At 71.4% G+C, this 56,673-nt stretch carries 58 protein-coding genes, 1 tRNA gene, 1 other RNA gene and 1 pseudogene (1 of these 61 only partly in view); 12 read left to right on the forward strand and 49 right to left on the reverse strand.

All coding sequences use genetic code 11. From position 1 onward, the window contains the following. Window positions 1–67: 67 nt before the first annotated feature. The 14 genes from H9641_RS10620 to trxA all read right to left on the reverse strand — a co-directional run bounded on the left by H9641_RS10620 (window position 68) and on the right by trxA (window position 11,340). Window positions 68–1,654 (reverse strand): RHS repeat-associated core domain-containing protein, encoded by a 1,587-nt coding sequence (locus tag H9641_RS10620; protein WP_191803562.1) that lies wholly within the window; start codon window positions 1,652–1,654, stop codon window positions 68–70. 137 nt (window positions 1,655–1,791) lie between these two features. Then, window positions 1,792–1,864 (reverse strand) — tRNA-Ala (locus H9641_RS10625). 59 nt (window positions 1,865–1,923) lie between these two features. After that, window positions 1,924–2,604, reverse strand: a complete 681-nt coding sequence (locus H9641_RS10630; protein ID WP_191803564.1) for a histidine phosphatase family protein — start codon at window positions 2,602–2,604, stop codon at window positions 1,924–1,926. Beyond that, window positions 2,601–3,047: a ribosome silencing factor gene (rsfS, locus tag H9641_RS10635; protein ID WP_191803566.1), complete on the reverse strand. Its 447-nt coding sequence runs from the start codon at window positions 3,045–3,047 to the stop codon at window positions 2,601–2,603. The genes H9641_RS10630 and rsfS overlap by 4 nt, the downstream gene beginning before the upstream one ends. A 28-nt stretch (window positions 3,048–3,075) precedes the next feature. Continuing rightward, the gene (locus tag H9641_RS10640; RefSeq protein ID WP_191803568.1) at window positions 3,076–4,137 is read right to left on the reverse strand and encodes a hypothetical protein; all 1,062 of its coding nucleotides are present in this window, start codon (window positions 4,135–4,137) and stop codon (window positions 3,076–3,078) included. After that, a complete protein-coding gene (gene nadD, locus H9641_RS10645; protein ID WP_056650547.1) occupies window positions 4,130–4,735 on the reverse strand; it encodes a nicotinate-nucleotide adenylyltransferase in 606 nt (201 codons plus the stop codon). Before nadD ends, H9641_RS10640 begins: the two co-directional genes overlap by 8 nt. A gap of 26 nt (window positions 4,736–4,761) precedes the next feature. Continuing rightward, window positions 4,762–4,917 carry a hypothetical protein gene (locus H9641_RS10650; RefSeq protein ID WP_191803570.1) on the reverse strand — a complete coding sequence of 52 codons (156 nt, stop codon included), beginning with the start codon at window positions 4,915–4,917 and terminating at the stop codon, window positions 4,762–4,764. Between the two features lie 113 nt (window positions 4,918–5,030). Further along, a complete protein-coding gene (locus H9641_RS10655; protein WP_191803572.1) occupies window positions 5,031–6,380 on the reverse strand; it encodes a glutamate-5-semialdehyde dehydrogenase in 1,350 nt (449 codons plus the stop codon). A 116-nt stretch (window positions 6,381–6,496) separates the two neighbouring features. Continuing rightward, entirely contained in the window at window positions 6,497–7,639 is a 1,143-nt protein-coding gene (proB, locus tag H9641_RS10660; protein WP_191803574.1) for a glutamate 5-kinase, read from the reverse strand. A 348-nt stretch (window positions 7,640–7,987) separates the two neighbouring features. Then, entirely contained in the window at window positions 7,988–9,517 is a 1,530-nt protein-coding gene (obgE, locus tag H9641_RS10665) for a GTPase ObgE (RefSeq protein ID WP_191803577.1), read from the reverse strand. A gap of 91 nt (window positions 9,518–9,608) precedes the next feature. Next, a complete protein-coding gene (rpmA, locus tag H9641_RS10670; protein WP_030151568.1) occupies window positions 9,609–9,866 on the reverse strand; it encodes a 50S ribosomal protein L27 in 258 nt (85 codons plus the stop codon). Between the two features lie 75 nt (window positions 9,867–9,941). Continuing rightward, the gene (rplU, locus tag H9641_RS10675) at window positions 9,942–10,250 is read right to left on the reverse strand and encodes a 50S ribosomal protein L21 (protein ID WP_191789147.1); all 309 of its coding nucleotides are present in this window, start codon (window positions 10,248–10,250) and stop codon (window positions 9,942–9,944) included. A 241-nt stretch (window positions 10,251–10,491) separates the two neighbouring features. Next, window positions 10,492–10,713, reverse strand: coding sequence for a dodecin family protein (locus H9641_RS10680; protein ID WP_225220313.1), 222 nt, complete (start codon window positions 10,711–10,713; stop codon window positions 10,492–10,494). A gap of 237 nt (window positions 10,714–10,950) precedes the next feature. Further along, entirely contained in the window at window positions 10,951–11,340 is a 390-nt protein-coding gene (gene trxA / locus H9641_RS10685; RefSeq protein WP_056650509.1) for a thioredoxin, read from the reverse strand. A 157-nt stretch (window positions 11,341–11,497) separates the two neighbouring features. Here trxA and H9641_RS10690 point away from each other — a divergent pair, with 157 nt between their 5' ends. The 5 genes from H9641_RS10690 (at window position 11,498) to ppk2 (ending at window position 16,870) form a co-directional block, all read left to right on the forward strand. Continuing rightward, the gene (locus tag H9641_RS10690) at window positions 11,498–12,916 is read left to right on the forward strand and encodes an MFS transporter (protein WP_318244519.1); all 1,419 of its coding nucleotides are present in this window, start codon (window positions 11,498–11,500) and stop codon (window positions 12,914–12,916) included. Beyond that, entirely contained in the window at window positions 12,903–14,537 is a 1,635-nt protein-coding gene (locus tag H9641_RS10695; RefSeq protein ID WP_191803579.1) for a pyridoxal phosphate-dependent decarboxylase family protein, read from the forward strand. The genes H9641_RS10690 and H9641_RS10695 overlap by 14 nt, the downstream gene beginning before the upstream one ends. A 120-nt stretch (window positions 14,538–14,657) precedes the next feature. Then, a complete protein-coding gene (locus H9641_RS10700; RefSeq protein ID WP_191803581.1) occupies window positions 14,658–15,227 on the forward strand; it encodes an NUDIX hydrolase family protein in 570 nt (189 codons plus the stop codon). Further along, window positions 15,224–15,904: a Pr6Pr family membrane protein gene (locus H9641_RS10705; protein ID WP_318244520.1), complete on the forward strand. Its 681-nt coding sequence runs from the start codon at window positions 15,224–15,226 to the stop codon at window positions 15,902–15,904. The genes H9641_RS10700 and H9641_RS10705 overlap by 4 nt, the downstream gene beginning before the upstream one ends. Window positions 15,905–16,015: 111 nt before the next feature. Next, window positions 16,016–16,870, forward strand: a complete 855-nt coding sequence (gene ppk2, locus H9641_RS10710; RefSeq protein ID WP_191803583.1) for a polyphosphate kinase 2 — start codon at window positions 16,016–16,018, stop codon at window positions 16,868–16,870. Between the two features lie 10 nt (window positions 16,871–16,880). Here the strand turns inward: ppk2 and H9641_RS10715 are convergent, their stop codons facing one another. Continuing rightward, on the reverse strand, window positions 16,881–18,581 hold the full coding sequence (locus H9641_RS10715) for an ABC-F family ATP-binding cassette domain-containing protein (protein WP_191803585.1): 1,701 nt from the start codon (window positions 18,579–18,581) through the stop codon (window positions 16,881–16,883). 137 nt (window positions 18,582–18,718) lie between these two features. Here H9641_RS10715 and H9641_RS10720 point away from each other — a divergent pair, with 137 nt between their 5' ends. Further along, the gene (locus H9641_RS10720) at window positions 18,719–19,135 is read left to right on the forward strand and encodes a DUF3054 domain-containing protein (RefSeq protein WP_191803587.1); all 417 of its coding nucleotides are present in this window, start codon (window positions 18,719–18,721) and stop codon (window positions 19,133–19,135) included. A 271-nt stretch (window positions 19,136–19,406) separates the two neighbouring features. Here the strand turns inward: H9641_RS10720 and rdgB are convergent, their stop codons facing one another. The 7 genes from rdgB to clpS form a co-directional block, all read right to left on the reverse strand. Then, window positions 19,407–20,072 carry an RdgB/HAM1 family non-canonical purine NTP pyrophosphatase gene (rdgB, locus tag H9641_RS10725; RefSeq protein ID WP_191803830.1) on the reverse strand — a complete coding sequence of 222 codons (666 nt, stop codon included), beginning with the start codon at window positions 20,070–20,072 and terminating at the stop codon, window positions 19,407–19,409. Window positions 20,073–20,086: 14 nt separating this feature from the next. Beyond that, window positions 20,087–20,845 carry a ribonuclease PH gene (gene rph, locus H9641_RS10730; protein WP_056650494.1) on the reverse strand — a complete coding sequence of 253 codons (759 nt, stop codon included), beginning with the start codon at window positions 20,843–20,845 and terminating at the stop codon, window positions 20,087–20,089. Between the two features lie 19 nt (window positions 20,846–20,864). Next, entirely contained in the window at window positions 20,865–21,731 is an 867-nt protein-coding gene (locus H9641_RS10735; RefSeq protein ID WP_191803589.1) for an MBL fold metallo-hydrolase, read from the reverse strand. Continuing rightward, window positions 21,731–22,534 carry a glutamate racemase gene (murI, locus tag H9641_RS10740; RefSeq protein ID WP_056650490.1) on the reverse strand — a complete coding sequence of 268 codons (804 nt, stop codon included), beginning with the start codon at window positions 22,532–22,534 and terminating at the stop codon, window positions 21,731–21,733. The genes H9641_RS10735 and murI overlap by 1 nt, the downstream gene beginning before the upstream one ends. 170 nt (window positions 22,535–22,704) lie before the next feature. Beyond that, window positions 22,705–22,860, reverse strand: a complete 156-nt coding sequence (locus H9641_RS10745; RefSeq protein ID WP_191803591.1) for a hypothetical protein — start codon at window positions 22,858–22,860, stop codon at window positions 22,705–22,707. A gap of 135 nt (window positions 22,861–22,995) precedes the next feature. Continuing rightward, window positions 22,996–23,655: a DUF2017 family protein gene (locus tag H9641_RS10750; RefSeq protein ID WP_191803593.1), complete on the reverse strand. Its 660-nt coding sequence runs from the start codon at window positions 23,653–23,655 to the stop codon at window positions 22,996–22,998. Continuing rightward, the gene (gene clpS / locus H9641_RS10755) at window positions 23,655–23,918 is read right to left on the reverse strand and encodes an ATP-dependent Clp protease adapter ClpS (protein WP_056651395.1); all 264 of its coding nucleotides are present in this window, start codon (window positions 23,916–23,918) and stop codon (window positions 23,655–23,657) included. Before clpS ends, H9641_RS10750 begins: the two co-directional genes overlap by 1 nt. 200 nt (window positions 23,919–24,118) lie before the next feature. On the opposite strand from clpS, the gene H9641_RS10760 reads away from it, so the two are divergent. Beyond that, window positions 24,119–25,510, forward strand: a complete 1,392-nt coding sequence (locus H9641_RS10760) for a nicotinate phosphoribosyltransferase (RefSeq protein WP_191803595.1) — start codon at window positions 24,119–24,121, stop codon at window positions 25,508–25,510. A gap of 204 nt (window positions 25,511–25,714) precedes the next feature. On the opposite strand, the gene H9641_RS10765 is transcribed toward H9641_RS10760, so the two are convergent. The 9 genes from H9641_RS10765 to H9641_RS10805 form a co-directional block, all read right to left on the reverse strand. Next, window positions 25,715–27,499 (reverse strand): DEAD/DEAH box helicase, encoded by a 1,785-nt coding sequence (locus H9641_RS10765; protein ID WP_225220327.1) that lies wholly within the window; start codon window positions 27,497–27,499, stop codon window positions 25,715–25,717. Window positions 27,500–27,561: 62 nt separating this feature from the next. Then, window positions 27,562–27,912, reverse strand: a complete 351-nt coding sequence (locus tag H9641_RS10770) for a DUF3039 domain-containing protein (RefSeq protein ID WP_191803599.1) — start codon at window positions 27,910–27,912, stop codon at window positions 27,562–27,564. Window positions 27,913–28,027: 115 nt separating this feature from the next. Beyond that, window positions 28,028–28,810, reverse strand: a complete 783-nt coding sequence (nagB, locus tag H9641_RS10775) for a glucosamine-6-phosphate deaminase (protein WP_191803601.1) — start codon at window positions 28,808–28,810, stop codon at window positions 28,028–28,030. Continuing rightward, the gene (locus H9641_RS10780; protein ID WP_318244522.1) at window positions 28,810–29,790 is read right to left on the reverse strand and encodes an ROK family protein; all 981 of its coding nucleotides are present in this window, start codon (window positions 29,788–29,790) and stop codon (window positions 28,810–28,812) included. The genes nagB and H9641_RS10780 overlap by 1 nt, the downstream gene beginning before the upstream one ends. Window position 29,791: 1 nt before the next feature. Further along, on the reverse strand, window positions 29,792–30,721 hold the full coding sequence (locus tag H9641_RS10785; protein ID WP_377622534.1) for a carbohydrate ABC transporter permease: 930 nt from the start codon (window positions 30,719–30,721) through the stop codon (window positions 29,792–29,794). Further along, the gene (locus tag H9641_RS10790) at window positions 30,718–31,671 is read right to left on the reverse strand and encodes a carbohydrate ABC transporter permease (protein WP_056650470.1); all 954 of its coding nucleotides are present in this window, start codon (window positions 31,669–31,671) and stop codon (window positions 30,718–30,720) included. The genes H9641_RS10785 and H9641_RS10790 overlap by 4 nt, the downstream gene beginning before the upstream one ends. A 157-nt stretch (window positions 31,672–31,828) precedes the next feature. Further along, on the reverse strand, window positions 31,829–33,118 hold the full coding sequence (locus H9641_RS10795) for an extracellular solute-binding protein (protein WP_191803603.1): 1,290 nt from the start codon (window positions 33,116–33,118) through the stop codon (window positions 31,829–31,831). A 133-nt stretch (window positions 33,119–33,251) separates the two neighbouring features. Further along, on the reverse strand, window positions 33,252–34,412 hold the full coding sequence (locus H9641_RS10800) for an ROK family transcriptional regulator (RefSeq protein ID WP_056650467.1): 1,161 nt from the start codon (window positions 34,410–34,412) through the stop codon (window positions 33,252–33,254). Window positions 34,413–34,576: 164 nt separating this feature from the next. Next, entirely contained in the window at window positions 34,577–35,542 is a 966-nt protein-coding gene (locus H9641_RS10805; RefSeq protein ID WP_191803605.1) for a PfkB family carbohydrate kinase, read from the reverse strand. Between the two features lie 42 nt (window positions 35,543–35,584). Here H9641_RS10805 and H9641_RS10810 point away from each other — a divergent pair, with 42 nt between their 5' ends. The 4 genes from H9641_RS10810 to H9641_RS10825 all read left to right on the forward strand — a co-directional run bounded on the left by H9641_RS10810 (window position 35,585) and on the right by H9641_RS10825 (window position 38,954). Beyond that, window positions 35,585–36,631: an LLM class flavin-dependent oxidoreductase gene (locus tag H9641_RS10810; protein WP_191803607.1), complete on the forward strand. Its 1,047-nt coding sequence runs from the start codon at window positions 35,585–35,587 to the stop codon at window positions 36,629–36,631. Between the two features lie 238 nt (window positions 36,632–36,869). Then, on the forward strand, window positions 36,870–37,841 hold the full coding sequence (locus H9641_RS10815; protein ID WP_191803609.1) for a DUF4349 domain-containing protein: 972 nt from the start codon (window positions 36,870–36,872) through the stop codon (window positions 37,839–37,841). Next, entirely contained in the window at window positions 37,834–38,196 is a 363-nt protein-coding gene (locus H9641_RS10820; RefSeq protein WP_191803611.1) for a hypothetical protein, read from the forward strand. Before H9641_RS10815 ends, H9641_RS10820 begins: the two co-directional genes overlap by 8 nt. Window positions 38,197–38,294: 98 nt before the next feature. Beyond that, window positions 38,295–38,954: a DUF4440 domain-containing protein gene (locus H9641_RS10825; RefSeq protein WP_191803613.1), complete on the forward strand. Its 660-nt coding sequence runs from the start codon at window positions 38,295–38,297 to the stop codon at window positions 38,952–38,954. A gap of 141 nt (window positions 38,955–39,095) precedes the next feature. Here the strand turns inward: H9641_RS10825 and ssrA are convergent. The 17 genes and pseudogenes from ssrA to H9641_RS10910 all read right to left on the reverse strand — a co-directional run bounded on the left by ssrA (window position 39,096) and on the right by H9641_RS10910 (window position 54,299). Next, window positions 39,096–39,464, reverse strand: a transfer-messenger RNA (tmRNA) gene (gene ssrA / locus H9641_RS10830). A 127-nt stretch (window positions 39,465–39,591) separates the two neighbouring features. After that, on the reverse strand, window positions 39,592–40,005 hold the full coding sequence (locus H9641_RS10835) for a hypothetical protein (RefSeq protein ID WP_191803615.1): 414 nt from the start codon (window positions 40,003–40,005) through the stop codon (window positions 39,592–39,594). A gap of 115 nt (window positions 40,006–40,120) precedes the next feature. Further along, complete coding sequence (locus H9641_RS10840; RefSeq protein WP_191803618.1) at window positions 40,121–42,043, reverse strand: DUF2207 domain-containing protein; 1,923 nt, start codon at window positions 42,041–42,043, stop codon at window positions 40,121–40,123. Then, the gene (smpB, locus tag H9641_RS10845) at window positions 42,040–42,510 is read right to left on the reverse strand and encodes an SsrA-binding protein SmpB (protein ID WP_056650441.1); all 471 of its coding nucleotides are present in this window, start codon (window positions 42,508–42,510) and stop codon (window positions 42,040–42,042) included. Before smpB ends, H9641_RS10840 begins: the two co-directional genes overlap by 4 nt. A 118-nt stretch (window positions 42,511–42,628) precedes the next feature. Next, a complete protein-coding gene (locus H9641_RS10850; RefSeq protein WP_191803620.1) occupies window positions 42,629–43,993 on the reverse strand; it encodes a peptidoglycan DD-metalloendopeptidase family protein in 1,365 nt (454 codons plus the stop codon). Between the two features lies 1 nt (window position 43,994). Then, complete coding sequence (ftsX, locus tag H9641_RS10855) at window positions 43,995–44,906, reverse strand: permease-like cell division protein FtsX (protein ID WP_191803622.1); 912 nt, start codon at window positions 44,904–44,906, stop codon at window positions 43,995–43,997. A gap of 184 nt (window positions 44,907–45,090) precedes the next feature. Continuing rightward, window positions 45,091–45,771, reverse strand: a pseudogene (ftsE, locus tag H9641_RS10860) (cell division ATP-binding protein FtsE); the annotation flags it as partial. Between the two features lie 254 nt (window positions 45,772–46,025). Next, window positions 46,026–47,150, reverse strand: coding sequence for a peptide chain release factor 2 (gene prfB, locus H9641_RS10865; RefSeq protein WP_191803626.1), 1,125 nt, complete (start codon window positions 47,148–47,150; stop codon window positions 46,026–46,028). 76 nt (window positions 47,151–47,226) lie between these two features. Next, the gene (locus tag H9641_RS10870; protein ID WP_191803628.1) at window positions 47,227–48,465 is read right to left on the reverse strand and encodes a WxL protein peptidoglycan domain-containing protein; all 1,239 of its coding nucleotides are present in this window, start codon (window positions 48,463–48,465) and stop codon (window positions 47,227–47,229) included. A 113-nt stretch (window positions 48,466–48,578) separates the two neighbouring features. Next, complete coding sequence (locus H9641_RS10875) at window positions 48,579–49,229, reverse strand: hypothetical protein (RefSeq protein ID WP_191803630.1); 651 nt, start codon at window positions 49,227–49,229, stop codon at window positions 48,579–48,581. Window positions 49,230–49,401: 172 nt separating this feature from the next. Beyond that, the gene (locus H9641_RS10880; protein ID WP_191803632.1) at window positions 49,402–49,827 is read right to left on the reverse strand and encodes a hypothetical protein; all 426 of its coding nucleotides are present in this window, start codon (window positions 49,825–49,827) and stop codon (window positions 49,402–49,404) included. A 65-nt stretch (window positions 49,828–49,892) separates the two neighbouring features. Beyond that, complete coding sequence (locus H9641_RS10885; RefSeq protein ID WP_318244523.1) at window positions 49,893–50,288, reverse strand: pilus assembly protein; 396 nt, start codon at window positions 50,286–50,288, stop codon at window positions 49,893–49,895. 167 nt (window positions 50,289–50,455) lie between these two features. Beyond that, on the reverse strand, window positions 50,456–50,860 hold the full coding sequence (locus tag H9641_RS10890) for a TadE/TadG family type IV pilus assembly protein (RefSeq protein ID WP_191803638.1): 405 nt from the start codon (window positions 50,858–50,860) through the stop codon (window positions 50,456–50,458). Between the two features lies 1 nt (window position 50,861). Further along, window positions 50,862–51,047 (reverse strand): hypothetical protein, encoded by a 186-nt coding sequence (locus H9641_RS10895; RefSeq protein ID WP_191803837.1) that lies wholly within the window; start codon window positions 51,045–51,047, stop codon window positions 50,862–50,864. Between the two features lie 198 nt (window positions 51,048–51,245). Beyond that, window positions 51,246–52,154, reverse strand: a complete 909-nt coding sequence (locus H9641_RS10900) for a type II secretion system F family protein (RefSeq protein WP_225220314.1) — start codon at window positions 52,152–52,154, stop codon at window positions 51,246–51,248. 38 nt (window positions 52,155–52,192) lie between these two features. Beyond that, a complete protein-coding gene (locus H9641_RS10905; RefSeq protein WP_191803642.1) occupies window positions 52,193–53,053 on the reverse strand; it encodes a type II secretion system F family protein in 861 nt (286 codons plus the stop codon). 1 nt (window position 53,054) lies between these two features. Continuing rightward, window positions 53,055–54,299 (reverse strand): CpaF family protein, encoded by a 1,245-nt coding sequence (locus tag H9641_RS10910; RefSeq protein WP_191803644.1) that lies wholly within the window; start codon window positions 54,297–54,299, stop codon window positions 53,055–53,057. A gap of 364 nt (window positions 54,300–54,663) precedes the next feature. On the opposite strand from H9641_RS10910, the gene H9641_RS10915 reads away from it, so the two are divergent. Then, the gene (locus H9641_RS10915) at window positions 54,664–55,959 is read left to right on the forward strand and encodes a pyridoxal phosphate-dependent aminotransferase (protein ID WP_191803646.1); all 1,296 of its coding nucleotides are present in this window, start codon (window positions 54,664–54,666) and stop codon (window positions 55,957–55,959) included. Between the two features lie 60 nt (window positions 55,960–56,019). Here the strand turns inward: H9641_RS10915 and H9641_RS10920 are convergent, their stop codons facing one another. Continuing rightward, window positions 56,020–56,673, reverse strand: the 3' portion of a protein-coding gene (locus tag H9641_RS10920; protein WP_191803648.1) for an LCP family protein. Its footprint extends 624 nt past the window's final position; only the last 654 of its 1,278 coding nucleotides appear in the window; its start codon lies beyond the right edge, outside the window — the gene reads right to left on this strand; the stop codon is at window positions 56,020–56,022.

The raw sequence follows: 56,673 nt of genomic DNA on the forward strand, positions 1-56,673 counted from the left end.
CCTGGGACCCTGCTGCTGCCAAACTCACGACCGAACGAACCTGCAGGTCAGCGCGCCGTCGCGCCGATCACATCACCACGCCTGGTGAGAACGCCTCTTTGTCTCCAACCTGAATCTCAGAGATTTGCTTACGGCTGCCATCACCCATTAGAACCAAGGTTGCACCCGCAAACGAACACTGACCTGCTGCATCATCGATGGAACTAGATCCTGCCGGCAGATCGTCCGAGTTTGATCTTGCAGTTGTCCTGTTCACAACGCTCGGCTTTGACACTCCGGTCGACGCATTTGCGGTCTCGGAAGGGCGCGTGGCGGTCGGGCGGGGTATGGCTGCCACGATGGGCTTGATCCGCGCAACTGCCATTGACATTGTTGACCGCAGACCCGAAACAACGGTTCGCGCCGAGGACGCGACTGCCTGACCTCCCTTTGACAGGCTCGCCCGGACCGCTGACGCAGCCCCTTGCACCTCACGGTTCGCCACCGGTGCAAGCCACTTGGAGGCGGCCGCACCGATGCCGAAGCCCATTAGCCCAACTGCCCCACCAAGGGCGGTCTCGGTCGCGAACGACTTCCACGAGAACGGCTTCCCCGATGACGACTGGCGGATCGTGTTCGTGATCGCTCCGGCCAACGCCCCGCCGGCCACCGCACACGCCACCGACCCCCAGCCGACCGTGAGCGCAGCACACCCGACCCCCACGACGGTGCCCACGACACCGCCGATGATCTCGGCCTTGTTCTTGCTGACCCACTTCCCCGCCGCCGAGTTCTTGACCTTCGACCACGCGCCCTTCCAGGACAGCAGCCCCGTCGGGTCCGACCACGTCACCGGGTTGTTGTTCGCGTACGTGTACGCCGACCACTGCTGCGGGTCGCCCAGGTCCATCACCGGGTCGACCGACACGAACCGGCCTACTCCCGAGTCGTAGTACCGCGCCCCCACGCTCGTCAGCCCCGTGGTGTCCTCGACCTTGCCCAGGAACCCGCGGTCCCCGGGGGTGTCCAGCACCTCGCCGCGGCGACCGCCGAACGGGTCGGCGAAGTTGCGGGTCAGCGTGTACTTCGTGTTGTGTACCACGGCGAGCGCCGTCCCGTGCACGTCGTTGACCAGGCTGGACACCCCGCCCAGGCCCCTGCCGTCACGCACGGCGACCGTCTGGCCGCCGAACCCGTAGTACCGGGTTGCGGTCGTCGTACCCGCAGCCGAGCCGGCACTGTGGTTCGTCAACTCCTGCCCGCCGGGCAGGTACAGCGTCGTCCCGGACGCGTCCTTGCGGACGAGCCGCTCGCCGTCGGCGGAGTAGACGAACGACGCCTCACCGGCGGTCAGCTGGTTCTCCCCGGCGCCTCCGGTGCCGGACGTGACGATCTGGGCCAGACGCCCCTCACCGTCCCATCCGAGCACCTGGGTGCCCGTGCCGAACGGACGGCTGACGGTGTTGCCCGCGGCGTCGTAGACGTACGACGCCGTGGTAGGCGCACCGCCGGCCGTCATGGTCGCGACCCCCGTCAGGGCGTGGACCCCGGCATCGGGGTCCACCGTCGACGGTCCGTAGGTGTAGGCGGCCGTGACGTCGCCGCTCGCCCGGTGCGACGGCATCGACGTCCGGTTGCCGACCGTGTCGTACGCGCAACCCAGAACGGACGTCAAGGACCCACGAACAGAGCCGAGCAGACGAGAGGAGCAGCGATCATGACCTACGTCACACCTGCTCCGTCGCAGGGCGAACCTCGTCGCTCGAGAACGACGAAGGCCGCCTCCCTGAGGGAGACGGCCTTCGTGTCGGGTGGAGCTGAGGGGACTCGAACCCCTGACCCCCTGCATGCCATGCAGGTGCGCTACCAGCTGCGCCACAGCCCCGAGAACCATTGCTGGTCCCGCACTTCCTTGGGGTTTTCCCCCTCGGAAGCATCGCTAGTTTATGCCGAAGTCGGCTGGAAAATCCAATCGGGTCCAGAGCTCCACTCGTCGAGCGAGAAGTCGGCTCCGACGTTGTGCGCGACGAGCCTCCACGAGGGGTACGCGTTCGCTCCCGAGCGCTGCAGCTGGGACCAGTGGACGTTGTTCAGTCCCGAGATCCCCCGCCAGCCCGTCGGGTCCAGACCGAGCATGGCCGTGATGGCCAACGTGATCGCGGCACCGTGCGAGACGACGACGAGCGTGTCCTTCTCGTCCAGTGCGTCGGCGTGCTCGGTGACGGCCGCGACCATGCGCGCCGCGACGTCGGCCCGCGACTCGGCGCCCGCACGAGCGGGCTCCTCGCCACGGCGCCACGCCGCGTACTCGTCGGGCCAGCGCTCGGAGAGCTCCTCGCCCGTCATGCCCTCCCACTCGCCGAACCCGCGCTCGCGCAGACGCTCGTCGAGGGAGACGGGCAGGCCCGTCGCCTTCCCGTAGTACCCGGCCGTCTCGGCCGCGCGCGTCAGGTCCGACGCGACGACGAGCGTCGGGGAGTGCGCGGCCGCGAGCGACCGTGCCCCCTGCTCGGCCTGCCAGTGCCCGACGGCGTCCAGCGGGATGTCGACCTGCCCCTGGAGGCGCATGGCCGCGTTGTACTCGGTGCGCCCGTGGCGCAGGAAGACGACGGTGCGCGCGCTCACGCCTGCGTGTCCTCCGCGAGGTAGATGGCGCCGTCGTCCGAGGCGTCGGCACCCTCGGTGCTCGACGACCCGTCTCCGCCACGTGCGTCCTCGGGCAGCTCGATGACAGGGCAGTCCTTCCAGAGGCGCTCGAGCGCGTAGTAGACCCGGTCCTCGGCGTGCTGGACGTGCACGACGATGTCGCCGAAGTCCAGCAGGACCCAACGAGCCTCCGCCTTGCCCTCGCGACGGATCGGCTTGACGCCGACCTTGTGCAGCTCTTCCTCGACCGCGTCCACGATCGCGGACACCTGCCGCTCGCTCGTTCCCGAGGCGATCAGGAAGACGTCCGTGAGCACGAGCTGCTCACTGACGTCCAGGGCGATGATCTCTTCGGCCTTGCGGTCCGATGCAGCGCGAGCCGCAATCACCGCAAGCTCGACAGCGCGTTCTGTTGCAGTCACGACTCTCCGTAGTGTGTTCCGAGGCCTGTCAGGAGGACAGGCCGACGTATGGGTGGGTGGCGCTCGCCACGGTCTCGCTGGGCGCAGCGGCCGCAGCCTCTGCGGCGCTGCCGTTCAGCAGCATCTGCCAGATCAGCAGGCCGAGCACGAACGCGACGGCGATGAGGATCAGGTAGTGGAGCCAGGTGTAGGGGTGGCCCGGAGGGCGTTCGTCCTCGTCGGGCTCGTCGTCCGCAGCGCGACGACCGGAAGGGCCCGGGCGCGTACCGCCGGCGGAGGGGAACGGTGAGTCGCCCTGCTCCTCGTGCGCGGCCACGGGCGCGCCGAACGGCGCAGGGGGCGCTGCCGCCGAACCGGCCGCTGCCCCCATGGTGACGGTCTCCCAGGGAAGCGCCGGGGCCGCCTCGGCCACCGGAGCCTGGGGCACCACCGGAGCGGGCGCGACGGGTGCAGTCGCCTGCTGCCAGGGCAGGGTGGGCTGCGCCGGCGCGGGCGTCGCTGCAGCACGCGGCGTCTCCGAAGGCTGAATCCGGGAGGACACGGACTCCCGGGCAGGGGCGGCCGTCTGTGACGGCGGGAACGGCGAGGGGACGGGAGCCGCCGGCGGTGCCGCAGGCGCGGCCTGGGGAGCCCGCGTGGGCCGCGAGGCCGGGGCCTCGAACGGAGACGGCGCCGGCGCCGGCGCCCGCATGCTCTGACGGACAGGGGGTGTCATCCCTGCCGGCGGTGCCTGGTTCGGTCGGATCGCGACGTGCTCGACGGTCTCCTGGATGGGCGTGAGCCGGCCCGTCTGGTCGACTCCTCGCATACCGCCCGTCATGGAGGGCGGACGCACGACCGGGGCCTGGCTCGGGAAGCCGTCGCCCGCCGTCGGGCTGACCGGCTCACGCATCGAGCGGCGCGAGGGCGGCGGCCCTGCCGGCGCAACCGGGGCCTCCGGCGCGGGCGCGGGAGGCGGCGGCGGGAACCCGCCCGAGGCGGGCGGGGCGGAGCCCGCGGCCTGCTCGGCCGCCGCGGCCTCGCGCTCGCGGATCTCTCGGCGCGTCAAGGGACGGACGGGCTGCATGCTGCCCCCGTGCTGATCACTCATGGTGCTGACCTCTATACAGACCGTGCTTCGCGATGTACTGGACGACACCGTCCGGTACCAGATACCAGACCGGCTGGCCGGCCTCCGCCCGCTGCCGACAGTCCGTCGACGAGATGGCGAGCGCGGGGATCTCCAGCGTGGAGACGACCCCCGGCGGCAGTCCCTCGACGCTGAGCTGATGACCCGGACGGGAGACCGCCACGAAGTGTGCCATCTTCCACAGGTCGTCGGCATCCTTCCAGGTCAGCATCTGCTCGATCGCGTCCGCTCCCGAGATGAAGAAGAGGTCCGCGTCCGGGCGCTGTGCGCGCAGGTCACGCAGCGTGTCGACCGTGTAGGTGAGCCCCGGCCGGTCGACGTCCACCCGGCTGACCGTGAACCGTGGGTTCGAGGCCGTCGCGATGACCGTCATCAGGTAGCGGTGCTCGGGAGCCGTGACCTTCTGGTGCTGCTTGAAGCTGGGCTTGCCCGTGGGGACGAAGACGACCTCGTCGAGACCGAAACGGGCTGCTGCCTCGCTCGCCGCGACGAGGTGGCCGTGGTGGATGGGGTCGAACGTGCCACCCATCACCCCGAGCCGGGGCCTGCTCGAGGTCATGTCCGACGGGTCCACCAGCGACCGGGTCAGTGGCGGGTACCGACGCTACGGAAGGCGTAGGTCACGAGGAGGAGACCCATGAGCACGCCGAACCCGACGATGCCGAACCCGACCGGCGGGATCGGAAGGTGGGTGACGGCCTCGGCGTTCTCCTGGGCAACCTGTGCGGCAGCAGCGAGCACGATGTCCTCCTACTAGTTCTGGTACGTGGTGCGTGGATCAGTGGATGTCCGGCGCCGGGCGCCGATCGTCGTCCAGTCTCTCACGGTCGCGCTGGACGCAGGGCAGCCTGTGATCAGGGACGCACGTGACCGTCGCCGTGGACGACCCACTTGGTCGTCGTGAGCTCGGCCAGCCCCATGGGCCCGCGCGCGTGCAGCTTCTGGGTCGAGATCCCGATCTCCGCACCGAGCCCGAACTGAGCCCCGTCGGTGAAACGGGTGGAGGCGTTGACCATGATCGCTGCCGAGTCGAGCTCAGCGACGAAGCGCTCGGACGAGGCCAGGTCGCGCGTGACGATCGCCTCGGTGTGCCCCGACGTCCAGGTGCGGATGTGCTCGAGCGCGGCGTCGAGGTCCGGGACCACGCGCACCGCGATCTCCGGTGCGAGGTACTCGCGCGCCCAGTCGTCGTCGGTCGCGGCGAGGACCTCGATGCCCGCGGGGGCGAGCTCTGCCGTGCGCGCGTCGCCGTGCAGCACGACCCCGGCCCCGTCGAGCGCGGCGAGCGCCGAGGGCAGGAACGCGGGGGCCGCGGCGGCGTGGACCAGGAGTGTCTCGGCGGCGTTGCAGACCCCGACGCGCTGCGTCTTGGAGTTGAGCAGGATCGCGAGCGCGCTCGCCTGGTCCGCCGAGGCGTCCACGTACACGTGGCAGTTGCCGACGCCCGTCTCGATCACGGGGACGGTCGACTCGCGCACGACCGTCTGGATGAGGTCGGCTCCCCCGCGCGGCACGAGCACGTCGACCAGACCGCGCGCGTGCATGAGTGCGACGGCGCCCGGGCGCCCGTGCCGGTCGATGGACTGGACGAGGTCAGCGGGCAGCCCCTGGGCCTCGAGCGCACGCCCGAGCACGTCGACGATGACCTCGTTCGAGGCCGCCGCGGCCGAGCCGCCGCGCAGGATCACGGCGTTGCCGCTCTTGAGCGCGAGGCCCGCCGCGTCGACGGTCACGTTGGGGCGCGCCTCGTAGATCATCCCGACGACGCCCATGGGCACGCGGACCTGCCGCAGGCGCAGGCCGTTGGGCAGGGTCGAGCCCCGCACGACCTCGCCGACCGGGTCCGGCAACGACGCGAGGTCGCGCAGGGCGTCGGCGATCGCGGCGATGCGCTCGGGGGTCAGCGCGAGGCGGTCGAGGAGGCCGGCGGACGTGCCGTTCTCCCGGCCGCGCTCGAGGTCCTGCGCGTTGGCCGCGACGATCTCCTCGGTCGCCTCGACCAGGGCGTCGGCCAGCGCGAGGAGGGCCGCGTCCTTGGTCGCGCGCGTGGCGGTCGCGAGCGTACGCGAGGCCGTCTTGGCGCGCCGGGCCGTCGCCTCGACGGCCTCCGCAACCGTGGGGGCCGGGGCGCCGGGCGCCTGCGGGGCACCCGTGACGGTGGTCGCGGTCTGGTCGAGGTCCGAGTCGGGGATCAGCGCGGTCATGCGACGAGCCTACGTCGCACGGACCGGGCCTGTCTGCGGCGTCCGGGGAGTGGCTCGCTCCACGTCTCAGGAGCCCGGTCCGCCCGACGAGGCCGGCAGCACCCGCGGATCTCCGCTCAGGACGCCTTGCGCCTGCGCCCCACGAGCACCAGGTCGTCGCGGTGCACGACCTCGCGGTCGTAGCCCTCGCCGAGCTCGTCGCGCAACTCGCGCGTCGAGCGGCCGAGGAGGTCGGGGATGTCGGTCGAGTCGAAGGCCACGAGGCCGCGCGCGATCACGCGCCCGTCGGGCGCGACGAGCTCGACCGGGTCGCCCGCGTCGAAGTCGCCCGTGACCCCGACCACGCCCGCAGGCAGCAGCGAGGCCCGCCCGCCCAGGACCGCGGTCACGGCCCCCTCGTCGAGCTCGAGCCGCCCGCGCGTGCGCGCGGCGTGCGCGAGCCACAGGCGTCGGCGCGTGGTGCGCTTGCCCGTGACGGCGAACCAGGTCCCGACCTCGCGCCCGGCGAGCGCACCCTCGGCGTTCGCGGCCTTGGTCAGCACGACCGGGATCCCCGAGCCGGTCGCGATGCGCACGGACTCGAGCTTGGTGAGCATGCCGCCCGTCCCGACCGAGCTGCCGCGTCCCGTGACCTCGATGCCCTCGAGGTCGAGCGGCGAGCGGACCTCGCGGATGCGCTGGGTGCCAGGGCGCGAGGGCGGACCGTCGTAGAGCCCGTCGACGTCGGTCAGCAGCACCATGACGTCGGCGCGGACCAGGTGCGAGACGAGCGCCGCGAGACGGTCGTTGTCGCCGAAGCGGATCTCGTCGGTCGCGACCGCGTCGTTCTCGTTGACGACGGGCACGACCCCCAGGTCCAGGAGACGTTCGAGCGAGCGCTGCGCGTTGCGGTAGTGCCCGCGGCGGATGGTGTCCTCGGCCGTGAGGAGGACCTGACCCACGCGGATGCCGTACTCGGCGAACGCCTGGGCGTACCGCGCGACCAGGAGGCCCTGGCCCACCGAGGCCGCGGCCTGGGCCGTGGCGAGGTCGCGTGGTCGGGCGCTGAGGCCGAGCGGCCCGATCCCCGCCGCGATCGCCCCGGACGTCACGAGCACGACCTGCCCGCCCGCGGCGTGCCGCGCGGCGATCACGTCGACGAGCGCGTGCAGGGCCGGGACGCTGAGGTGCCCGTCCGGTCCGGTGAGCGAGGAGGAGCCGATCTTGACGACGACCCGGTGGGCCGTGGCGACCTGGGAGCGTGCGGAGAGCGCATTCACCGGGACATCATCGCGCGCCGGGCGCCCGGGCGCGGTGTCATGTCACCGTGTGACACCCCGGCGTGAGACGGCATGGACCCGTGCCGCGCCGTGGAGTCAGAAGTGCACCGGCGTATGGCCCGGTGCGCTTCTGACACCTTTCCGGCGAGAGCCTGCCCGACGACGTCACCCACCGCCCGCTCCCGGCCCACCCGGGTGCGGGTCGTCGCTCGACCGAGACGCCGCAGGGCGGGCACGACCCGAGGGGCCGTACCCGCCCTGCGGGCGGACGTCGTGGGCGACAGCGTCGACGCGGAGCGCCTGAGCACCCGACCGCTCGGCCCGTCGCTGCGGCACCGTACCCGGAGGTCAGTCCTTCTCGGGGTCGGTCCAGTGACCGGACTCGCGCTCGGTCCAGAGCTCTGCGCGGGCCTCGGCCTTGGCGTCCATGCGCTCGTTGTACTCGCGACGCTTGTCGTTGCGCGTGGGGCGCGAGTGGTCGTCGAAGCGCAGATCGGTGCCGCGGGGTCCGCCGAGGTGCTCGGAGCCCGTGATGAGCGTGGGCTCCCAGTCGAAGACCACGGCGTACTTCTCGGACCCGATCCGCACCTCGTCGCCCGCGACCGCCCCGGCCTTGAAGAGCTTCTCCTCGACGCCCAGGCGGGCGAGACGGTCGGCGAGGTAGCCGACGGCCTCCTCGTTCGCGAAGTCGGTCTGGCGGACCCAGCGCTCGGGCTTGGCACCGCGGACCTCGAAGTAGAACGTGCCGTCGCCCGCGTTCTTGCGGGTGACCGTGAACCCGGCGTCGTCGACGGCCTTGGGGCGCAGGATCGTGCGGGCCGGAGCGGGGGCGGGGGTCTCGCGGCGCGCCTTGTCGACGAGCCCGGCGAGCGCATAGGTCAGCTGGCGCAGGCCCTCGTGGCTCGCCGCCGAGATCTCGAAGACCTGCAGACCGCGGGCCTCGAGGTCGGGGCGGACCAGGTCGGCCAGCTCGCGCGCCTCGGGGACGTCGATCTTGTTGAGCACGACGAGGCGGGGGCGCTCGTTGAGCGGGAGCCCGCCCACGACGCCCGAACCGTCGAGGTCGCCCGAGTAGGCAGCCAGCTCGGCCTCGAGGGCCTCGAGGTCGGAGATCGGGTCGCGGCCCGGCTCGAGCGTCGCGCAGTCGAGCACGTGCACGATCACGGCCGTGCGCTCGATGTGGCGCAGGAACTCGAGCCCGAGCCCCTTGCCCTCGCTCGCACCGGGGATGAGGCCCGGGACGTCGGCGACCGTGAAGCGCACCTCGCCGGCCTGGACCACGCCGAGGTTCGGGACGAGGGTCGTGAACGGGTAGTCGGCGATCTTGGGTCGTGCGGCCGAGATCGCGGCGACGAGCGAGGACTTGCCCGCGCTCGGGAAGCCCACGAGCGCGACGTCCGCGATCGACTTGAGCTCGAGGACGAAGTCGACCTCCTCGCCGGGCTCGCCCAGGAGAGCGAAGCCCGGGGCCTTGCGGCGCGGGGAGGCGAGGCCGTGGTTGCCCAGGCCACCGCGGCCGCCCGCAGCGGCGACGTACTCGGCGCCCTCGCCGATGAGGTCGGCGAGCACGTTCCCCTGGCGGTCCTTGACCACGGTGCCGTCGGGCACGCGCAGGATCAGGTCCTCGCCGTTGGCACCTTCCCGGTAGTCGCCCTTGCCCTGGGTCCCGGACGCGGCGTGCCGGTGCGGCGAGTGGTGGAACTCGAGGAGCGTCGTGGTCTGCGTGTCGACGACGATCCGCACGCTCCCACCGTCCCCGCCCTTGCCGCCGTCGGGGCCGGCGAGCGGCTTGAACTTCTCCCGACGGATGGAGGCGCAGCCGTTTCCGCCGTCACCGCCGGAGGCGTGCAGAACGACGCGGTCGACGAACGTGGCCATGGAACGGGGCCTCTCGCGCGGGGGGAAGAACACCAGGAGGGGCGCACCGCGTCGGTGCGCCCCTCCTGTCAAGCATGTGCAGCGTCGTGGATCAGGCCTCGGCAGAGACGATGTCGACGACCTTGCGACCACGGCGCGTACCGAACTGGACGGCGCCTGCGGTCAGGGCGAACAGCGTGTCGTCGCCACCGCGACCGACGTTGTTGCCCGGGTGGAAGTGGGTGCCGCGCTGGCGGACGATGATCTCGCCGGCGCTGACGACCTGGCCACCGAAGCGCTTCACGCCGAGGCGCTGGGCGTTGGAGTCACGACCGTTGCGCGAGGAGCTCGCGCCCTTCTTGTGTGCCATGTCGAACCTGCTTTCGTGCTGGAAGAAGAGGGGGTGGGATCACCTGCGGCGGCTCTCACGAGCCGCCGAGGGAAGTCACTTGATGCCGGTGACCTTGAGGCGGGTCAGCTGCTGACGGTGACCCTGGCGCTTGCGGTAGCCGGTCTTGTTCTTGTACTTGAGGATCGTGATCTTCGGGCCCTTTTCGTCCCGGACGACCTCAGCAGTGACCTTGACCTTCGCGAGCGCCGCAGCGTCGTGGGTCACCTTCTCCCCGTCCACCAGCAGGATCGCAGGAAGTTCGACGGACTGTCCGGCACCAGCCGACAGACGGTCGACGACGACGATATCGCCGACGGACACCTTCTCCTGGCGGCCACCGGCCTTGACGATCGCGTACACCACGTTGTTGCTCATCTCTTCTAGTCTTGGCGTGCTCGCCATGTCTGGTCGTCTTGGCAGGACTCAACACACCATGGCGTGCGAGTGCGACCTGTCCATGGGCACACGGGACCAGTGCGCACCGAGCGCACCGACGTTCAAGATTACGGAATCCCGGCCGCAGGGTCAAATAGCCGCACCCGGGCCCGCCGGTCAAGTCGGCACGCCCGGGCGCGCCGATCGGCCACCCGTTCGAGGACCGGGGTCAGTCGAGAACGAACGTGACCTCGAGCGCCACCTGCCAGGCCACGATCTTCCCGTCCCTGACCTCGACCTTCTGCTCCTTGACCCACGCACCCGTGAGGTTGCGCAGGGTCTCGCTCGCCCGCTCGATCCCGGTCTTGACCGCGTCGTCGAAGCTCACGTCGGACCGTGCACTGATCTGGGTGATGCGCGCTACCGAGCCGCTCATGACGTCCTCCGTCATCGTCGGGCGGACGCCTCGTCGCGCCCGCGCTCCCCCTCCACGATCCTCCGAGCTCCTCCGCGTCGCCAGTGCTGCGGCCGGACCCGCGCCACGCCGCGGGCCCTGCGCCGCGAGCCCCGCGCGGCCGGCCCTGCCGAGCCCGACGCCCGTCGGGCCCACGTCTAGCAGCTGCACCCAGGACGGCGAAGGACCCCGGCCGGGGCCAGGGTCCTTCGTCGAGCTGCGTGCGCCGGAGCGTCAGGCGTCCGCCTGACCGTTCGACCCGGCGGCCTGCGCCTGGGCGATCTGGGCGCGGACGTCGTCCATGTCGAGGCCCTTGACCGCCTCGACGACCTGCTCGAGAGCGGGTGCGGGGAGCGCGCCGGGCTGCGAGAAGACGAGCACGCCCTCGCGGAACGCCATGAGCGTCGGGATCGAGGTGATGTTCGCCGCGGCCGCGAGGCCCTGCTCGGCCTCGGTGTCGATCTTGCCGTGCACGACGTCCGGGTGGGTCTCCGAGGAGGCCTCGAACACCGGGGCGAACTGGCGGCACGGGCCGCACCACGACGCCCAGAAGTCCACCAGGACGATGTCGTTGTCCTTGATGGTCTGCTCGAACGTGGCGCCGGTGAGTTCCTGGGTTGCCATGAAGGTCCTTCCTGAGGGGTTCACCAGGTGCAGCAACCTGCCGCGGCCGGGTATTCCCGGCGCGGCGGGCGGGAGTCCGCGCGTGCGGCCGGCTCGGACCTTCCCCGTCAGCCCGGCCTGCACGGCCGTGAGCGAGGTCACGTCTAGGCTGTGGCGCGTGGAACGCCTCAGGCCGCGCACGATCGCGGGATACGCCATCGGTTCGGTCGGCACGGGTGGGTTCGGCACGCTGCCCGGCCTCATGCTCCTGTACTACCTGACCGACGCGCTCGCCGTCCCGGCCGCGGTCGCGGGCCTGGTCGTCACGGGCGCCAAGGTCTGGGACGTCGTGATCGACCCGTTCATCGGGTACGGCAGCGACCGCGATCTGGTCCGCACCGGGTCCAGGCGGCGCTTCATGACGATCGGCGCGGTCGCGATCCCGGTGTTCTTCGCGCTGACGTTCGCCGTGCCTGCGGGGGCCTCGACCGTGGCCGCCTCGATCTGGGTGCTGGTCGCGTTCCTGCTCGCGGCCACCGCGTTCTCGATGTTCCAGGTCCCGTACATCGCGCTGCCCGCGGAGATCGCCCCGACGTACGACGAGCGCACGCGCCTCATCAGCTGGCGCGTGGCGACGCTCGCGTTCGCGATCCTGCTCTTCGGGGCCGGGGGCCCGGTGCTGCGCGGCGAGACGAGCTCGCTGTCCGGGTACCTGACGCTCGGCGTGGTCGCGGGCCTGGTCATCGGGGCAGGCATGTTCGTCGCGTCGCGCGTGGCCCCGCGCGGCGCACGCGCAGCAGGCCCGACGGCGCCGCTCCCCCCGGGCGTGCAGGCCGCGGCCCCGGCAGCGGCGGTCTCGGCGCTGGGAGCCTTCCGGATCGCGGTCGCCGAGGCGGTCTCGACCCTGCGCCGGAGCCAGCCGTTCCGCGTGCTGCTGACCGCGTTCTTCCTCCAGGCGCTCGCGACGGGCCTCATGCTCGCGGCCGCGAACTACGTCGCGACGTACGTCCTGGAGTCGGACCTCGCGGTGAGCCTGCTGTTCGCGGCGCTCATCGCCCCCGCGCTGCTCGTCATGCCGCTCTGGAACCGGCTCGCGCGCCGCGTCGGCAAGGAGCGCAGCTTCATTTTCGCGAGCGCGCTGTTCGCGCTCGCGACGCTGTGCATGGTGCCCCTCGCATGGGCCCCGGGGGCCTGGGTCTACCTGCCCACGGCCCTCGCGGGCGTCGGCTACGCGGGCATGCAGGCCCTGCCGCTCGCGATGCTCCCCGACGTGATCGCGCACGACGCGCGCACCACACCCGGTGTCGCCGACCGGGGCGGGGCGTTCAGCGGCGTGTGGACCGCGGGCGAGACGACGGGCATGGCGTTCGGCGCCGGCCTGCTGAGCCTCGTGCAGTGGGTCACGGGCTACCAGTCCTCGAGCGCGGGCGTCACGCCCGAGCAGTCCAGCGCCGCGATCGACGGCATCGCGCTCTCGTTCTCGCTGGTCCCGGCGGTTCTTGTCGCGCTGAGCCTCGTCGCCCTCGTACGCTATCGACTGCGCAGGGGCGACATCGACGTGCCCACCGAGGAGTCCGCCGCGCATGAGCGCCCTTGACGACACCCCCCTGCCCGCCCCGCCCGTCCTGAGGACCGAGGGCATCCTCGACCGCCTCGCAGCACTGCGAGCGGCCGACGCCCCCACGCACGGGGGCCGCGTGCTCTCGTACGTCTACGACCCGGACCTGGCCGAGCTCGACGCTCTCGCCGGCGACGCGATCCGCGCGGTCCAGCCGCTCAACGCCCTGGACCCCACGACCTTCTCGTCGGTCGCGGTCATGGAGCGCGAGCTCGTGTCCTTCGCGCGCGACATGCTGCACGGGACGGGCGCGCAAGACGCGAGCGGCGTCGTCGGGACCGTGACGTCCGGCGGGACCGAGAGCTGCCTGCTGGCGGTCAAGACCGCGCGCGACGCGTTCCTCGCCGCCCAGCCGGCACAGGCCGACGGGTCGCCGCGCACGCTCGCGACGCTCGGCTTCGCGCTGCGCGTCGTCGCCCCCGCGACCGTGCACGCCGCGTTCCACAAGGCCGCGGCCTACCTGGGGCTCGAGCTCATGCTGGTCCCCGTCGACCCCGCGTCGTGCCGCGCCGACCCGGCCGCCCTGGCCGAGGCCGTGGGCGACGGACGCGACGTCGCGCTCGTCGTGGTCTCGGCGCCCTCCTACCCGCACGGGGTCGTGGACCCCGTCGAGGAGGTCGCGGCGGCCGCGAGCGCCCTGGGCGTGCCGGTCCACGTGGACGCGTGCGTGGGCGGCTGGGTCCTGCCCTTCTGGCCCGACGCCGCAGCCCAGGTCCCGGTCTTCGACTTCCGCGTCCCGGGGGTCACCTCGATCTCGGCGGACATCCACAAGTACGGGTACGCGCCCAAAGGCACGTCGGTCCTGCTGACGCGCGACCGGGACCGCCAGCGCCACCAGCTGTTCGCGACGACGCGCTGGCCCGGCTACCCCGTGGTGAACTCGACCGTCATGGGCTCCAAGTCGGCGGGGCCGCTCGCTGCCGCCTGGGCCGTGACGCAGGCGCTCGGCGTGCCCGGCTACCGGGCCGTGACCGCACGCTGCGCGGGGGCCACGTCCGTCCTGCGCGAGGTGCTCGGGGCGATCGAGGGCCTGCGGGTCGTCGGGCACCCGGTGGGGCCGCTCGTGGCGGTCGCGGCCGACGAGTCCGTCCCTGTCGACCGGAGGATCGACCCGCACGTGTGGTCGGACGCGGTGCGCGCGAGTGGGTTCGTGCTCCAGCCCCAGCCGGGCTTCACCCAGCCCGACGGCTCGCGCCTGCCGCACACGACGCACTTCACGGTGACCCCGGTGACGGCGGGCGTCGTCGGCGAGCTGGGAGCCGCGCTCCTCGACGCCGCGGAGACCGTGCGCGGTGTGCCGCGGCCCGACCCCGCGCAGGTCCTGGCCGGGCTGCTCGCGACGCTCGCGCCGGGCGTCGAGCCCGCTGACGCGGTCGCCGCGCTCGGATCGCTCGACGCGGCCACGGCGTGGGAGCTCGTGCAACGCACGGTGCTGGGTGGCACCGACACGCGCGGAGGCGACTCGCCCGAGCCCGGCACGGGGCCTATGGCCCCGCTCCTGGCGCTCGTCGAGGCGCTCCCGCCCGCCGTGAGCGAGCGGCTGCTCGTCGAGCTCATCGCCCGGCTCGCCGAGCCGGTGGCGGGGCCCCGGACCCGCTGAGCGCCCCAGCGGTTGGGGCGTCGCTGTGCTCGCTCGACGAGTCGCCTCGGCGCCCCTCCCGTCGTGGTCCCGTCGCTCGCGGTTCAGCGCACAGGAGGGCGTGGGTGGTAGAACAGTCGGGTGACGGACACCGCGGACTTCCCACCCGACGACTTCTCCCGTGAGCTCCCCCAGCCGGCCGGGTGGCTGAGCGCCGAGGACCTCGCGGCCGCGAGGTCGCACCTTCCCCTCGTCTACGTCGACGCCGTCCCGGTCCGGGTCGACGACTCGGGCGATGTCGTCGCGGTGGGCCTGCTCCTGCGCGTGACCCCCGAGGGTCAGATGACCCGGGCGCTCGTGTCCGGGCGCGTGATGTACCACGAGCGGATCCGCGACGCCCTGCTGCGGCACATCGAGAAGGACCTGGGACCTGTGGCCCTCCCCCACGTCCCGGCCTCCCCGCAGCCGTTCACGGTCGCCGAGTACCTCCCCACGCCCGGCATCACGGGCTACCACGACCCGCGGCAGCACGCGGTCTCGCTCGCGTACGTCGTCCCGGTCTCCGGCGACTGCCAGCCCCAGCAGCAGGCGCTCGAGCTCGCGTGGCTCACGCCCGAGCAGGCGTGCAGCGACCAGGTCCAGCTCGAGATGCACGGCGGTCAGGGCACGCTCCTGCGCCAGGCCATGGCGTACGTCGGCCGCCTCACGTGAGCGCCGCGCAGGTCGCCACGCCGTCCCGCACCCGGTGGCGTGGCGTGACGGCCGCCCGCTGGTGGCACGGCGTGGTCGCGGCCATGACGCTGACGGGAGTGGTGTGGGAGCTGTTCGCGACCCTCGGCCGAGGCCCGGAGGCCGGCGACTCGACCGCGACCCTCGTGGTCCACTTCTTCAGCTACTTCACGATCCTGTCGAACCTTCTCGTCGGGGTCACGAGCGCGATGCTCCTCGTGAACCCGGTACGCGACGGGCGCGTGTTCCGCATCGCCCGGCTCGATGCGCTCCTGTGCATCGCGGTGACCGGGATCGTCTACAACACGGTGCTCGCCGGGCTGCAGGAGCTGAGCGTCGCGGGCCTCTTCACGAACCTGTTCATGCACCAGGCCGGTCCGTTGCTCGCGGTCGTCGGGTGGCTCGTCGTGGGCCCCCGCCCGCGCATCGACCCCGCGACGATCTGGTGGTCGGTCGTCGCGCCGCTCGCATGGATCGTCTACATCTTCGTGCAGGGCGCGTTCACCCGCTGGTACCCCTACCCGTTCATGGACGTGACCGAGATCGGGTACCCGCAGGCGGTGCTCAACACGGGGGTCGTGGCCGTGGTGTTCCTGGGCCTCGCGGCCCTGCTGGGCCTGGTCGACCGGCGGATGAAGCCCGCCCCCGCACCGGACTGACGCCTGTTCGCCCCGCGGGCCGTCGGCGCGTGCGGATCTTCACCCGCACGGCTGGGCGAACCGGCTCGCGCGCCTTCCGGAGCCGCCTCCTGCCGGCGGTAGCGTGTCGCCATGTCGAAGACGTCGAAGAAGAAGTCGAAGAAGAACAAGGGCCCGTCCCTGTCCCGTGAGGTCTACGAGGCCGAGCTGTTCCGGCTCCAGGCGGAGCTCGTCAAGCTCCAGCAGTGGACGCAGGCCACGGGCACGCGGGTCGTGGTGATCTTCGAGGGCCGCGACGCCGCGGGCAAGGGCGGCACGATCAAGCGCATCACGCAGTACCTGAGCCCGCGCATCGCACGGATCGCCGCCCTGCCGACCCCCACCGAGCGCGAGCGTTCGGAGTGGTACTACCAGCGCTACATCGCGCACCTGCCGGCGGCGGGCGAGATCGTGCTGTTCGACCGCTCCTGGTACAACCGGGCAGGCGTCGAGAAGGTCATGGGCTTCTGCACGCCTCAGGAGTACCAGCGCTTCATGCGCCAGACCCCGGTCTTCGAGCAGATGCTCATCGACGACGGGATCCTGCTGCGCAAGTACTGGTTCTCCGTCTCGGACGCCGAGCAGCTCAAGCGGTTCCGCTCCCGGCTGTCCGACCCGGTCCGCCAGTGGAAGCTGAGCCCCATGGACCTGGAGTCGATCCACCGCTGGGAGGACTACTCGCGGGCCAAGGACGAGATGATGGTGCACACCGACGTCCCCGAGAGCCCGTGGTTCGTCGTCGAGTCGGACTCCAAGAAGAACGCCCGGCTCAACATGATCGCGCACCTGCTCTCGACCATCCCCTACGTCGACGTGCCGCACGACAAGGTCGAGCTGCCCGACCGGCCCCAGGCGTCGAGCAGCTACGTGCGTCCCCCGCGCGAGCTGGCGAACTACGTCCCCGACCACGTGGCCCAGCTCCTGGGAGACCCCGAGAACGGGTTCTGAGCGGCGCGCCCTAGAGCTCGAGCGTGGGCCAGTCCGCGAAGTCCTCGCGCATCCGGCGGTCGTGCGTCGCCACCACCACGGCCGCAGGGGTCACGCGCAGCGCCTGGGTCAGCTCGTCGACCAGGTCGATCGAGAGGTGGTTGGTCGGCTCGTCGAGCAGCAGGACGTGCGGCACGGCGAGCAGCGCGCGAGCCAGGTCGAAGCGACGCCGCTGCCCTGCGGACAGCTCGCGCAGCGGCCGGTCCAGGTCCTCCTCGGTCAGCAGCCCCAGGAACGCGACGGGCACCAGGTAGTCCGGGTCGAGCGTGCCCGCCGAGAGCAGGTCGAGCGCCTCCTGCGCGTACTCCTCGAAGCCCGTGCGCTCCTCGGCGCCGGCCGGGAGCGCGGGGCCCTCCTGCGCGACGATCCCGACCCGCACGCCCTCGGCGACCGAACGGGTGCCCCGATCGAGACCGATCGTGCCCGCGAGCGCCGCGAGGAGGGTCGACTTGCCCGAGCCGTTCGGCCCGGTGATCAGCAGCCGCCCCGACGGCGGGATCGCGATGCGTGTCCCGGGCAGGTCGAGCCGGGCGCCCGCGGGCACGGCAGCGGGAGCCGGGCCGTCGCCGTCGTCGGGCAGGCCGCCGGGCTCGCCCGGACGCTCGCGCGGGCCCGCGTCGACGCGCGGGCTGCGCACCTCGAGCAGCGGCAGGTCGGGGGCCCACCCGGGCGACATGGCCAGCAGGTCGGGGAAGCGCAGCTCGAGCGGAGGGACGGGGACCTCGACGGCCTCGGCCTCGAGCTTCTGCACGAGCCGGTCCGCGGCCTTGACGTGGATGCGCGCGTGCGTCGCGCGACGGTGCTTCTGGCTGCCTTTGGCGGGACGCCACTCGTCGGAGAGCCCCTCGTACGACGCGTCGAGGCGCTCGGCGAGCTTCTCGGCGCGCTTGCGCTCTGCCCGGTAGCGCTGACGCCACCGGTGCAGGGCCTGGTTCTTGGCGAAGCGGTAGGCGAGGTAGCCCGGCTGCCCGTACAGGACGGGCTTGCCGTCCATCGCCGGGTCGAGGTCGAGGATCTCGGTCGCGACGTCGTCGAGCAGCTGGCGGTCGTGCGTGACCATGACGATCCCGCCGCCCCAGGCCACGATCTCGCCCGTGAGGAAGTCGATGCCGCTCGTGTCGAGGTGGTTGGTCGGCTCGTCCAGGAGCAGGAGGTCGCTGCGCTCGGCCAGGCGGCACGCGAGGCGCACGCGGTAGCGCTCGCCGACCGAGAGCGTCGCGAGCTCGCGGTGCAGGTCGCGGCACGCGCCCAGCCGGGACAGCGCGACCTCGACGCGACGGTCGGCGTCCCACACGGCCAGGTGCTCGGCGCGGGCCAGCACGTCCGAGAGCTCGGCGAGGCTGCCGTGCTCGTGGTCGAAGTCGCGGGTCACGGCGTCGAGCTCTGCTCCCACGGCACGCACGGTCGCGAGGCTCTCGCGGACCAGGTCGCCCACGGTCTGGCCGGGCAGCGGGACGAGCTCCTGCTCGACGACGGCGAGCGAGCCCTGACGGCGCACCTCGCCCCCGCTCGGCGGCAGCGTCCCGGCCAGGACACCCAGGAGCGTCGACTTCCCGCTGCCGTTCTCACCGACCACGCCGAGGCGCGTGCCGGGGGCCACGCGCAGGGAGACGCCCGAGAGGACGGGGCGTCCGGGGTAGGAGAAGGAGAGGTCGTCGACAGCCAGGTGCACGGGTCAACCCTAGAGGGACCTGAAGGGCAGGCGCGCCTCTCTCGCCCCTGCCGCGGCTCGTCCCGGCCCGTGGACGTGGCCCGCGCAACACCTGACGGCGGGCCGTGACCCGGGCGCGCTCCGGTAGCGTCGTGGCCATGACCTCGACGCCTGCCACCGCCCCGAGCCCGCCCCGCCCGACCGTCCGGACGGGCGTCGTCGCCCTGGCCGTCGTGCTCGACGTCGTCGCGGTCCTCGCGTTCGCGGCAGGCGGCCGGGCGACGCACTCGGCGGACAGCCCGCTGACCGCGGTCCTGTCGATCGCCTGGCCCTTCCTCGTGGGCCTCGCGGCGGGCTGGGTCCTGTTGCGCGCGTGGCGGTGGCCGCTCGCGGCCTGGCCGACCGGGGTCGTGCTGTGGGTCACGACGTGGGTCGTGGGGATGGCGCTGCGCTGGGCCACGGGCGAGGGGCTCGCGACCGCGTTCCTCGTGGTCTCCGCGGCGTTCCTGCTCGCGACGCTCGTGGGCTGGCGACTCGTCGCTCTCCTCGTGCTCACGGTGCGCGGGCGCCGGTAGGGCGGTCCGTCGGCCTGGAGCGCCCGGCGGCGCGGGGGCAGGTGGCCCGTCTCGCGACCGGGCACCGGCACCGGTCACCGCTCGATGCCCTGCGCCCCTGGTGCCCAGAACGAGGTCGAGATCGTTCTGACGAGTTTCGTGGCCACGACGTCGTGGTCGAGCGCACGGAATGTCGTTCTCGACGTGCGGCTCGGACGTTCTCGGCCGACACGTCTGGTGGCCTGGCACCGGGCCCCCGCCTGCGGTCAGGCGGGCCACGGCCGGACACCGCTCAGGCGAGCGGCTGGACCTGGACCTCGTCGACCGTCGTCCCGGTGAGCACCGCGACGACCTGGGGCGCGAGAGCGCGGAACGCCTTGCCCCGGTGGCTGATCGCGTTCTTCTCCGCGGCCGACAGCTCGGCGGCAGAGCGGGTCTCGCCGTCGGGCAGGAGGATCGGGTCGTACCCGAACCCGCCCTCGCCGCGCGGGACGGTCAGGAGCGTGCCGCGCATCTCGCCCGTGCGCACCCACTCGCCCCCGTCGGGCGTCACGAGCGCGGCTGCGCACACGAAGCCCGCTGCCCGGTGCCCGGCGGGGACGTCGCCCAGCTGGGCGAGGAGAAGGTCGAGGTTCGCCTGGTCGTCGCCGTGGCGACCGGACCAGCGCGCCGAGAAGATCCCCGGTGCACCGCCCAGGACGTCGACCGCGAGCCCCGAGTCGTCGGCCACGGCGGGCAGGCCGGTCGCCGCAGCGAGAGCGCGGGCCTTGATGAGCGCGTTCTCCGCGAACGTCACGCCGTCCTCGACGGGCTCCGGCGCACCGACCTCACGCGCCGAGACCACGGCCTCGGGCGGCAGGTCGAGGCCCGGCTGGGCCGCGAGGATGGCCCGCAGCTCGGCGAGCTTGCCCACGTTGTGGGTCGCGAGCACGAGCCGTGCGCCGGCCGGGACGCTCACGCCGGACGCAGCGCTCACCGCGACGCCTCGTCGAGCGCGAGCTGCTGGATGATCGCGAGCTCGGACGTCCCGTGGAGCGCGAGGTCCAGCAGGACGTCGAGCTCGGTGCGGTTGAACGGCGCGTGCTCGGCCGTGCCCTGCACCTCGACGAAGTCGCCCGAGCCCGTGACCACCACGTTCATGTCGGTGTCCGCGCGCACGTCCTCGACGTAGGGCAGGTCCAGCATGGGCGTGCCGTCGATGATGCCGACGCTCACGGCCGACACCGAGTCCGTGAGGACCTTCTTGCCGCCCTTGATCGCGCCGTGCTTCTTGCCCCAGGTCACGGCGTCGGCGAGCGCGACGTACGCGCCCGTGATCGCCGCGGTGCGCGTGCCGCCGTCGGCCTGCAGGACGTCGCAGTCGAGCACGATCGTGTTCTCGCCGAGCGCCGAGACGTCGATCACGGCGCGCAGCGAACGGCCGATGAGGCGCGAGATCTCGTGCGTGCGCCCGCCGATGCGGCCCTTGACCGACTCGCGGTCGCTGCGGGTGCTGGTCGCGCGCGGGAGCATCGAGTACTCGGCCGTGACCCAGCCCTGGCCCGAGCCCTTGCGCCAGCGCGGCACGCCCTCGGTGAACGAGGCCGCGCACAGCACGCGCGTGCGGCCGAACTCGACGAGCACGCTGCCCTCCGCGGCGTCGAGCCAGTTCCGGGTGATCGTGACGGGGCGGAGCTCGTCGGGCGCGCGGCCGTCCGCGCGGACGGTCTGGGAGGTGGAGGCTGAAGTCATGGAGCCAGCCTATCCGGGCTCAGAGCGTGAAGACCCGGCCCGTCGCGGCCAGGTCCACCGGACCGTCGTAGACCGCGGTGGCCTCGTCGCGGGCGGCCTGCTTGTCGTTCCACGCGGGCAGGTGCGTGAGGACCAGGCGCTTGGCGCCCGCCGCCGTGGCGACCTCGCCCGCCCGCCTGCCCGTGAGGTGGATGCCGCGGTCGACCGCGTCGTCGCGCCCCTCGTGGAAGGCGGCCTCCGCCAGGAGCAGGTCGGCGTCCCGGGCCAGCTCGACCACGCCGTCGCAGAAGTCCGTGTCCCCCGTGTACGCGAGCGTGACCCGCTCTCCGGGGACCAGGCTCGAGGGCCCGGTCACCCGCACGCCGTAGGCCTCGACCGGGTGATAGACGCGGAACGGCTCGATCTCGAGCGGACCGACCGTGACCACCTGCCCGGGGACCCACGCCCGGAAGTCGAACTGGGACCCGAGCGACTCCCCCGCCTCCAGACCGTAGGTCGCCCCGATCCTCTCGGCCGTGTTCGAGGGACCCCAGACCGGCAGGGTGGCCGCGGCGTCCTGCACGACGGACCCGTCGGTCGCCGCCTGCGCCACCGCGGCCGTACCCGACGCCGCGGCGAGCCGGTCCGGGTGGTACTTGAGGTACACGTACAGACCGCACACGTCGACGAAGTGGTCGGGGTGCAGGTGGGACAGGCCGATCGCGTCGAGCCGGCGCGGGTCGAGGATGCCCTGGAGCGCGCCGAGCGCACCGTTGCCCATGTCGAGCAGGAGGTTCCACTCCCGCCCGTCCGGTGAGTCGGTGCCGGGCACCTGGACCAGGTACGAGGACGCGGGAGAGTCGGGGCCGGCGAACGAGCCGGAGCAGCCGACGACGACCAGCCGCATCAGACGGCCTCCACCAACGAGACCTCAGGCCCGAGGAAGCGACGCGCGAGCTGGTCGAACGGCTCGGCGCTGCCCGTCGCACGGAAGCGGTGGCGCGGGGCGCCCGCCTCGCGCGAACGCTCCAGGCCGTGCGCGACGAGCGTGCGGTAGACGTCCTTCGCGGTCTCCTCGGCGCTCGAGACCAGCGTGACCTCGTCGCCCATGACGTACGAGATGGCGCCCGCGAGCAGCGGGTAGTGCGTGCAGCCCAGCACCAGGGTGTCAACCCCGGCGGCGCGGACCGGGGCGAGGTACTCGTGCGCGATCTCCAGGACCTCGGGGCCCGAGGTCACCCCGGCCTCGACGAGACGGACGAACTCCGGGCACGCCTGGGACGTGAGCCGCAGGCCCGGGGCCACGGCGAACGCGTCGTCGTAGGCGCGCGACTCGATGGTCCCCCGCGTCCCGATCACGCCGATGTTCCCTGTGCGGGTCGCTGCGACCGCGCGGCGTGCCGCCGGCAGGATGACCTCGATGACGGGCATCCCGTAGCGCGCGGTGTAGCGCTCGCGGGCGTCGCGCAGCACCGCGGACGACGCCGTGTTGCACGCGATGACGAGCATCTTGACGCCCTCGTCGACCAGCTGGTCCATGATCGAGAGCGCCATGGCGCGCACCGCGGCGAGCGGCTTGGGCCCGTACGGGCTGTTCGCGGTGTCCCCGATGTACAGCAGCGACTCGTTCGGCAGCTGGTCGAGGATCGAGCGGGCGACGGTGAGTCCCCCGACTCCCGAGTCGAAGATGCCGATGGGTGCGTCGTTCACGGGGTCGAGCCTAGTGCCGCCCACGCCGGTTCGGTGGTCCCGGCGCCCCGGCGCCCTCTGTGTCACCGAACACAGGCGACCACGAGGCACGACGAAGGGCGCCGCACGTGCGTGCGACGCCCTCCGGTCCTGGCCCCGGGCCCGCCTGTCAGGACGGCGGCCCGGGATGCCTAGACCTTCGCCTTGCCCCGTCCGACCAGCCCCACGACGAGGCTGACGACGAGCACGATGATGCCGAGCCAGATCAGGAACTTCGCTGCTTCGACGGCCACACCGAACACGAGCAGCACGACTCCGACGAGCAGGATGATGAGCCACGTAGGCATGTTGTCCCTCTTTCTCTCGGCCGGGACGCGGACGTCCCGGTTCAACAAGGACAATCCTGGCACCACTTCACCCTCTGCGCATCTTGACAGAAATGTGGCGAGTGACTTACAAGCGTGCTACATGGCGCGTACGGCTCAGCGGGGCGAGCGGCGGACCTCGGCCAGCATCAGGTCCACCAGCGACTCCTGGAGCCAGCCGGACATGAGGAACACGCTCGCGAGGAACCGCCGGGCGGCGTCAGGAGCGCCCTCGTCCTCCTCGACGTCGGCGGCCTCGCGCGCGAGGACCTCGTCGTGCAGGTCCTCCACCTGGTCGTCGGTGCGCAGGTCGAGGCGCTCCGCCAGGACGACCCGGACGTCGGTGAGGGCCCCCGCGACGCGACGTGCGTCGTCGGGCCGGACGACCAGGGGCGTGAGCACCTCCGCGTCCTGCGGGTCTCCCGCGAGCAGGAGGTCCGCGAGCAGCAGCAGCCGCTGCGACTTCTCGGCGGCCAGGTCGCCCTGGGTGAACCGCCGGAACTCGGCCGAGACCCCCGCGTCCTCGGGCGCCGCGTCAGGGAGCAGACGGCGGACCGCGGGATCCGTGGGCGCGCGCACCTCCTCGGGGGGCGCGGTGAGCGGCGCGACGCCCTCGATGGTCGCCGCCTCCGACGGCGGCGCGGCCTCCTCGCTCCCGGGGCCCGCCTGCTCCTGCAACAGCTCGACGACGTCACCCACGACGTGCGCGAGGACGAGCCGCTCGGCGGCGCTCAGCTCCGCGACGTAGCCGCGGCGTGCCCGACGGAACGGGCGCACTACTCCCCGCTCCGCTGCATCGTGGCCCACAGCCCGAACTCGTGCATCGCCTGCACGTCCACCTCGACCTTCTCCCGCCCGCCGGACGAGACCACCGCCCGACCCTCGTGGTGCACCTGGAGCATGAGCGTCTTGGCCTTCTGCTGGCTGTAACCGAAGTAGCTCTCGAACACGTAGCTGACGTAGCTCATGAGATTCACCGGGTCGTTCCACACGAGGGTCACCCAGGTGTCGGCGAGGGAGAGCCCCTCCCGCGTGTCGATCTCCTCGTCGAGGCGAGGCCCCGCTGTCGCCGTTCCAGTCACGACCCCACTCTATGCGGTACCCCACCTCGCACCGCGCGCCGTCCATGCGCAGGTGGGAGGGCTGAACGCGGGGTGCACGGCGACGCTGTGGACCGGGCGCGCGTCCGTGGGAGCAGGCGCGCACGCCCCTCGGGCCGCTTCTGCCCTAGGTTGGGCACATGAGTCCCGCAGACCGCCCGGGCACCGGCGCCCCGGCCGCTCACCATGCCCCGTTCGCACCCTCCGCCCAGTCCTCGCTGCTGACCGACCGCTACGAGCTCACCATGCTCCAGGCCGCGCTCGCCGACGGCACCGCCGAGCGGCACTGCCTCTTCGAGGTCTTCACGCGACGCCTGCCCGCGGGCCGCCGCTACGGCGTGCTCGCCGGGACCGGCCGCGTCCTCGAGTCGCTCGCGACGTTCCGGTTCACCGACCTCGAGCTCGACTGGCTCCGCCAGGCGGACGTGGTCGACGACCGCACCCTCGACTACCTCGCCGGCTACCGGTTCACGGGCTCGATCACGGGGTACGCGGAGGGCGACGTGTTCTTCCCGCAGTCCCCCGTCATGGTCGTCGAGGGCACGTTCGCCGAGGCCGTGCTGCTCGAGACGCTCGTGCTCTCGATCCTCAACTACGACTCCGCGGTCGCCTCGGCCGCCTCGCGCATGACGAGCGCCGCCGTCGAACGCCCGTGCCTCGAGATGGGCTCGCGTCGCGCGAACGAGCACGCCGCCGTCGCGGCGGCCCGCGCCGCGGCCGTCGCGGGGTTCGCGGGCACGTCCAACCTCGAGGCCGGGCGCCGGTACGGGATCGAGACGATCGGCACCGCCGCGCACGCGTTCACGCTCCTGCACGACGACGAGCCCTCGGCCTTCGCGGCCCAGGTCGCCTCCCTGGGAACGGGCACAACCCTCCTCGTCGACACCTACGACGTCCGCCAGGGCGTCAAGAACGCGATCGCGGCGGCCGGGACCGGGCTCGGGGCCGTACGACTCGACTCCGGTGACCTCGGCATCCAGGCGGTCGAGGTCCGCAAGCAGCTCGACGGCCTGGGCGCCCGGGACACCCGGATCACCGTGACCTCCGACCTCGACGAGTACGCGATCGCGGCGCTCGCGGCGGCGCCCGTCGACGCCTACGGCGTGGGCACCTCGCTCGTGACGGGCTCGGGCGCCCCGACCTGCGGCATGGTCTACAAGCTCGTGTCGCGCGCCGACGCCGACGGGATCCTGCAGCCCGTCGCCAAGGCGTCGACCGCCAAGACCAGCACGGGCGGGCGCAAGTCCGCCGCCCGCCAGTTCGGCGACGACGGGCGAGCCGTCGCCGAGGTCCTCGTCACCGGACCCGACGAGGCCGTGACCGCTTGGGAACCTGCCGACGACGAGGACTTGCGTCCCCTGCACGTCCCGCTCGTCGTGGACGGCGCCGTCGACTCCCGCTGGATCGGCGCGTACGGGGTGCACAACGCGGCGAGACGCCATGCCGAGGCACGAGCCGAGCTCCCCCGCGGCGCCCGGCGACTGTCCGCGGGCGACCCTGCGCTGCCGACCGTCGTCCGCCGGCTCGACTGAGCGCGCGTCAGGTCCTGATGGCGGCGGCGCTCCGGGCTTGCCGGTGTGCCCCGGCTCCCGGTCGCTCCCGACGGGTGAACGGGCTCTCTCGGCGGGCCGGACCGTCGACCACGACCTGACGTCTCGATGCCAGAGGGCCCGCACGCTCGCCGAGCATGCGGGCCCTCTGCGGTCACGGAGCACGTGCTCCCGCGACGACGGTCGCTACTTCTTGCCCACGAACCAGCCGCGGAGCACCGCCACGCGCGCGTCGAGCTGGGCGACCGTCGCGAGCGGGACCTCCGGCCCCCCGCACCGCCGACGCAGCTCGGTGTGGACCGTGCCGTGCGGCTGCCCGCTCCGGCGCGCCCAGGCGCCGACGAGCTGGGACAGCTCCTTGCGCAGCTCGGCGGCGCGCCGGTGCTCGAGCTCGCTGCGCTCGGCCTCCGAGCTCCTGGCCTTCTTGGAGCGAGCCGTCATCTGGTCGGCCTGGCGCTGACGCAGCAGGCTCGTGACCTGGTCCGCGTCCAGCAGGCCGGGCAGCCCCAGGAAGTCCTGCTCCTCGTCCGACCCGACGTCGGCCTCGGTCCCGAACTCTCCGCCGTCGAACAGCACGCGGTCGAACGAGGCCTGCGCCTCGAGGGCCTGGAACGAGCCCTGCATGCCGTCCGCGAGGTCGTCGGACGCCTTGTCCTCCCGGTTCGCCGCCGCCATGAGCGCGTCCTCGGGGTTGTACATGTCCCCCTGCTCCTCGGCCGTGAGCGGGCGGTCGAGCGCGTGGTCCCGCTCGAGCTCGAGGCCGTTGGCGAGCGCCAGGAGGTGCGGCACGCTGGGGAGGAAGACCGACGCCGTCTCGCCGCGGCGTCGAGCACGCACGAACCGCCCCACCGCCTGGGCGAAGAACAACGGCGTCGCGGTCGACGTCGCGTACACGCCCACCGCGAGCCGCGGCACGTCGACGCCCTCGGAGACCATGCGGACCGCCACCATCCACCGGGCGTCACCGTCGGAGAACTCGTCGATCCGCCCGCTCGCACCCTCGTCGTCGGACAGCACGACCGTGGGCGACTTCCCCGTGATGCGCGCCAGGTGCCCGGCGTAGGCGCGGGCGTCGGTCTGGTCGGTCGCGATGACCAGGCCGCCCGCGTCGGGGATCGCCCGACGGACCTCGGTCAGGCGCTTGTCCGCCGCTGCCAGGACCGAGGGGATCCACTCACCCTCCGGGTCCAGCGCGGTCCGCCACGCCTGGCCCGTCATGTCCTTGGTCAGCGCCTCGCCCAGACGCGCGCTGACCTCGTCGCCCGACTTGGTCCGCCACCGCATCTGCCCCGAGTAGGACAGGAAGATCACGGGCCGCACCACGTGGTCGCGCAGCGCGTCGCCGTAGCCGTAGGTGTAGTCGGCCGACGAACGCCGGATCCCGTCCGGCCCCCGCTCGTACGTGACGAACGGGATCGCAGCGGTGTCCGAGCGGAAGGGCGTGCCGGTCAGCGCCAGGCGCCTGGTGGCCGGCTCGAACGCGTCCCGGACCGCCTCTCCCCACGACAGCGCGTCGCCGCCGTGATGGACCTCGTCCAGGATGACGAGGGTCCGCTCGGCCTCGGTGCGCGCCGTGTGGAGCGCCGGCTTGGCGGCCACCTGGGCGTACGTCAGGGCGACCCCGTCGTAGCCCGCGCCGTGGCGGCCCTGGCTGTTGCGGAAGTTCGGGTCGATGCGGATCCCGACACGCGCGGCCGCGTCGGCCCACTGGTGCTTGAGGTGCTCGGTGGGCGCGACGACCGTCACGCGCCGGACGACCCCCTGCTCGAGGAGCTCGGTCGCGACGCGCAGCGCGAACGTCGTCTTGCCCGCGCCGGGGGTCGCGACCGCGAGGAAGTCACGCGGCGCGCGCGCACGGTAGGTCTCGAGCGCCTCCGCCTGCCACGCGCGCAGCTTGGAGGCGGTGCCCCAGGGAGCACGACGAGGGAATGCGGGCGACAGGTGCGAGGCAGCGGCCGACGAAGCCCCCAGGGGCGCTGAGGGGGGAAGGTTCGAGGACGGGCGAGCGGACGAGTTCGAGAGAGGCTGTCCACTCACTTGCCGGAATCACCCTCGCCGTCCTGCGGGGCGCGAAGGCCGTCGTAGATCTCCTTGCACGTGGGGCAGACCGGGAACTTCTTGGGGTCTCGACCCGGGACCCAGACCTTGCCGCACAGTGCGATCACGGGCTTGCCGGACAACGCCGACTGCATGATCTTCTCCTTGCGCACGTAGTGCGCAAAACGCTCGTGATCCCCCGGCTCGACCTCGGCCGTGGTCTCCGTGCGCTCGAGGACGCTCGTCGACGTCCCGCCGCTCGGGTCACTGTCCGGAACGAGCGGTTCCGGTCCGGACGGGCTGCCTGCGCCGGGTCCGCTGGTGGGGATGGTCAAGGGTTCGATCATGGTCTCGAGTCTACGTCGGGGAAGAAGAGACCCGCCGACCCAGGTCAGGGGCGTGACCAGGGTCGGCGGGTTGTCCAGCGGCCCGCCCTGGAGGGGCGGCGTCGGAGAGCTGGGGTCAGAGACCCTGCCACTCCGGCTTCGAGAGGAACGTCTGGCGGTAGTAGTCGCCGAGCTGCAGGCGCGAGGCCGCGGCGTCGTCCACGAGGACCGTCGCGTGCGGGTGCATCTGCATGATCGTCGCGGGCCACATCGCCGACACGGGGCCCTCGACGAGCTGGTGGACCGCCTCGGCCTTGCCCTTGCCCGAGGCGAGGAGCACGAGGTGCTTGGCAGACATGATGGTCGCCAGCCCCTGCGTGAGGCAGTGCTGAGGCACCTGGGCGAGGTCGTCGCCGAAGAAGCGGGCGTTGTCCTCACGGGTCTGTGCGGTCAGCGTCTTGATGCGCGTCCGCGAGGCGAGCGACGAGCCGGGCTCGTTGAACGCGATGTGCCCGTCGGTGCCGATCCCGAGGATCTGCAGGTCGACGCCACCGGCGTCGACGATCTTGCGCTCGTAGTCGGCGCACGCGGCGACCAGGTCCTCGGCGTTGCCGTCGGGACCCTGCACCGCACCGGGGGCGAAGTCGACGCGCGAGGCGATCTCCTTCTCGATGACGTTGCGATAGCGCTCCGGGTGGTCCTCCGCGATGCCGACGTACTCGTCGAGCATGAAGGCCCTGGCCTGCGCGAACGAGAGACCTTCCTCGGTGTGGCGCCGGACCAGCTCGTCGTAGACCTTCAGCGGGCTCGAGCCGGTGGCCAGGCCGACGACCGCGGTCGGGGTCGCGCGGACCAGCTTGTCGATCGCTTCTGCGGCGAGCACCGCGAGCTGATCGGCGGGGGCAATGACAACTTCCATCAGGACACCTTCCTACGGCCGGCGATGGCTGCTCCCACCGCGGCAACGGGCACATCACTCGGAGCCAGAGAGACACGCTTCTCGAGCTCCAGGGAGGACAAGAACGGCGACGTGCTCGACTGCGCGACGAGCGCGCTGCGCACCACGTCGAGGAGAGGCTGGCCGAGACCGGTGACCCCTCCCCCGAGGACGACGTGCCGGACGTCGACCGTCAGCTCGAGGATGCGGATCGCGCTCGCCACCGCTGCGGCGAACTCGTCCCTGATCCTCAGCGCTTCCGAGTCTCCGGCCGCTGCCGCCTCGAAGAGCTCCGCGGGGGCCGGGCGACCGAACCTCGAGGGCCACCGCGCACTGAGCGCGGTCCCCGAAGCATAGGTCTCGACGCAGCCCCGCTGACCGCACGCGCACAGGGGACCCTCTGGATTGATCGGGATGTGTCCGATCTCACCAGCAGCCCCGCTCACGCCTCGTCGGAGCTCACCCCCCAGGACGATGCCTGCCGCGAGCCCCGTCCCCAGCGCGAGGAACGCCAGGTCCTGACCTTCGGGGCCCATGGCGTGCGAGGCACCCAGCGCGGCGACGTTCAGGTCGTTGTCCACGTCCACCGGGATCCCGCCGAAGAGCGCCGAGAGCTCGCGGGCCAGCCCGAACGGCTCGCCCTCGATCCCGAGGTTCACCGCGTGCATCACCGATCCGCTCTGCGGGTCGACCAGCCCGGGCACGCCCAGGCCGAGGCCCGCGAGCGCGGCGGGCGCGAGGCCCGCCGCGTCCGTCAAGGACCTGACGGCCTGGGCCGCGCTCGAGACCACGCCCTGCGGGCCGCGGACGGTCGGCAGCTTGACCGACCCCTCGATCGCTCCGTCCGGTCCGAGCAGCACGCCCAGGACCTTGGTCCCGCCGACGTCCAGCCCGACCGAATGGCCGCCCGGCAGTGCGGCTGCCTCGCCGAGCGACGAGGCAGCCGTGCTCACCTCGCTCACGTCAGCCCTTCACCGCACCTGAGACGAGACCGCCGGTCATCCGCCCCTGGACGATGAGGAAGAAGATGACGACCGGGATCGCGATCAGCACCGAGCCAGCCATCAGGCCGCCCCAGTTGGTGGCCTGCGTGGCCTGCTGGAACGTGCGCAGCCAGAGCGGCAACGTCATGGACTCCGGACGGGTCATGATGATCAGCGCCATCACGAACTCGTTCCAGGCCTGGATGAACGCGAAGACGCCGGTCGCCACGAGGCCCGGTGCCAGCAGCGGGAACGTGATCCGCCAGAAGGCCTTGGCGCGCGAGCAGCCGTCGATCATGGCTGCCTCCTCGAGCTCGGCCGGGACCCCGGCGACGAACCCGCGCAGCGTCCAGATCGTGAAGGGCAGGACGCCCGACAGGTAGACGATGCCCAGGCCGATGATCGAGTTGAGGAGCTGCCACCCGTCGATGATCCGGAAGATCGAGATCATCATGGCCTCGCCCGGGATCATCTGGACCGCGAGGATCGCGATGATGAACGCCTTGCGGCCCTTGAAGTTGAACCGGGTAACGGCGAGCGACGCCAGGAACGCCAGGACCATGGACACGATCAGCACGAAGAACGTGACCAAGACCGAGTTGCCCAGGGCGGGCAGGAACGGCGCGCGCTCCTGGTTGAAGATCGCGTTCTTGTAGTTGTCGATCGTGAACGAGGAGCCGGGGAAGAACGTCAGGTCCGTGCTGCGGATCATGTTCGTCGGCAGGAAGGACGAGTTGATCATCCAGTAGACCGGGAACGCCGAGGCCGCGAAGACGATCACGGCGATCACGCTGTAGACGACGTTCGAGACCTTCTTGCGCTGTCCCTCACGGGTCTTGCGCGGGCCGCTCCCCGAGGACCGAGGTGCCGTCGTGGCAGTCCCCGCGACGGTCGGGTTGAGGGTGCTCACAGCTCTTCCTCCTTGACGGTCTGGCGCACGTAGTAGTACGAGATCCCCATCATGATGAACACCAGGATGACGGCGATGGCGCTCGCGGTGCCGTAGTGCCCCTGGGCCATGCCCATCTGGTAGATGTACACGCCGATGGTGTTGGTCTTCTCGGCGATGCCACCGATGCCCTGGAGCACGAAGATCTGGGTGAAGACACGCAGGTCCCAGATGATCGACAGGATGATGAGGACGACGATGATGCTGCGCACGTAGGGGACCATGATCAGTCGGAAGCGCTGGGCCGGCGTCGCACCGTCGAGCGAAGCGGCCTCGAGGACCTCACCGGGAACCTGGGTCAGGCCGGCGTACATCGTGAACGCCACGAACGGCACGCTCTGCCAGACGATGATCAAGGCAGCCACGATGTAGAACATCAGGGGGTTGATGAGCCACGAGTGGCCCATCCAGTTGTCCCCCGTGATCTTCGTCAGCACGTTGTTGACCACGCCGTACTGGGTGTCGAAGATCCAGCCCCACACGATCACCGCGGCGAGGGCGGGCATGGCCCAGGCCAGCAGCAGGCCGATCGAGACGAGCAGACGGAAGAACTTGTTGAGGCGCATCATCAGCAGGGCGAGCAGGATGCCGATCGCCATGGTGAGGAACACGCAGACCACCATGAAGGCGAAGCTGCGGGCGAGGACCGTCCAGAAGACCGGGTCGGTGAGCGTGTCGGTGTAGTTCTGGAAACCCACCCATTCGGCGGGGACTCCCATGAGCTGGGCGCGCTCGTACTTCTGGAACGACATGATGAAGAGGTTGACCAACGGGTACCCGACCATGATGGCCAGGACCAGGAGGCTAGGGGCCAGCAAGAGCCAGGGCAGCTTGGATGACCGCTTCTTCGGGGGCTTGAGAGTGTCCTTCAGCTCGACCGCTGGGGACGACTCGAGGGTGGATGAGCTCATTTTCTCACTCCGTCGAGGGCTTGCACGGTTCGAGCAGGACCGTGCGGAGGCAGGTGGTGCGAGGGTGTCCAGTCATGCCGAGGGGTGGGAGCTCCGCGGAACTCCCACCCCTGCGGCACCTGGTCGGCGATCCTCCCTCACGGAGGATCACCTGGGATCAGCTGTTGAGCGTCGACTCGATCTGCTCGTCGAGCTTCGTGGCGATCGCCTGGACGTCCCCACCCTGAGCGAGCTGGACGAACGCGTCCTGGAGGTAGCGCTTGGCCTCGACGTCGGCCCACTTCGGGGAAGCCGGGGTCAGCTTGGCAGCGGCCGCGGCAGCAGCACCCGCCTGCGTGATCTCGTCGTCCGGCAGGAACTTGGCCTGCGAGACCTTGGCCGGGATCAGGCCGTTGGTGGCCATGATCTCCTGGTAGCCGTCGCTCAGCATGATCTCGAGAGCGCTGAGGGCGAGCTCCTGGTTCTGGGACTTGGTCGCGACGGCGATGTTCGAGCCACCGGCCATGACCTGGGCGGCCGTGCCGGCCTCCTTGCCCGGGAGGGCGAAGGCGTGCAGGTCCGAGCCGTAGGTCGTGGCGCAGCCAGGCGCCTCGGCCGTCTCCTCAGCCTTGATGGACCACTGAACCCACGTCGGCGCGGAGAGGAAGCCGATGTTGCCCTCGCAGAAGGGGATCTGCTGGTCGGTCTCCTGGCCGTCCTTCGGAGCCTTCGAGGCCGTCAGCATGACGTCCTGGATCTGCTCGAGGCCCTTGATGCCGCCCTCGGAGGAGAAGCCGGCCTCCCACTTGTCGCCCTTCTTCTCGGCGATGAAGCCACCGTTCTCCCAGATGTAGGGGAGACCGTTGTACCAGTCCTGGCCGGGCCAGTAGATGCCCGAGCGTGTGTCGGTCGTGAGGGCCTTGCCCTGCGCGACGTAGTCGTCGAGGGTCTCGGGGGCGACGAAGCCGTCGCCGACGATCTGCTGCGAGTAGAAGACTGCACGCGCACCGGAGTAGTACGGGGCCGCGTAGAACTTCTCGTCGTACGTGCCGGCCTCGACGAAGCCGGGGAGCAGGTCGTCGCCGCCGAGCGCCTCGTACTTGTCCGTCAGGTCGGTGAAGAAGCCGGCCGAGGTGAAGGCGGCGGCCTGCGTGTTACCGACCTCGACGACGTCGGGGCTGTCGGAGCTGGCGAGCGAGGTCGTGAGCTTGTCGACCAGACCGGTCCAGGACTGCTCCTCGATCGTGAGGGTAGAACCGGGGTTCTCCTTCTCGAAGGTCGTCTTGAGGTACTCGCGAGCGTCCGCGGGTGTGTCGGTGCCGACGAGCCAGACGCGGATGTCGCCCGTCTTGGCAGCGTCGCCAGAGGCGCCGTCGGAGCCGGAGTCGCCGGAGCCACACGCGGTGAGCGCGAGCGCCAGGGTGATCGTCGAAGCCACCGTGGTGGCGACGAGGCGGTTCCTCTTCACTGGGGTACTTCCTCTCGGTAATTCGAAGTGGCGGCGTCGATGACACCACCTGAGGTGATACGGGAGGTACTGCGGTACTGCTACTGGGATTACTGCAGGACCGGGTCGGCCGGGCGACGACCGTGAGCCGAGCTCACGAGACGCCCAGCTGGCCGGACAGGATGAGGACGGCTGCCCCCGCGAGGACGACGTCCTCGTCGAGCGAAGCCATCCGGAGCTCGAGACCGGCGTTGATCGCCGGCATGGTCCGAGCGTTGATGGTGTCGATCGCCGCATCACGGAGAGGACCGTCGAGCAGGTCCGCGGGACCGCTGATGAGGATCTCGCCGAGGTTGAGCGCTGAGACAACAGGAGCGAGGGCGATGCCCAGGAGCCTGCCGACCGACGCCAGGACGGCATCGGAAGCTTCTTTGTCGAGCCCTTCGACCGCACGGCGGAGAGCCGGCACGGACAGGATGGTCTCGAGGCAGCCCGTGCGTCCGCAGGCGCAGGGCAGTCCGTCGTCGACGACGGTGACGTGCCCGAGCTCACCGGCTGCGTCGACCGCGCCGCGCACCCTGGACCCGTCGAGCATGATGCCGGCCCCGACCCCCTCGCCGACCGTGAGGACCATGAGTCCCGTGCCGTCAGCGCCACCGAAGGTGAACTCGCCGAGCGCGGCGATGTTCGCGTCGTTCGCGACGTGGACGGGAAGTGCGAGGCTCTCCGCGAGCTGCTCGGCCAGGGGCACGTCGTACCAGCGGCGGTTCGGGGCCTCGATGACACGGCCCGCGGTGTCGACGACACCGGGCGAACCGATGCCCACGCCGAGGACCGGTCGCGTCGCGACCGCGATGAGCCCGCGGCAGAAGCGCGTGAGGAGGTCGACCAGCTCGGTGCCGGCACGGCCCTCGATCGCGAGGCTCTGGCGGACCACGAAGTCGCCCGTGAGAGACATGACCGCACCGCGCATGAGCGCGTCGTCCGTCAGGTCGACCGAGACGATCTGGTAGGCGCTGGTCCGCATCCCGATGAGGATCGCGGGCTTGCCCACACGCTGGCCGGGACGGATGCCCAGCTCCTCGACCAGGCCCTCGGCGATGAGCACCGAGACCAGGTCGGAGATGGTCACCCTCGTCAGCGAGGTGGCGCGAGCGAGGTCTGCGCGCGAGGTGGGGCCCTCGTGGAACAGGTGCTGGAGGACCAACGACCGGTTGTGCGCACGAGCGTGCTCGGGGAGCACCTTGGAGGTGGGTCGGAGGCCTGTGCTCAGACCCCTCCGTGCTGCTGCACTTCTCGTGACTGCCGTTGTCATGTTTGTTAGTAGACCTCCTTTACTAAGCGCATGTCAACCCGTTCAGCGTGTCGTGTCCAAACCGTTGTACTTCGTTCACACTCCCGCGATATACCGCGCCAGCAGGCGTCCGACCGTCGGCACGGACCCCCCGAGGTCCCCGCGGCGAACCGCGCGCCGACAGGTCAGCGGCGTCGCGTCCCGCTCTCGCCGACCCAGCCCCTGGCGCCGGGAAAGGTCACCGACCATGAGGCGACCGCGGCTGCATGCTCGAGCGCGCTCGTCCACGCCTCCCCGAGGGCGATCCTGGCGGCGAACGCGCCGTGCAGCACGTCGCCCGCCCCTAGGGTGTCGACGACCTCGTGGACGACCGGGACAGGGACGGTGGACCTGACCCCCGCGTCGAGCAGCTCGAGCGACCTCGCCCCGCGCGAACGCGCGACGAACGACGGGCCGAACGCAGCGACCGCGTCGAGCACCCGGTCGGCCGGCTCGCCCGGGACACGGAAGTCCTCCGAGAGCACGACGGCGTCGCACAGCGGGAGGAGACCTGCGGTCCCGTCCTTCCACGACCCGCCGTCGAGCACGACGACGTACCCGCCCTCGCGCGCTCGGCGTGCCACGGCCGAGGCGAGCGCCGGGTGGTGCCCGTCGAGGAGCAGCACGTCCCGCCCCTGGTGCAGGACCTCCCCCGCGTCGCGCCCGTTCGGCCGGAGTCCGAACGTGCGGTCGAGCAGCGACCCGTCGGGCAGCGCCACGGGCCGGTTCGCCGCGTTCGTGCTCACCACGGCCCGCTCGCCGGTCCCCGCCGTCACGAGCACCGTGGACACGGCCGGGCCATCTGCTCCGTCCGGTCGGGCAGCAGGCTCCGAGCCGTCCTCGCTCGCGGGCTCGACCAGCTCGACCCCCGCAGCGGCGACCTCCGCCCGCACGACGTCCGCGAGCACACCGGAGCCCACCGCCGTCACCAGTCGGGTCCGGACGCCGAGCGCTGCGGCCGTCGCTGCCGCGTTGGCTGCGGGACCTCCGAAGGTCGCGCTCTGCGAGACCGCCACGACCTTCTCGTTCGGCCCGGGGAGCGCACGGACCACCTGGGTCAGGTCGAGGGTCACGAGTCCGCAGCAGATCAGCACAGCCTCATCCTTGCTCATCTCTCCGGGGAATAAGGATCCGCTCCATGCGTTTGCATACACATGCGACTTGGCTTCTACACCTTCGGCGACAACGCCCCCGACCCGACCACCGGCGAGCAGATGCCGGTCTCCCAGCGTCTGCGCGACGTCCTGGAGCGGATCCGCCTCGCCGACGAGGTCGGCCTCGACTACGCCGGCATCGGCGAGCACCACCGCCCGGACTACGCCATCTCCTCCCCGGCGACCATGATCGCCGCTGCTCTCGCGCAGACCGAGAACATCACGGTCGGGAGCGCCGTGACCGTCCTCTCGACCGAGGACCCCGTGCGCGTCTACCAGCAGTTCGCGACCATGGACCAGCTCTCGGGCGGACGCGTCGAGCTCCTGGCCGGGCGCGGCTCGTTCATCGAGTCCTATCCGCTCTTCGGCGCCGACCTCGACGACTACGACGCCCTCTACGACGAGAAGATCGTCCTGCTGCGGCTGATCGACGAAGGCAACCCCGTCACCTGGTCGGGCCGCTTCCGCCCTGCGCTCGACGAGGCCGAGATCCTCCCCCGGCCGTTCGACAAGCCCGGTCGTGGCGAGCACCTCGACATCGCGATCGCCACGGGCGGCAACCCGCAGTCCTCCGTGCGCGCGGGCGTGCTCGGCCTCCCGGTCAACTACGCGATCATCGGTGGCAAGCCCGCGCAGTTCGCTCCCCTCGTCGACCTCTACCGGCGGGCCGCCGCGCAGTCGGGTCACGACGCCGCCGCGCTCGAGGTCTCGGTGTCGACCATGGGCTTCCTCGCCGACGACGGCAAGCAGGCCAGGGACTTCTTCTACCCGTACTACCTGCAGAACATGAAGAAGATCTCCGCCGAGCGCGGCTTCCCCATGCCCAACCGGATCTCGTACGAGGCCACGGCTTCTCGCGGCGGCGCCTACTTCATCGGGTCGCCCGAGGAGGTCGCCGACCGCATCGTCGAGCTGCACGGAGCCCTCGGGCACGACCGCCAGATCTTCCAGATGGACCTCTCCGGAGTTCCCCAGAAGGAGTCGCTGCGGGCGATCGAGCTCCTGGGGACCGAGGTGGCTCCCCGCGTCCGGGCCGCGCTCGGCTAGGTCTGGCTCCGTCGTCGGCGGCGGCGGCCCGCCGAGACCGGACGACGCCGACCGCACCGGGCCAACGGGCCGACGGGGGCACGCGTCCCCCCCGGCCCGGGACGTCCGGGGCCGCCCGGGACCTGGCGCCCGCCGGCGAACGAGGTCCGATGACGGTGCGGTGACGGCCAGTTCACAACACGGTCACGATCTGCCCGAACCCCCACCCTCCGGGCGAACCCGCGCCTAGGGTCGTCGCATGCGCACCTCCTCTCGCACGTCGGGCGTCCTCGGGACCGCTCTCCTGGCCGTCCTGCTGCTCGCCGGCTGCACCGGATCGGGAGGCGACGAGTCCCTCTCGGACTCCGCGGGCGCGAACAGCGCGGCCGACGTCGCACCCGAGGCGCCCGCCGAGGCGGCCGGCATCCGGCTCGACGGCGCCGTCGAAGGTGACCTCCGCGAGGTCATCACCACCGGCAGCCTGACCCTGGTCGCCGGCGACCCCCGGACGGCCGTGCAGGCGATCGCCGAGCTCGTCGAGTCGTCAGGCGGCCGCGTCGAGAGCCGGTCCGAGCACTCGGCACAGGACGGCTCCGACGCCTCCGGGCAGATCACGGTCCGTGTACCCGCGGCTCAGGTCACGGCCACCGTCGACGCGCTGGACAGCGTGGGTGAGGTCCAGGACGTCTCCCTCGACGCCGAGGACGTCACGGCGACGGCCATCGACCTCGACGCACGGGTCCAGGCCCTCGGGACGTCCGTGGCGCGCCTCGAGGCCCTCATGGGCCAGGCGGCGACCACGGCCGACCTCCTGGCCGCGGAGAAGGAGCTCACCGCGCGCCAGGCCGAGCTCGAGAGCCTCCAGTCGCAGCGCGCCTCGCTCACCGACCGGGTGGACATGTCGACCCTCCACGTCCAGGTCGTCGCCGAGGCCCCCACCGCGACGATCCGGCCCGCCGGGTTCCTGGGAGGTCTGGACCGCGGCTGGAGCGCACTCCTGACGACGATCGACGGGCTCGTGGTCGTCCTCGGGGTCCTGCTCCCCTGGATCGCCGTCGCGGCCCTCGTCGCCCTCGTGGTGAGGATCGTCGTCCGACGTACGCGCCGCCGTCGGGCAGGGGGCAGCCCGACCGACACCGGGCACGCGCCCCTCTCCGACCCCGACACGGGCCCTGGTGGCTCGCCCCGCGAGACCAAGCCGCTCGTCGAGGCAGGCGACCGCCGTGGATGACGCGGGAGGCGCCCGCCTCGAGACGTACCGCCGCCGGATCGGCCGCCTGCACGGCGCCGACGGACCGGTCGGTCACCTCGTCACCCGTGTCTGCACGCACTGGGAGACCGTGGGCCCCCACTCGTTCCCGACGTACGTCAACCCCGAGGAACGCCTCCAGTGGCGGGTCCACTTCGACGACCCTGCTCGCTCCGACACGTTCAGCGACGACCAGGACCGGTGCGTCGACCTCCTGCGCGGGCACGAGACCGACGCCTGGGAGGCGGGCGTCCTCGAGCTGGACACGCAGACCCTGCGCATCGAGTGGCTCGACGGTCCGGACGCCGACGCGGCCTGGGCGACCAACGGGTGGTAGTCCGTCCCTTGTTCGAGCGCAGTGCCCCGAGCCGGTCGCGGACGTAGCCTGACGGGGACGGCACGAGCAGGGCGAACGTTCCCCGAAGGGTGACGACCATGCATCGGCGACGAGGACGGCCGGACCCGCAGGTCTCCATCGACCTGACCCCGGCGCTGGACGACGACCAGGACGACACTCTCCTCACGGTCTCCACCGCACCAGGCACGTCGGCCCCACGACGCCGGCCACCGCCTGGCCCCTCCCACCCACGCCGGCAGATCGCGCTCGCCGCACTGGGCGGGCTCCTCGTGGGCGGCGCAACCGTCGCCGCGGTCCAGCTCGTGGCATCCCAGCAACGCGAGATCTCCGGGTCCACGACCGTCGCCGAGCTGCGAGGGGTCGAGATGGAGCGCCTCACGGACCTCGTCGCAGCAGACCGTGACGCCGCACCGTTCGCCGCACACCTCGGCGAGGACTTCCTCCTGGTCGACGTCACCGGGGACGAGACCCCCAGACCCCAGTACCTCGACGATCTCGCGTCGGGGGAACTGGACTTCCGGCAGTTCGAACCGACCGGCGAGATCCTCGTGCGGCTCCACGGACGCACCGCGGTGGTGGAGCACGAGTCGGACGTCGACATCGCGGTCGCGGGGGTCGGCGTGTTCCGGCATCCGGTCCGGACGACCGTCGTGTACGAGCGTCACGAGGACGGATGGTCGGCGGTCCACGAGAGCACCGCGGCACTCGGCGACCTCCCCCGGCCCACCCAGGAGTAGCGGCACGGGCACGAGCCTTCCGGACCGTGCGGGGAGATCCTTCCGGACCGTGCGGGGAGATCCTGGGTACGACGAAGGGCCGCCCGGTGGGCGGCCCTTCGCAGTGACAACTGGGGTGATGCGCCGCCCTGGCGGGCGACGTGGTGGAGGTGCGGGGAATCGAACCCCGGTCCGGTGACGCAAATCCAGGTCTTCTCCGGGCGCAGTCTGCTGTTGATTTTCTCGGCCCCAGCACTCACACAGACAAGGTGCTGACGGGCTCAGTCATCTAAGAGTCCCTACGCCGCCGGTGACGAGCGTCGTAAGCAGTGGCTCTCTAGCTGACGCCAGGAACCGGGGCGAGAGCAACCCCGGGCTGACGGACTTCGAAGACTCGCTCAGGCGGCGAGTGCGAAGTCGGTGCGCTTGGAATCGGCACCTATTGGTTTGCAGACGTCGTTTACGAGATAAGTCTGCATCCTCGGCCCGCTTCTCCTCGAAGCACGACCACCGTCGAAACCGATCACCCCCTGTGCAGTTGTCAATCACCGACCCGCTCCGTCCCGTCCGTCCGCCGAAGCGTCCGTCCGGTCCGTCACCGGGTCAGCAGTACCAGCCTACGGGATCAACACCACCGTGGGCGAACCTATTTCCGCGGCTACTTCTTCCGGCTCAGCGCATCGACCAGCAGCCCGCCGGCGATACCCAGCAGGAAGACGTCCTTCGCGAGCCCGATCCCCTGCGGCGTGGGACGGATCCCGTCCGCCTCGGTCATCCCCGGCGTCTTGAGATACATCGCGACGAGGCCCGCGGAGAAGGCTCCGAGGCCGAGCGCGACCACGCCCGTCGGGACGAAGGGCACGAGCAAGGCCGTGCCCAGCGAGATCTCGGTCGTGGACAGCGTGCGGGTGAACTGCACAGGGTCCTGGTCCGCGAGGAACGGGAACGTCCCCGCGGCCATGCCGTGGATCCCCTGCGCGGTCTCCTCGTCGGCCTTCCGCTTGGTGAGCCCGGAGTTGAGGATGAACGCGCCCGCGGCGACGCGCGGGATGTACTGACGGAGCTTGACCATGGGGCCTCCTCGGCAGGGTGACGGCGACTACCCTGAGACGCTACGTCGTCGGGCAGGAGGATGCATCCTCGCCCGGCGTGTCTCCGCACGGCCCCGACCGCGTCGCGACGAACCGTCACCAGCCACCGACGCCTCCGCCGCCACCGCCACCGCCGCCCGAGAAGCCGCCCCCGCTCGAGAACCCCGAGCCGCCCGAGGAGCTGGGCGTCGCGGCCGAGATCGACGTCGTGGCCGCGTCCGAGAACGCGTCGAGCGACGAACCGAACGACGAGTACCCGACCCAGAACATCCCCGGTCCGTACCCGGGGCCGACGTACCAGGCGGGCTCGGCCACGGACTGCCCCTGCGCGGCGAGCCGTGAGAAGATCCCTGCCCACCGGTCTGCGGCGCCGAACACGATCGCGTAAGGCAGGTACCGCGAGAACACGTCCTCGCCCTCCTCGAAGCGCAGCTGCCCGGCCTCGGCCGTCTCGAGGTAACGCCGGAAGCCGAGCGTCTGCGCGAGCATCGCAGTCCCCTCGGCCGTCCTCGCAGGGGCCCTGGGCGCCAGCACGAACGCCAGCACGCCTAGCACCGGCAAGGGTGCGGCGACCAGCGCCCAGGTCGGGCCGAAGATCGCACCGAGCGCGATCGCCACCACAGCACCGACCACGACGAGTGCGCCACCTGCGACGTACCAGTGGTCGCGCACCGTCTTGGGGTTGGCGCGGAACCAACCGCGCCGCGTGACCTCCTCGTAGAGCTCGGACTGCACGAGGGCCATCGAGGCGGCGAACGTCGTCCGGAGGTCCGAGAGCGTCACGCTCTCCCGCCCCGCGAAGATCTCGTCCAGGAGCGTGCGCTCGAAGCCGAGCAGGTCCTCGTCCGGTCCCGCCAGCCGGTCCAGCCGCCAGTCGCCGCCCTTGCCCCGCTTGTTCGGTGGCTCGACCTCGACGATCCGCAGGTGACCGCGGACCGCGAGGTCGACGATCGTCGCCGTCACGTCGTGGGGGTCCGCACGCTCGTCGACCAGCGTCCCGATCTCCCCTGGTCTGCTCGCGGCAGGCGGCGCGAACCGGACCGCGACGGGCAGGCGACGGTCGCGGGGGCCGACCAGCGCCTCGCCGGTCCCGTCGGCCGCGCCGGAGGACACGGGCTGCACCCCCGGGGTCAGGCCCAGGTACTGCTCGTCCCGTCCGCGCTGCCTGACGCGGTGCGCCATGAACCACACGCCACCACCGAGGAGCAGCGCGCTCAGCCCGCCCGACACCGGGGTCACCTCGAAGGGGCGTTCGCCCGTGGCCTCGGCACGGTCGACCACGACGGGCTCGGCGCCCTCGAACGTACCCGCCGGGTACTCGACGAGCACCGTGAAGAAGGTTCCGGCCGGCACGTCGGCCTGGGTGAAGCTCGCGACGGTCCCGGCCGCCGAGTGGGTCGTGCACGGGTCGGTGGCGCCCGCGGCCCCGGCGAAGCAGCTCGTGCGCGACACGTCCCCGGGACCGTCGAGGGTCACGCTCGCGTTCTCGATGTCGATCTCGGACGTGTCCGGCAGGACGTTCCAGTAGATCTCGTCCTGGCCGTCGGCGCCGGTACCCGGGTTCACCAGACCACGGAGCGTGTACGTGATCGTGTACTGCTCGAGCCCGTCGTACGTCTCGTCGGCGGACCCGACACGCACCAGGAGGTCTCCTCCGCCCTGGTCCGCGACCTCGACGTCGGCTGCGGCGCCCGAGGAGTTCGACGCCCGGACGTCCGAGACCTCGTAGCGCCGCAGGTGGTCAGGGTCCCCGTCGATCTCGAACAGGGTCGGGATCTCGAGCGTGGGCCCATGGCCCTCGTCACCGCGGAAGTCGTAGTCCATGTCGATCGACACGCCCATGGTCCCGTCCCGCTCGACCTGGGCTGCGACGTCGTACCGCGTCACGACGCGGTCCGAGACGTCCGCGGTGGCGACCGGGGCGAGGAGCAGGCCGCCCAGTGCGGTCGCGGCGACCGCGAGGCTCACGCCCCGTGCGCGCGGGCCGACGACGGCACTCCTCGCGCGCACTCGTGTCACCGGTTCTGCCGGTGGCGCATGGCGCGCTGTGCCTCACGGTTGTCCTGCTGCTCTCGCAGCGCCTGACGCTTGTCGTACTCCCGCTTGCCCTGGGCGAGCGCGATCTCGACCTTGGCCCGGCCGTCGAGGAAGTAGAGGGCGAGCGGGACGATCGTGTACCCCTTCTCGCGCAGCTTGGCCTCGAGGCGCAGGATCTCGTCCTTGTGCAGCAGGAGCTTGCGCTTGCGCCGCGGGGCGTGGTTGTTCCACGTGCCCTGCGAGTACTCCTGGATGTGGACGTTCTCGAGCCACGCCTCGCCGCCGTCGACCGCGACGTAGCCGTCGAGCAACGACGCCCGGCCCTGCCTCAGCGCCTTGACCTCGGTGCCGCTCAGCACCAGCCCGGCCTCGAGCACGTCCAGGATGAGGTAGTCATGGCGGGCCTTGCGGTTGCTGGCGATGATCTTGCGGCCAGTCTCCTTCGCCATGGGTACGTCGTCCGATCTGCTCGAGCTCTGGTGAGGGGTCCAGGAAGGACCCGACCGCGCCGTGCGGCGCGACGTCCCAGGCTACGCGAAACCTGCCCCCGACCTGTAGGTGAATACCTCAGAGCATGGTCTGGGGGTCCACCGTGCTGCCGTTGACGTACACCTCGAAGTGCAGGTGGCAGACCCGGCTCGTCCCCGTCGTGCCCGAGTACCCGATGAGGGTCCCCTGCGCGACGCTCTGTCCGGGCGAGACCGCGAAACGGGACAGGTGGTTGTAGCTCGTCATGAGGTTGGCCCCACCGACCGTGCCGTGGTTGATCATCACCTGGTTGCCGAGGCCACCGTAGCTGCGGGCGAACAGGACCGTTCCCCCGGCCGCCGCATAGATCGGGGTACCGCAGTAGGCGCGCAGGTCCGTCCCGGCGTGCAGACGGTAGATCCCGGGCAGGAAGGGGTGGTGCCGCATCCCGTACTTCGACGTGATGTGAGGAACCGCGGTCGGGTACGCGAGGAACTTGCCGGTCGACGCGCCACCTCCACCGCCTCCTCCCCCTCCGCCGCCGGAGGTACCGCCACCACCACCGCCGCCACCGCCTGTCGCGGGCGGGGGCTGCTTGGCCGCTTCCTCGGCGGCCTTGCGGTCGCGCTCGGTCTGCGCGGCGATGATGCCCTTGAGCTCGGTCGTGAGGTCGGCCTGTGCCTTCTCGTTGGCCGCGATCTGCGCGAGGGCCGCCTCCTTGCGCGACTCGATCGTCGCCTGCTTCGCCTGCTGCTCGACGATCAGGCCCTCGATCTCGGCCTTCCGGTCGGCTGCTGCCTTGCGGGCGGCGTCGGCTGCGACGACGTTCTGGTCGGCCTGCACCTTGAGGTCGGCGATGGTCTCGCGGATCGCCGTCAGGCGGGCCTCGCGGTTGCGCGCGATCGACTCGGCCTCCTGCAGGTCCGTGAGGGTGCGAGCCTGCGTCCGTGCGGCGGTCGAGGACATCGCGTACTGCTCGATGAAGTCGTCGGTGCTCTGCGCCCCCGTGACGATCCCGAGCCCGCTCACCTCGCCCTGCCCCCGGTACGCCTGCCGGGCCATCTCGGCGATGCTGGACTTCGCGGTGCTCACCTTGCCCGCGGACTCCTGGATCTCCTCGCTGATGGCCGCTTCCTCCACCTGCGCGTCCTGGAGCCTGACGGCGAGCTGCGCGGCCTCGCGCTGCGTGCGCTCGAGCTCGGCCTCGGCCTGGTCGAGCTCGGCCTGCGCCACGGGCAGGCGCGCTTCGATGGTCTGCAGGTCGAGGATCGCCTGCGCGAGCTCGGCGTCGGTTCCCTCGAGCTGCGACTCGAGGCCCTCACGGTCCTGCTGCGCCTGGGACTGGCGACGCTCGGCCGCTGCCCGCTGGTCGTCCAGGTCGTCGGCGGTCGCGACGACCGCGGAACCGAGGAGAAGGATCAGGGCGGTTCCCGCAGCAGCGAGACGCCGGGTCAGCTGGGACATGTCACACCCTCGTGTAGCGGCTGAGCGTGACGACCGAGGAGATGGCCGCCAGGACGAATGCGATCAGGATCAGGAGCGGCGCGATGCGCAGCACGTCCGTCTCGGAGATGTACGCGATCCAGCTCACGGAGCTCTGCAACCAGTCGGTGACCAGGTACTTGACCCCCAGCCAGAGGCCGCCGACCGCGAGGAGCGCACCCGTGACCGCGGCGATGGCCCCCTCCAAGATGAACGGCAGCTGGATGAAGAGCTTGGAGGCCCCGACGAGCTTCATGATCTCGGTCTCTCGCTGACGGCTCATGGCTGACAACCGGATCGTCGTCGTGATGAGGAGCACCGCGGCGAGCATCATCACGACCGCCAGCCCGCCCGACATGAGCGAGGCGCGGTTGAGCGCGAGGAAGAGCGAGTCGAAGATGCGTCGCTGGTCCTCGACGTCCTCGACCCCTGGCCGACCCGTGACGACGTCGTTGACGACCTCGTAGTTCTCCGGGTTGGTGAGCTTGAGCCGGAACGAGGCCTGCATGTCGTCCACCGTGAGCTGGGTGCCGTTGAACCCGTCGGGGAACCGCTCCTGGAAGGCGGCGAACGCCTCCTCCTTGGTCTCGAAGAACACGGTCGCGACCTCGTCGCCGAGCTCGCCCGCGAAGACTCCCTCGAGCGCCTCGATCTGCTCGGGCGACGCCTCGCCCCCGGCGCACGTCGGGTTGGGCGAGTCGATCGGGCACAGGAAGACGGACACCTCGACCCGGTCGTACCAGTCGTCCTTGAGCTTGTCGATCTGGATCTGGAGCAGTGCCGAGGCACCCACGAAGGTCAGGGACACGAACGTCACGAGGACGACCGAGATCGTCATCGCCAGGTTGCGACGCAGACCGGACCCGATCTCGGCGAGGATGAACTGAGCGCGCACCGGACTACCACTCCCCTCGGACGGAGGATTGTGCTGGTGCAGGTTCGGGTTCGCCGGGCCGCTCGGCGACGTCATCGCCCGAGGCGACGAGCGTCGTCGTGCGCGGGCCGAGGTGCGATCCCGCCCGTCCGGCGAGGTGTCCCGACGGCTCGCGCAGGGCGTCGTCGCCGGACAGCGGCACCCCGGCACCGTAGACGCCGTCCTTCTGGTCCCGGACCACGACCCCCGACGAGAGCTCGATCACTCGCTGACGCATCTGGTTGACGAAACCCGAGTCGTGCGTCGCCATGACCACGGTGGTCCCCGTGCCGTTGATGCGCGAGAGCAGGTTCATGATCCCGAGCGAGGTGTTCGGGTCCAGATTCCCGGTCGGCTCGTCGGCGAGCAGGATCGAGGGACGGTTGACGAAGGCTCGCGCGATCGCGACGCGCTGCTGCTCACCGCCCGAGAGCTCGTGCGGACGCCGCTTCTCCTTGCCCTGCAGGCCGACCATCTCGAGGACCTCGGGGACCGTCACGGCGATCGTGTGGCGCGGCTTGCCCGTCACCTGCAGCGCGAACGCGACGTTCTCGAAGACCGTCTTGTTCTGGAGCAGCCGGAAGTCCTGGAAGACGACGCCGATCTGCCGACGCAGCGACGGGACCTTCCAGGACGACAGCGTCGACAGGTCACGGCCGGCCACGAACACCTTGCCTCGCGTGGGCCGCTCCTCGCGCAGCACCAGGCGCAGGCACGTCGACTTCCCGGAGCCGGACGCGCCGACCAGGAAGACGAACTCACCGCGCTCGATCTCTGCGGACATGTCGTCCAGGGCAGGCCTGGCGCCACGGGCGTAGACCTTCGAGACGTTCTCAAATCGGATCACAGCAGTTGACCAGTCTCTCGGTGGGGGAAGCGAATTCGTTCGCTGGTCGCCCACGAGAGTAGGCACGCCCTGCAGGGCTGACACCGCTGACACGCCGGGCTCGCCCGGATCGGGCAGGGTTCACGACCGTGGCGGCCCCACGGGCAGACCGCCGCAGGATCGGGTGCTCGGGCCGTGCCAGGCTGCGGTGGAGCGCACGGCCGGGGCGGGCCGGGCCCGGGCGCCCTGGCGAGGCCCCCGCCCCAGGCGTGGCGTCAGGCCTGCTCGGCGCCCCGCCGCCAGCGGATGCCGGCCTCGATGAAGCCGTCGATGTCCCCGTCGAACACACCCGAGGTGTTGCCGACCTCGTACTCGGTGCGCAGATCCTTGACCATCTGGTACGGGTGCAGCACGTACGAGCGCATCTGGTCGCCCCAGCTCGCCTTGATGTCACCGGCCATAGCCTTCTTGGCCGCGCTCTCCTCAGCCTGGCGCTGGAGCAGCAGGCGCGACTGGAGGACGCGCAACGCCGCTGCGCGGTTCTGGATCTGCGACTTCTCGTTCTGCATGGACACGACGATCCCGGTGGGGATGTGGGTCATGCGCACGGCCGAGTCGGTCGTGTTCACGGACTGGCCGCCGGGGCCCGACGAGCGGAAGACGTCGACCTTGATCTCCGACTCGGGGATCTCGACCGAGTCGGTCTGCTCGATGAGCGGGATGACCTCGACCGCGGCGAACGACGTCTGACGACGTCCCTGGTTGTCGAACGGCGAGATGCGCACCAGGCGGTGCGTGCCTGCCTCGACCGACAGGTTGCCGAACGCGTAGGGGGCCTTGACCTCGAAGGTCGCGGACTTGAGGCCCGCCTCCTCCGCGTAGGACGTGTCGAGGACCTGGGTCGGGTAACCGTGGCGCTCGGCCCAGCGCAGGTACATGCGCAGGAGCATCTCGGCGAAGTCGGCCGCGTCCACGCCGCCTGCTCCCGCACGGATCGTCACGACGGCCTCACGGGCGTCGTACTCGCCCGTGAGCAGGGTCTTGACCTCGAGCACGCCCAGGTCCGTGCGGATCCGTTCGAGGTCGGCCGCGGCCTCTGCGAGCGTCGCGGCGCGGTCGGCGTCGCCGATATCGTCGTCGTTCGCCATCTCGACGAGAGTCTCGAGGTCGTCGATCCGGTCGCCCATCTTCGTGATGCGATCCAGCTCGGACTGCGTCTGCGAGAGGGCCGTCGTGACCTTCTGGGCGGCGTCAGGGTCGTCCCACAGATCGGGAGCCGACGCCTTGTCCGAGAGCTCCGCGATCTGGACGCGCAGGGCGTCCGGGTTGCTCACGGCACTGATGGTGCCGAGCGTCGTACGGAGGGCGCGGATCTCGTGCGGGAAGTCGATGGTGGCCACGATCGTCTAGGTTACGCGACGCGAGGGCGGGCGTGGCTCGGTGCTCGCCGTGGCGGGCACCGAGCGGCCCGTCACGTCACGCGCCCGACGACGGAGCATCCGCCCCGGCGGAGGCGTCATCGCGGCCCGCGGTCCCAGCCGGTGACGTCGCAGGCGCCGTCGCCACCGGTGCGGTCGCACCGCTCTTCCCCTGGTCGACGTCTTCGGTCCCGGCCGCCGCGCGACCCTCGGCGCGCGCCTTGGCGAGCAGCGCCTCGAGGCGCTGCTTCTTGCGCTTGCGGTTGTCGCGCAGACCGATCACCAGGACGGCCGCCGCGGCGAGGAGGAGGATCTGGACCCACGGGATCGCCCAGGTCGTCACGGCGACCGTGACGGGCTCGAGCGGCGCCTCGATCGGGACGTCGACAGCTCCTCCCGTACTGACCGGCACAGGTGTCACGGTGATCTCGGTCGTCACGGGCCCGACGGGCCAGATGCCCGCCACGGCGAACGCGGTCGTGCGGGAGGTCCCCGGGATCAGCTCCTCGATGCCCTCGGTCCCCCGGTCGATCGTGGAGTCACCGAGGCCGAACGGCCCGGACACGTTCGCCTGCTGCTCGGCGCCGACGCGAAGGTTCCCGTCGTTGGTCACCCCGTACGCGACCCGCACCGAACCCGGGGCGAACGGGTTCCACGAGGGCTCGTACGTCGCCCGCACATCGGTGAGCGCGAGCGAGGGCGTGACCTCGCCGGGCACCCGCAGGTTGACGCGCACGCCGACACGGCTCTCGACTCCGACACCGGGCCCTGCGGCCGTGGAGGCGGACGTGACGGTCGCGACGATGCCGGCCGGGTGGTCGCCCGGGGTCGCGTTCTCAGGGACCGTGATGGTGAACGGCACGATCACGGTCTCCCCCGCGGGAACGTCCACCGTCGGCTGGACCTCGAACCATCCGCCCGAGTCCTGCGGCTCCTGGTCCGAGGTGCGGATGTCGAACTTGCCCATGGGCGTGAAGAGACCGTCGTTGGTGACCATCGTGAACGTGACCGGGCCCGCCCCGTGGTTGGACACCGCCACCTGGTCCTGGATCTGCGCTCCCGGCTCGGCGACGAAGTCGAAGATCCGGCGCTTGTCCGGTCCGTCGGGCGTCGCCGTGGTGACCGAGAACCTGATCTCGCCGGGGTCCTTCGCGTCAGCGTGCGAGACGCCGGTCCCGCCGGCCAGCGCCAGCAGCAGGGCACTCAGCCCCAGGACGCTCCGTCGGAGTCGATCCATACGACGACCTGCTGCGGACATCGCGACCCCGCTGGACACCATCTGCACTTCCTTGCTCACCACGACTTCCGATCATCCTCGAACGGTCTACCTGCTCCGGAGACGGTACAGGGCCGACGGAGAACCGCCGGCCCTGTGTCGTCACCGTCCGTGACACTGATCGCGAAGTGCGATCAGCTGCCCATGAGCGTGAGCGTCAGCGTCGACGCGTACGCACCGGAGGGGGTGTTCTTCGGCACGGTCAGGTTGAGCCCGGCCTTGACGCCGAACGACTGACCGTTGGACTCGACCGACGAGCCGTTCGAGACGAGGAGGTCACCGGTCTGGATGCCGCCCTCGAGCCACTCGCCGCCGGGGCCCTCGCCGGCCGGCGTCTCCTGGAGATCGCCCGCGATGGGCGCACCAGGCGTGACGTTGAAGTCACCGGGGATCGGGGTGGTCAGCTCGGGGACCCATCCGAGCTTGGTCGAGTCGATCTCCGGCAGGCCTGCGGCCACGAAGTTGCTCACCTGGCCACTGACGCTCCACGAGCCGTCGGCGGGCACGTCGTTGCGGTCGTCAGAGACGCTGACGCCGTCGAGGACGCCCGTGAACTCACGGTTGCCTGCTGCCCAGATGTCGTCGCTGGTGGACTCGTTCAGCGTGACGGACGGGTTGTTGACCGTGAGCGTGAGCGCTCCGACCGGGGTGACCGAGACCTGGATCTGAACGTCCTCGTCCTGGTTCACGTCGGCCGCGGCCGACGACGCCATCGCGATGGTCCCGAGCAGCATCGCGCTGAGCGCTCCGCCAGCGATCCACTGCTTCCTTGCACGTGCATTCATGTAAGTCTCCGTCGTTGGAGGGTGTCGGACCGGATCACCATAGCGGCGAACCGGCGGTTTTGGCAGCCCCCAGTCAAAAGTCGCACCTTTCGTTAAGAAAGTTAACGATCGTGTTAGCGCTAACTCAATCATGTTCACTCGCCCGACACCTTTTTCGGGAGGGGAGGGTCGATCACCAAGCTCGCGCACTGGACTCTGCACGCACGATGATGCCATCAGACCAGAGCCGCGTCACCCAGCTGACGAGAACCGGGTGCGAGCGAGCCGCGAGTCTGACGTTCGCCGTGCGCCCGTCGGGGGTGGCGGCCTCGATGATCGTGACGTCGTCCAGCCCTGCCAGCATGGCCGGGTGGGCGACGAGGAACGACCGGACGGACGACTCGACGTCCGCGTCGCTCAGGACCAGGACGCCCCCGTCCACCGGGTCCGCCAGGCCTCCTCGGTAGACGGTCTCGGCAGGCATCGCGTCGGCCGCATCGAGAGCCGAGGCGTCGGCCAGGTCGAACAGCTGCTTGCGATCCAGGTGGACCGCCGTCGCGGAGACGACCACGGCCACCAGGACGAGCGCGAAGGCGACGAACATGCTGGTGAGAAGCATGATCTGGCCGCCTTCGCCATCGCGCTCGTGCGCGCACCCTTGCCCAGGGACACCCCGGGAACGCCTCACGGCCGAGCCCCCGCGTACCTGTCCACCGTCGAGGTGTGCACGGCTTGGACCGGTATCGACAGCGGGACCCACGACCGGATCCCCGAGGGGACGAAGGGCAGCGCGACGTCGTATCGCACGACCGCCACGACCTCGCTCCCCGGAGCGAGACAGGGGTCGGCGGAACACGTGAGCTCGAGCACGTCCGAGGGTTGCACGTCCTCGAAGCCCTGGTCGGAGAGCGCCAACGAGGTGGCCACCCCCGCCCGCACCTGCCCCTCGGCCACCGAGTCCGCGGTCACGAACGCGCGGGCCGACTCCTTCGCTGCCCCCTCGACCGCGAAGGTCGCCGCCTGGATCCGGCCGAGGGTCAGCGCCAGGTACAGGACCGGGAGAATCAGGACAAGTGCCACACCGAGGAACTCGACCTGCGCGTTCCCGGCGTCGTCCCTCGCCCGAACGTGGGACCGATGGCGAAAATTCACCCGGTCGCCATGACCTGTCCGCGGATCGGTACCTCGCTCGACGACCGGCACGACCCCGCGCGCGTCTCCCTCGTGGACCGAGCGCGCCCGGGAGCTCACGGCTCCTCCGCCAGCGCGTGGCCGCTCACCGTCAGCGTCCCGGCCGGGCCAAGAAGGCCGACCACCGGGAATGGGGCGGTCACGGTCACCTCCACGACCGGCAGGCCCCCCAGCTCCACCTCGCGCGCGGTCACGTCCTGGGCGAACCGCTCGGAGAGCGCGGCATCGATCAGCTGCTGCGTGCGTTCGACGCCGTCCTCCGGCGTGCGGTCCGCCCGCCCCGCGAGGCGCGCTCCCTCCGCCGCACTGTCGATCACGACGGCGCGCACGTGGAGCGCGAGCACCACCTGGACGACGCCGAGGAGAAGTGCCACCACGAGGACCGAGACCAGCACGAAGTCGACGACGGCAGAACCGTCCTCCACCCCTCGTACCACCCTCGGGTTGGCGTCTCGGCCCATCTCAGGGACCGCTGACGCTGCTGATCGCGTCGCTGAAAGTACTCGTGAGCGCGGGTCCTGCCACCGCCCAGAGGGCGACGACGAGCCCGGCCGTCATGAGGGTCACCAGAACCCATCCCGGGACGTCACCCCGTTCCGCGCCTCGGCCCCCGGCACGGCGCACCAGTCTGCTCGTCCAGTCCTTCACCTGCTGTGGCACGGCTGCTCCTCGCTCGTTCTCTTCTCGGTTCCTGTCCTGGACGGGCGTCCAGGACGAGTGTTCAAGTCGACAGCACCTTCGATCGGCGCGGCCGGTGCGACCAGATTCGGCATGCCGCACCTCGAGCGCCGGGCAGGGGGCCCGGAGCGGGAGGCTCCCGGGATCCGTACTCCCGGTCGGCCACGGTCAGAGGCCGATCTGCAGGGTCACGATCGACGGATAGACGGCGAAGACGACGGTGACCGGAAGGATGAGGAAGACGACGGGAATCATCATGAGGACCTCCTTGCGCCCACCGGACTCCATGAGCGCCCGCCTTCCCGCTTCGCGTACGTCCTGGGCCTGAGCCCGGAGGACCTCGGCCAGCGGAGTACCTCGCTCGACGGCCACGGCCACACCCTCGGCGAAACGGGTCAGGCTCGCGAGCGTCGTCCTGTCGGCCAGGTCCTCGAGCGCGCGGGACAAGGGAGCCCCGGACCGGACGGCTGAGAGCGTCGCCGCAAGCTCGACGGAGAGCTCGCCGTGCGCGCTGGCCGCAACCCTCTCCATCGCAGCGACCGGCCCCTCCCCAGCCCCGACGGACAGGGCGAGCAGCTCGGCGATCGTCGGGAACTCGCTGAGCATCCGCTCCTCGCGCCGAGCGATCCGGCGAGTGAGCATCTGGTCGCAGGCCAGCAGCCCACCGACCCCGCAGAGAAGCACCAGCAGGAGGAGCACGACGGGCGACGACCCTCGCGTGGCCGCGAGAAGGAGCGCGAAGACCAGCCCGCCGGCAAGGCCGAGAGCGCCCCACACGACCTGGCGGGCTCGGAACTGGTCCACGCTCTCCCGCGAACCGGCCCGGTCGAGACGACGACGCACCTCGGTCCGGGAGGAGCCGAAGCGCTCGAGCAGCCGGCCCGCCGCCGCGATCCTCAGCCCGAGGACGTTGTCGCCCGTGAAGAGCCGACTCGCCGCCGACGTCTCCGTCAGCAGGCCCGAGGTCGCGCCGTGGAGCCTCAGGTACGGGCCGACCCGCTCGTCGAGCCGGACCCGCCGCGCCCGGAGTCGAGAGACGATCACCAGGGCTCCCCACCCGAACAGGGCGCCTGCCATCGCCCCGGTCCACAGGAGCCCGGAACCTGCCGCCCCGCTCACCGCAGCACCCGCGCTTCCTCGGGAAGTCGGCCGATCCATCGCATGAGCCGGTAGGCCACGAGCGAGCACACGGCCCCTCCCCCGAGGACCGCAACCCCCTGCAACGAGTTGTAGGCCTGCGCGGTCTCGGGTCGGGTCGCCAGCAGGGCCAGGACGACCCAGGGGCCGGCCACCGCGAGCCGCGCACCGCTGACGGTCCACGACTGCCGCGCCTCGAGCTCTCCACGTGTCCTCGCGTCCTCCCGCAGGAAGAGGGCGAGCGTACGCAGGAGCCTTCCGAGATCCGTTCCGCCGACCTCCCGGGTCATGCGCAGCGCTTCGACGATCCGGTCCGCGACCGGGTCTGCGAGCCGCACCTTGAGCGCGTCCAGACAGTCGCCGAACCGGCCTGACGCCCGGAAGTCCCGGGCGAACTGCGCGAACGGCACCCTCAGCTCGACAGGACCCCGCTCTCCGAGCTGCCCCACCGCCTCGGGGAGGGAGAGGCCCGCACGGACGCCCGACGCCAGGTGGTCGACCGCCTCCGGCCACACGTCCCGTAGCTCCGTCCGTCGCCTTCGAGCCCGGGAACGCACCATGGTGACCGGGGCCAGCGCCGCGAACAGCGCGAAGCACACGGCGATCGGTAGGGCACGCGTCACGGCGAACCCGACGAGGAGGACGAAGAGCCCGGACCCCACGCTCCCGACGACGAGTGCCCGCGGCGAGACCCTCGCAAGCCCCGCCTGCACCAGGACGTCCTGGGTGCGGGCGGACCAGCCGCCCGTCCTCCGGGGCGCACGTGAGCGCGGCTCCCACCAGGAGGACCACAGGCAGACGATCCCCGCGCCCAGCAACAGACCGACGACGACCCCCACGTCAGCCCTGCCCCGCACCGTGCGCCGACATGAGCGCCACCAGGTCGACGCCCGCGCGCGCGAAGCGGTCCTCGGCCGGCGGAAACCCGTCGCCGCGGACCAGCCGACCACCGGACCGGTGGAACAGGTCCGAGACCTCGACGACCCCTTGCTCGACCCGTCCCGTCACCCCCACGATCTCGCGGACCTCGCGCCGGCCGTCAACGGTCACCCCGAGGTGCACGACGACGTCCACGGCGCCCGCGACCGTGGGCACCACGAAGCGGTCCGACACGTTCTCACCGGCGAGCAGGGGCAGCGTGCACATCTTCGAGATCGCTTCCCTCGCCGAGTTCGCATGAATCGTGCACATCCCAGGAACACCCGCGTTCAGGGCGATCAGCAGGTCGAAGCTCTCGGCCTCGCGCACCTCCCCGATCACGATGCGGTCGGGACGCATGCGCAGGGCCTCCTTGACGAGCCTGCGCAGCGGGATCTCACCGGTCCCCTCGAGGCTCGGCTGACGGCACTGCATCGAGACGATGTCCCGCACCGCGAACCGCAGCTCGAACACCTCCTCGCACGTGACGACCCGGTCCTGGGACGGGATCGAACCGGCGAGAGCATTGAGCATGGTCGTCTTGCCCGCCTGGGTCGCCCCTGCGACGAGGAGGTTGAGGCCCGCCTGGACCGCGGCATGAAGGAACGCCGCTGCGTGCGGGGTCAGTGACCCCAGCCGCACCAGGTGGTCCAGGTGCGAAGCGCGCACGACGTGCTTGCGGATGTTCACCGCGAGGTGCTCGCGGGTCACGTCCGGGATCACCACGTGGAGACGTTCCCCGCCCGGCAGCGCGGCGTCGACGAACGGGCTCGAGAGGTCGAGGCGCCGGCCGGAGGACTTGAGCATCTGCTCGACGAGGTCGCGTACCTGCGTCGAGGTCAGGATGGTCGAGGTGAGCTCGGCGTTCCCGCCCCGGGCGACGAACACCTTGGCGGGCGAGTTGATCCAGATCTCCTCGACCTCCGGGTCGTCGAGGTACTTCTGGAGCGGGCCGAGGCCGGCGACGGCGTCGAGGACCGCACGCACCGCCCCCTGCGCATCGGCGAGCGCGGGCACGACACCGAGCGCGGTCCGGGAGTCGTAGTCGGCCAGGGCATCGGCGACGAGGCGGTCGATCCCGTCCTTGTCCCGCACCGGGTCCACGCCACGTCGGCGGATCAGCTCGCGCACCTCGGTCTCGAGGATCGTCACACCGCTGGTGCTCATGTCGTCGTCACGCCCCCTTGCGTCCCCCTGCACGCCCCCCGCGCAGCCAGCGGCCCCGACGTCGCAGGGCGGCTGAGCGCCGACACTAGGGCACATCGCCCCAGCTGCGCACGCGCCCTGTGGACGGCAGGTCAGGACCGGCGGGATTCCGCGCCTCGACCACCCCGGACTGTCCGGAATGTGGTCACCGTCACGTTCGCTCCGCCTGATCGCACCGGATCGCGCCAGGTCACGCTCGTCGGCGTCCCGCCACGCTCGCTCGGGCGCCCGGAGCCCACCCGGCGCCCCGGCGCCGCGACGCGCCGACGCCTCACGGCGGCAGCACCAGCGCGCACCCGGCGCCGCCCGGCTTAGGGTCGTGGTCATGTCGACGCCCCACCCCGCAGCCTCGAACCCCCCGCAGCACCCCCGGTCCTCGCCCCAGGTCCCGGGCCGCTGGCGTGCGGCCGCGGCCGCCACGGGGCTCCTGCGCGCCGACGGCAGCGTCGCGTCCACGATCTTCGCCGAGATGACGAACCTCGCCGCGCGCACGGGCGCGATCAACCTGGGCCAGGGCTTCCCGGACGTCGACGGCCCGCACGCCATCAAGCAGGCCGCGATCCGCGCGATCGAGGACGGGTACAACCAGTACCCGCCGGGCACGGGAGTCCCCGAGCTGCGCCGGGCCGTCGCGGACCACCAGCGACGCCACTACGGCCTGGACCTGGACCCGGACACCGAGGTCCTGGTCACCACGGGGGCCACCGAGGCGCTCGCGGCCACCGTCCTGGCCCTCGCGGGCCCGGGCGACGAGGTCGTGACCCTGGAGCCCTTCTACGACTCCCACGCGGCCGTCATCGCGCTCGCGGGAGCCACGCACGTGACCGTGCCGCTCCACCCGACCCCGGACGGCTTCCGCCTCGACCCCGCCCAGGTGCGTGCCGCCGTCGGGCCGCGGACCCGGCTGGTCCTCGTCAACACGCCGCACAACCCGACCGGGACGGTCCTCACGCGCGCCGAGCTGCAGGTGGTCGCGGACGCGGCCCGCTCCGTGGACGCGATCGTCGTGACCGACGAGGTCTACGAGCACCTCGTGTACGACGACGCCGTGCACGTGCCCGTCGCGACCCTGCCGGGCATGGCCGAGCGCACGATCACCATCTCGTCGGCCGGCAAGACCTTCTCGTTCACGGGCTGGAAGATCGGCTGGCTGCACGGGCCGGCGCACCTCGTCGAGGCCGTACGGACCGTCAAGCAGTTCCTGACCTACACGTCGGGGTCACCGTTCCAGCCCGCGATCGCCCAGGCGCTCGCCGACGACGAGGCCCCGCGCGCGCTCGCGGCGTCCTTGCGCGACCGGCGGGACCTGCTGTGCGAGGGTCTCGTGGCGGCCGGGTTCGAGGTCGTCGTCCCGCGCGGGACGTACTTCGTGGTCGCGGACGGCGCCCCGCTGGGCTTCGACGACGGCGTCGAGCTGTGCCGCCGGCTCCCGGACCTCGCGGGCGTCGTGGGCGTGCCCGTGAGCGCGTTCTGCCGTGCGCCGGGCGCGCCGGGTGACGTCCCGGACAGCCCGACGACGGCGCGCGCCCTGGCCTCGCGCGTCCGCTTCACGTTCGTCAAGCGGGAGGACGTGCTCCGCGACGCGGTCGGTCGCCTCAGAGCGCTGCGCGACGGTCGCTAGACGCGCGACCCGCCCCCCTCGCGCGAGTGCCCCGAGCGGCGGCTCCCCGCGTGCGAGGTGTCAGCAGACGCCCGGCAACCGCTCCTCGACCACGGGAGGCGTGACCGGAGGAGCGACCTCGCCGGTGCCGGCCCCGGTGCCAGTGTCTGTCCCCGCCGCGGGGTCCGTCCCGGCCGCGGGGTCCGTGCCCTGGACCGCACCCGTGTCCGGCACCACGTCGGTGGGTGCAGGGGTCTCGTGCCCGGGAGGCGGTGCGTCGGCGGACATGCGGTCCCAGATCGCCTGGGCGTCCTTGGTCCACACGACACGGTTCTTGTCGGTGGGTGCCTCGACGACGGGCAGCTCGGTGAAGACGATCTCGTTCATGTCGAGATCCTTGAGCGAGAAGGCGAGACCGGCCAGAGAGTCGAGGCCCGCGAGCTCCGGGTTGGCGCTGATCGAGGAGAGCACAGCCTTGATGAGGGCGTAGAGCTGCGGGGTGTCGGTGATGATGTTCTTGGACAGGAGCTCACGCATCATCGAGTCCAGGAAGGCTTGCTGCCGGGCGATCCGGGCGAGGTCGCTCCCCATCTCGAGCCCCATGCCGGTGCCCTTGCGCGCACGCAGGAAGCTGATGGCCGTCCGCCCGTCGAGCACCTGCTCGCCTGCGGCGATGTTGAGGTCGCGCGAGTGCGGGCCCCCGACGACCGGCTCGGGGAAGCACATGCGTACTCC

This window comes from Oerskovia merdavium (assembly GCF_014836755.1).
GTDB lineage: Bacteria > Actinomycetota > Actinomycetes > Actinomycetales > Cellulomonadaceae > Oerskovia > Oerskovia merdavium.

Bases quoted from the DNA above. Each gene is read 5' to 3' on its own strand.
- H9641_RS10640 (WP_191803568.1), bottom strand. From the start codon at position 4,137: ATGAGTGATCAGCACGGGGGCAGCATGCAGCCCGTCCGTCCCTTGACG.
- nadD (WP_056650547.1), bottom strand. From the start codon at position 4,735: ATGACCTCGAGCAGGCCCCGGCTCGGGGTGATGGGTGGCACGTTCGAC.
- H9641_RS10655 (WP_191803572.1), bottom strand. From the start codon at position 6,380: ATGACCGCGCTGATCCCCGACTCGGACCTCGACCAGACCGCGACCACC.
- obgE (WP_191803577.1), bottom strand. From the start codon at position 9,517: ATGGCCACGTTCGTCGACCGCGTCGTTCTGCACGCCTCCGGCGGTGAC.
- rpmA (WP_030151568.1), bottom strand. From the start codon at position 9,866: ATGGCACACAAGAAGGGCGCGAGCTCCTCGCGCAACGGTCGTGACTCC.
- H9641_RS10680 (WP_225220313.1), bottom strand. From the start codon at position 10,713: ATGACGGAGGACGTCATGAGCGGCTCGGTAGCGCGCATCACCCAGATC.
- trxA (WP_056650509.1), bottom strand. From the start codon at position 11,340: ATGGCAACCCAGGAACTCACCGGCGCCACGTTCGAGCAGACCATCAAG.
- H9641_RS10695 (WP_191803579.1), top strand. From the start codon at position 12,903: ATGAGCGCCCTTGACGACACCCCCCTGCCCGCCCCGCCCGTCCTGAGG.
- ppk2 (WP_191803583.1), top strand. From the start codon at position 16,016: ATGTCGAAGACGTCGAAGAAGAAGTCGAAGAAGAACAAGGGCCCGTCC.
- H9641_RS10720 (WP_191803587.1), top strand. From the start codon at position 18,719: ATGACCTCGACGCCTGCCACCGCCCCGAGCCCGCCCCGCCCGACCGTC.
- rph (WP_056650494.1), bottom strand. From the start codon at position 20,845: ATGACTTCAGCCTCCACCTCCCAGACCGTCCGCGCGGACGGCCGCGCG.
- H9641_RS10735 (WP_191803589.1), bottom strand. From the start codon at position 21,731: ATGCGGCTGGTCGTCGTCGGCTGCTCCGGCTCGTTCGCCGGCCCCGAC.
- H9641_RS10745 (WP_191803591.1), bottom strand. From the start codon at position 22,860: ATGCCTACGTGGCTCATCATCCTGCTCGTCGGAGTCGTGCTGCTCGTG.
- H9641_RS10760 (WP_191803595.1), top strand. From the start codon at position 24,119: ATGAGTCCCGCAGACCGCCCGGGCACCGGCGCCCCGGCCGCTCACCAT.
- H9641_RS10770 (WP_191803599.1), bottom strand. From the start codon at position 27,912: ATGATCGAACCCTTGACCATCCCCACCAGCGGACCCGGCGCAGGCAGC.
- nagB (WP_191803601.1), bottom strand. From the start codon at position 28,810: ATGGAAGTTGTCATTGCCCCCGCCGATCAGCTCGCGGTGCTCGCCGCA.
- H9641_RS10790 (WP_056650470.1), bottom strand. From the start codon at position 31,671: ATGAGCTCATCCACCCTCGAGTCGTCCCCAGCGGTCGAGCTGAAGGAC.
- H9641_RS10800 (WP_056650467.1), bottom strand. From the start codon at position 34,412: ATGACAACGGCAGTCACGAGAAGTGCAGCAGCACGGAGGGGTCTGAGC.
- H9641_RS10805 (WP_191803605.1), bottom strand. From the start codon at position 35,542: ATGAGCAAGGATGAGGCTGTGCTGATCTGCTGCGGACTCGTGACCCTC.
- H9641_RS10810 (WP_191803607.1), top strand. From the start codon at position 35,585: ATGCGACTTGGCTTCTACACCTTCGGCGACAACGCCCCCGACCCGACC.
- H9641_RS10815 (WP_191803609.1), top strand. From the start codon at position 36,870: ATGCGCACCTCCTCTCGCACGTCGGGCGTCCTCGGGACCGCTCTCCTG.
- H9641_RS10825 (WP_191803613.1), top strand. From the start codon at position 38,295: ATGCATCGGCGACGAGGACGGCCGGACCCGCAGGTCTCCATCGACCTG.
- H9641_RS10835 (WP_191803615.1), bottom strand. From the start codon at position 40,005: ATGGTCAAGCTCCGTCAGTACATCCCGCGCGTCGCCGCGGGCGCGTTC.
- smpB (WP_056650441.1), bottom strand. From the start codon at position 42,510: ATGGCGAAGGAGACTGGCCGCAAGATCATCGCCAGCAACCGCAAGGCC.
- H9641_RS10850 (WP_191803620.1), bottom strand. From the start codon at position 43,993: ATGTCCCAGCTGACCCGGCGTCTCGCTGCTGCGGGAACCGCCCTGATC.
- H9641_RS10875 (WP_191803630.1), bottom strand. From the start codon at position 49,229: ATGAATGCACGTGCAAGGAAGCAGTGGATCGCTGGCGGAGCGCTCAGC.
- H9641_RS10880 (WP_191803632.1), bottom strand. From the start codon at position 49,827: ATGCTTCTCACCAGCATGTTCGTCGCCTTCGCGCTCGTCCTGGTGGCC.
- H9641_RS10890 (WP_191803638.1), bottom strand. From the start codon at position 50,860: ATGGGCCGAGACGCCAACCCGAGGGTGGTACGAGGGGTGGAGGACGGT.
- H9641_RS10900 (WP_225220314.1), bottom strand. From the start codon at position 52,154: ATGGCAGGCGCCCTGTTCGGGTGGGGAGCCCTGGTGATCGTCTCTCGA.
- H9641_RS10910 (WP_191803644.1), bottom strand. From the start codon at position 54,299: ATGAGCACCAGCGGTGTGACGATCCTCGAGACCGAGGTGCGCGAGCTG.
- H9641_RS10915 (WP_191803646.1), top strand. From the start codon at position 54,664: ATGTCGACGCCCCACCCCGCAGCCTCGAACCCCCCGCAGCACCCCCGG.